The organism is Chryseobacterium viscerum (assembly GCF_025949665.1).
Taxonomy (GTDB): Bacteria; Bacteroidota; Bacteroidia; order Flavobacteriales; family Weeksellaceae; genus Chryseobacterium; species Chryseobacterium viscerum_A.
Map to the genome: position 1 here is coordinate 1 of NZ_JAPDFT010000002.1, position 57671 is coordinate 57671.

The 57671-nt window shown below is 36.0% G+C and carries 51 protein-coding genes, 1 rRNA gene and 1 riboswitch (1 of these 53 running past the window's edge); of the genes, 13 read left to right on the plus strand and 39 right to left on the minus strand.

The window, feature by feature from the left end; all coding sequences use genetic code 11:
• From OL225_RS14130 to folE, 4 genes are all read right to left on the minus strand, one after another.
• Nucleotides 1-212 (minus strand): 16S ribosomal RNA (locus OL225_RS14130); the annotation flags it as partial.
• Nucleotides 213-1479: 1267 nt separating this feature from the next.
• Nucleotides 1480-2946: a cysteine--tRNA ligase gene (gene cysS / locus OL225_RS14135; protein WP_264518705.1), complete on the minus strand. Its 1467-nt coding sequence runs from the start codon at nucleotides 2944-2946 to the stop codon at nucleotides 1480-1482.
• Nucleotides 2947-3071: 125 nt separating this feature from the next.
• Nucleotides 3072-3503 carry a DinB family protein gene (locus tag OL225_RS14140; RefSeq protein ID WP_264518706.1) on the minus strand — a complete coding sequence of 144 codons (432 nt, stop codon included), beginning with the start codon at nucleotides 3501-3503 and terminating at the stop codon, nucleotides 3072-3074.
• A gap of 3 nt (nucleotides 3504-3506) precedes the next feature.
• Nucleotides 3507-4175: a GTP cyclohydrolase I FolE gene (folE, locus tag OL225_RS14145; RefSeq protein WP_047376638.1), complete on the minus strand. Its 669-nt coding sequence runs from the start codon at nucleotides 4173-4175 to the stop codon at nucleotides 3507-3509.
• Nucleotides 4176-4277: 102 nt separating this feature from the next.
• Between folE and OL225_RS14150 the strand changes: the two genes are divergently transcribed.
• Nucleotides 4278-5429 carry a hypothetical protein gene (locus tag OL225_RS14150; RefSeq protein ID WP_264518707.1) on the plus strand — a complete coding sequence of 384 codons (1152 nt, stop codon included), beginning with the start codon at nucleotides 4278-4280 and terminating at the stop codon, nucleotides 5427-5429.
• A 257-nt stretch (nucleotides 5430-5686) separates the two neighbouring features.
• Here OL225_RS14150 and metF read toward each other — a convergent pair whose 3' ends face one another.
• From metF to OL225_RS14195, 9 genes are all read right to left on the minus strand, one after another.
• Nucleotides 5687-6646 carry a methylenetetrahydrofolate reductase [NAD(P)H] gene (metF, locus tag OL225_RS14155; protein ID WP_047376635.1) on the minus strand — a complete coding sequence of 320 codons (960 nt, stop codon included), beginning with the start codon at nucleotides 6644-6646 and terminating at the stop codon, nucleotides 5687-5689.
• A gap of 24 nt (nucleotides 6647-6670) precedes the next feature.
• Nucleotides 6671-7735 (minus strand): hypothetical protein, encoded by a 1065-nt coding sequence (locus tag OL225_RS14160; RefSeq protein ID WP_264518708.1) that lies wholly within the window; start codon nucleotides 7733-7735, stop codon nucleotides 6671-6673.
• A gap of 4 nt (nucleotides 7736-7739) precedes the next feature.
• Complete coding sequence (metH, locus tag OL225_RS14165; RefSeq protein WP_264518709.1) at nucleotides 7740-10400, minus strand: methionine synthase; 2661 nt, start codon at nucleotides 10398-10400, stop codon at nucleotides 7740-7742.
• 1 nt (nucleotide 10401) lies between these two features.
• Complete coding sequence (locus OL225_RS14170) at nucleotides 10402-11493, minus strand: fatty acid desaturase family protein (RefSeq protein WP_264518710.1); 1092 nt, start codon at nucleotides 11491-11493, stop codon at nucleotides 10402-10404.
• A gap of 82 nt (nucleotides 11494-11575) precedes the next feature.
• Nucleotides 11576-12586, minus strand: a complete 1011-nt coding sequence (locus tag OL225_RS14175) for a homocysteine S-methyltransferase family protein (RefSeq protein ID WP_047376633.1) — start codon at nucleotides 12584-12586, stop codon at nucleotides 11576-11578.
• Nucleotides 12561-12944 carry a four helix bundle protein gene (locus OL225_RS14180; RefSeq protein ID WP_264518711.1) on the minus strand — a complete coding sequence of 128 codons (384 nt, stop codon included), beginning with the start codon at nucleotides 12942-12944 and terminating at the stop codon, nucleotides 12561-12563. The genes OL225_RS14175 and OL225_RS14180 overlap by 26 nt, the downstream gene beginning before the upstream one ends.
• A gap of 29 nt (nucleotides 12945-12973) precedes the next feature.
• Nucleotides 12974-14134 carry an O-succinylhomoserine sulfhydrylase gene (locus tag OL225_RS14185; protein ID WP_047376631.1) on the minus strand — a complete coding sequence of 387 codons (1161 nt, stop codon included), beginning with the start codon at nucleotides 14132-14134 and terminating at the stop codon, nucleotides 12974-12976.
• 120 nt (nucleotides 14135-14254) lie between these two features.
• On the minus strand, nucleotides 14255-15793 hold the full coding sequence (locus OL225_RS14190; protein ID WP_047376630.1) for an ACT domain-containing protein: 1539 nt from the start codon (nucleotides 15791-15793) through the stop codon (nucleotides 14255-14257).
• Nucleotides 15793-16737 carry an alpha/beta fold hydrolase gene (locus OL225_RS14195; protein WP_264518712.1) on the minus strand — a complete coding sequence of 315 codons (945 nt, stop codon included), beginning with the start codon at nucleotides 16735-16737 and terminating at the stop codon, nucleotides 15793-15795. Before OL225_RS14195 ends, OL225_RS14190 begins: the two co-directional genes overlap by 1 nt.
• 67 nt (nucleotides 16738-16804) lie before the next feature.
• Nucleotides 16805-16911: riboswitch (SAM riboswitch) on the minus strand.
• Nucleotides 16912-17099: 188 nt separating this feature from the next.
• On the opposite strand from OL225_RS14195, the gene OL225_RS14200 reads away from it, so the two are divergent.
• Nucleotides 17100-19715 (plus strand): MGH1-like glycoside hydrolase domain-containing protein, encoded by a 2616-nt coding sequence (locus OL225_RS14200; RefSeq protein ID WP_264518713.1) that lies wholly within the window; start codon nucleotides 17100-17102, stop codon nucleotides 19713-19715.
• 70 nt (nucleotides 19716-19785) lie between these two features.
• Here the strand turns inward: OL225_RS14200 and OL225_RS14205 are convergent, their stop codons facing one another.
• From OL225_RS14205 to OL225_RS14235, 7 genes are all read right to left on the minus strand, one after another.
• Nucleotides 19786-20205 (minus strand): OsmC family protein, encoded by a 420-nt coding sequence (locus OL225_RS14205; RefSeq protein ID WP_264518714.1) that lies wholly within the window; start codon nucleotides 20203-20205, stop codon nucleotides 19786-19788.
• 27 nt (nucleotides 20206-20232) lie between these two features.
• Nucleotides 20233-21555: a DUF58 domain-containing protein gene (locus tag OL225_RS14210; RefSeq protein WP_264518715.1), complete on the minus strand. Its 1323-nt coding sequence runs from the start codon at nucleotides 21553-21555 to the stop codon at nucleotides 20233-20235.
• 76 nt (nucleotides 21556-21631) lie between these two features.
• The gene (locus OL225_RS14215; RefSeq protein WP_264518716.1) at nucleotides 21632-22663 is read right to left on the minus strand and encodes an AAA family ATPase; all 1032 of its coding nucleotides are present in this window, start codon (nucleotides 22661-22663) and stop codon (nucleotides 21632-21634) included.
• A gap of 111 nt (nucleotides 22664-22774) precedes the next feature.
• Nucleotides 22775-23932, minus strand: a complete 1158-nt coding sequence (locus tag OL225_RS14220) for a DUF4350 domain-containing protein (protein WP_264518717.1) — start codon at nucleotides 23930-23932, stop codon at nucleotides 22775-22777.
• Nucleotides 23933-23943: 11 nt separating this feature from the next.
• Nucleotides 23944-24735: a DUF4129 domain-containing protein gene (locus tag OL225_RS14225; RefSeq protein WP_264518718.1), complete on the minus strand. Its 792-nt coding sequence runs from the start codon at nucleotides 24733-24735 to the stop codon at nucleotides 23944-23946.
• Nucleotides 24728-25690, minus strand: coding sequence for a DUF4013 domain-containing protein (locus tag OL225_RS14230; protein WP_047376622.1), 963 nt, complete (start codon nucleotides 25688-25690; stop codon nucleotides 24728-24730). Before OL225_RS14230 ends, OL225_RS14225 begins: the two co-directional genes overlap by 8 nt.
• Nucleotides 25674-26657 carry a stage II sporulation protein M gene (locus tag OL225_RS14235; RefSeq protein ID WP_047376621.1) on the minus strand — a complete coding sequence of 328 codons (984 nt, stop codon included), beginning with the start codon at nucleotides 26655-26657 and terminating at the stop codon, nucleotides 25674-25676. Before OL225_RS14235 ends, OL225_RS14230 begins: the two co-directional genes overlap by 17 nt.
• Before the next feature lie 28 nt (nucleotides 26658-26685).
• Between OL225_RS14235 and OL225_RS14240 the strand changes: the two genes are divergently transcribed.
• The gene (locus OL225_RS14240) at nucleotides 26686-27435 is read left to right on the plus strand and encodes an RDD family protein (RefSeq protein ID WP_047376620.1); all 750 of its coding nucleotides are present in this window, start codon (nucleotides 26686-26688) and stop codon (nucleotides 27433-27435) included.
• Between the two features lie 137 nt (nucleotides 27436-27572).
• Entirely contained in the window at nucleotides 27573-27863 is a 291-nt protein-coding gene (locus OL225_RS14245; RefSeq protein WP_047376619.1) for a GNAT family N-acetyltransferase, read from the plus strand.
• Here the strand turns inward: OL225_RS14245 and OL225_RS14250 are convergent.
• From OL225_RS14250 to smpB, 5 genes are all read right to left on the minus strand, one after another.
• Entirely contained in the window at nucleotides 27852-28823 is a 972-nt protein-coding gene (locus tag OL225_RS14250) for a glycosyltransferase family protein (protein WP_047376618.1), read from the minus strand. The two genes, OL225_RS14245 and OL225_RS14250, sit on opposite strands and share 12 nt — an antisense overlap.
• A complete protein-coding gene (locus OL225_RS14255) occupies nucleotides 28824-29648 on the minus strand; it encodes a UDP-2,3-diacylglucosamine diphosphatase (protein WP_047376617.1) in 825 nt (274 codons plus the stop codon).
• A 57-nt stretch (nucleotides 29649-29705) separates the two neighbouring features.
• On the minus strand, nucleotides 29706-30446 hold the full coding sequence (locus OL225_RS14260; protein WP_047376616.1) for a YebC/PmpR family DNA-binding transcriptional regulator: 741 nt from the start codon (nucleotides 30444-30446) through the stop codon (nucleotides 29706-29708).
• Nucleotides 30447-30541: 95 nt separating this feature from the next.
• Nucleotides 30542-32056 carry an OmpA family protein gene (locus OL225_RS14265; protein ID WP_264518719.1) on the minus strand — a complete coding sequence of 505 codons (1515 nt, stop codon included), beginning with the start codon at nucleotides 32054-32056 and terminating at the stop codon, nucleotides 30542-30544.
• Nucleotides 32057-32133: 77 nt separating this feature from the next.
• The gene (smpB, locus tag OL225_RS14270) at nucleotides 32134-32592 is read right to left on the minus strand and encodes an SsrA-binding protein SmpB (protein ID WP_045501613.1); all 459 of its coding nucleotides are present in this window, start codon (nucleotides 32590-32592) and stop codon (nucleotides 32134-32136) included.
• Nucleotides 32593-32713: 121 nt separating this feature from the next.
• Here smpB and OL225_RS14275 point away from each other — a divergent pair, with 121 nt between their 5' ends.
• Nucleotides 32714-34336: an ABC-F family ATP-binding cassette domain-containing protein gene (locus tag OL225_RS14275; protein WP_264518720.1), complete on the plus strand. Its 1623-nt coding sequence runs from the start codon at nucleotides 32714-32716 to the stop codon at nucleotides 34334-34336.
• A 77-nt stretch (nucleotides 34337-34413) separates the two neighbouring features.
• Here OL225_RS14275 and OL225_RS14280 read toward each other — a convergent pair whose 3' ends face one another.
• Nucleotides 34414-35226: a M48 family metallopeptidase gene (locus tag OL225_RS14280; protein ID WP_264518721.1), complete on the minus strand. Its 813-nt coding sequence runs from the start codon at nucleotides 35224-35226 to the stop codon at nucleotides 34414-34416.
• A gap of 109 nt (nucleotides 35227-35335) precedes the next feature.
• Here OL225_RS14280 and recJ point away from each other — a divergent pair, with 109 nt between their 5' ends.
• From recJ to OL225_RS14305, 5 genes are read left to right on the plus strand one after another with little or no spacing between them, the layout of a single operon-like run.
• Nucleotides 35336-37048, plus strand: coding sequence for a single-stranded-DNA-specific exonuclease RecJ (gene recJ / locus OL225_RS14285; RefSeq protein WP_047376613.1), 1713 nt, complete (start codon nucleotides 35336-35338; stop codon nucleotides 37046-37048).
• Nucleotides 37049-37079: 31 nt separating this feature from the next.
• Nucleotides 37080-37436 (plus strand): four helix bundle protein, encoded by a 357-nt coding sequence (locus OL225_RS14290; RefSeq protein WP_264518722.1) that lies wholly within the window; start codon nucleotides 37080-37082, stop codon nucleotides 37434-37436.
• Nucleotides 37437-37469: 33 nt separating this feature from the next.
• Entirely contained in the window at nucleotides 37470-38054 is a 585-nt protein-coding gene (nadD, locus tag OL225_RS14295) for a nicotinate (nicotinamide) nucleotide adenylyltransferase (protein ID WP_264518723.1), read from the plus strand.
• A gap of 3 nt (nucleotides 38055-38057) precedes the next feature.
• Nucleotides 38058-38861 (plus strand): hypothetical protein, encoded by an 804-nt coding sequence (locus OL225_RS14300; RefSeq protein WP_264518724.1) that lies wholly within the window; start codon nucleotides 38058-38060, stop codon nucleotides 38859-38861.
• A 6-nt stretch (nucleotides 38862-38867) separates the two neighbouring features.
• A complete protein-coding gene (locus OL225_RS14305) occupies nucleotides 38868-39206 on the plus strand; it encodes a DUF3817 domain-containing protein (RefSeq protein WP_047376609.1) in 339 nt (112 codons plus the stop codon).
• A 50-nt stretch (nucleotides 39207-39256) separates the two neighbouring features.
• Here the strand turns inward: OL225_RS14305 and OL225_RS14310 are convergent, their stop codons facing one another.
• Nucleotides 39257-41038: a carboxypeptidase-like regulatory domain-containing protein gene (locus OL225_RS14310; protein ID WP_264518725.1), complete on the minus strand. Its 1782-nt coding sequence runs from the start codon at nucleotides 41036-41038 to the stop codon at nucleotides 39257-39259.
• Nucleotides 41039-41359: 321 nt separating this feature from the next.
• On the opposite strand from OL225_RS14310, the gene OL225_RS14315 reads away from it, so the two are divergent.
• Both OL225_RS14315 and OL225_RS14320 read left to right on the plus strand, forming a co-directional pair.
• A complete protein-coding gene (locus OL225_RS14315) occupies nucleotides 41360-43621 on the plus strand; it encodes an outer membrane beta-barrel family protein (RefSeq protein ID WP_047376607.1) in 2262 nt (753 codons plus the stop codon).
• A gap of 44 nt (nucleotides 43622-43665) precedes the next feature.
• Entirely contained in the window at nucleotides 43666-45924 is a 2259-nt protein-coding gene (locus OL225_RS14320) for a TonB-dependent receptor domain-containing protein (protein ID WP_264518726.1), read from the plus strand.
• A 146-nt stretch (nucleotides 45925-46070) separates the two neighbouring features.
• Here OL225_RS14320 and OL225_RS14325 read toward each other — a convergent pair whose 3' ends face one another.
• From OL225_RS14325 to OL225_RS14375, 11 genes are all read right to left on the minus strand, one after another.
• Nucleotides 46071-47825 (minus strand): discoidin domain-containing protein, encoded by a 1755-nt coding sequence (locus OL225_RS14325; protein WP_264518727.1) that lies wholly within the window; start codon nucleotides 47823-47825, stop codon nucleotides 46071-46073.
• Nucleotides 47826-47852: 27 nt separating this feature from the next.
• Nucleotides 47853-48878, minus strand: coding sequence for a hypothetical protein (locus OL225_RS14330; RefSeq protein WP_264518728.1), 1026 nt, complete (start codon nucleotides 48876-48878; stop codon nucleotides 47853-47855).
• 9 nt (nucleotides 48879-48887) lie between these two features.
• Nucleotides 48888-50414, minus strand: coding sequence for an NAD(P)-binding protein (locus OL225_RS14335; protein WP_264518729.1), 1527 nt, complete (start codon nucleotides 50412-50414; stop codon nucleotides 48888-48890).
• A 37-nt stretch (nucleotides 50415-50451) separates the two neighbouring features.
• Complete coding sequence (locus OL225_RS14340) at nucleotides 50452-51966, minus strand: polyamine aminopropyltransferase (RefSeq protein ID WP_264518730.1); 1515 nt, start codon at nucleotides 51964-51966, stop codon at nucleotides 50452-50454.
• Nucleotides 51959-52174, minus strand: a complete 216-nt coding sequence (locus OL225_RS14345) for a DUF350 domain-containing protein (protein WP_045491052.1) — start codon at nucleotides 52172-52174, stop codon at nucleotides 51959-51961. Before OL225_RS14345 ends, OL225_RS14340 begins: the two co-directional genes overlap by 8 nt.
• Before the next feature lie 13 nt (nucleotides 52175-52187).
• On the minus strand, nucleotides 52188-52382 hold the full coding sequence (locus tag OL225_RS14350; protein WP_047376601.1) for a hypothetical protein: 195 nt from the start codon (nucleotides 52380-52382) through the stop codon (nucleotides 52188-52190).
• Nucleotides 52379-53707 (minus strand): DUF4178 domain-containing protein, encoded by a 1329-nt coding sequence (locus tag OL225_RS14355; RefSeq protein WP_264518731.1) that lies wholly within the window; start codon nucleotides 53705-53707, stop codon nucleotides 52379-52381. The genes OL225_RS14350 and OL225_RS14355 overlap by 4 nt, the downstream gene beginning before the upstream one ends.
• A 134-nt stretch (nucleotides 53708-53841) precedes the next feature.
• Nucleotides 53842-54201, minus strand: a complete 360-nt coding sequence (locus OL225_RS14360) for an S-adenosylmethionine decarboxylase family protein (protein WP_223598563.1) — start codon at nucleotides 54199-54201, stop codon at nucleotides 53842-53844.
• Nucleotides 54202-54221: 20 nt separating this feature from the next.
• Nucleotides 54222-55145, minus strand: a complete 924-nt coding sequence (ctlX, locus tag OL225_RS14365) for a citrulline utilization hydrolase CtlX (RefSeq protein WP_264518732.1) — start codon at nucleotides 55143-55145, stop codon at nucleotides 54222-54224.
• A 56-nt stretch (nucleotides 55146-55201) separates the two neighbouring features.
• Nucleotides 55202-55609, minus strand: a complete 408-nt coding sequence (locus OL225_RS14370) for a four helix bundle protein (RefSeq protein ID WP_264518733.1) — start codon at nucleotides 55607-55609, stop codon at nucleotides 55202-55204.
• Between the two features lie 106 nt (nucleotides 55610-55715).
• Entirely contained in the window at nucleotides 55716-56630 is a 915-nt protein-coding gene (locus OL225_RS14375; protein WP_034694718.1) for a dimethylarginine dimethylaminohydrolase family protein, read from the minus strand.
• Nucleotides 56631-56920: 290 nt separating this feature from the next.
• Here OL225_RS14375 and OL225_RS14380 point away from each other — a divergent pair, with 290 nt between their 5' ends.
• Nucleotides 56921-57085, plus strand: coding sequence for a hypothetical protein (locus OL225_RS14380; RefSeq protein WP_156118387.1), 165 nt, complete (start codon nucleotides 56921-56923; stop codon nucleotides 57083-57085).
• A 36-nt stretch (nucleotides 57086-57121) separates the two neighbouring features.
• Here OL225_RS14380 and OL225_RS14385 read toward each other — a convergent pair whose 3' ends face one another.
• Nucleotides 57122-57671: the 3' end of a TonB-dependent receptor domain-containing protein gene (locus OL225_RS14385; protein ID WP_264518734.1), read on the minus strand. The gene runs 1625 nt beyond the window's last position; 550 of the gene's 2175 nt are visible here — the last part of the coding sequence; its start codon lies off the right edge, out of view; it ends in the stop codon at nucleotides 57122-57124.

The window sequence follows — 57671 nt, forward strand, 5'->3', positions numbered from 1 at the left end:
CCGGAGTTTTCAATATCAAGTGATGCCACTTAATATATTATGGGGTATTAATCTCCCTTTCGAAAGGCTATCCCCCAGATAAAGGCAGGTTGCACACGTGTTCCGCACCCGTACGCCGCTCTCTCATTTCCGAAGAAACAATACCGCTCGGCTTGCATGTGTTAGGCCTCCCGCTAGCGTTCATCCTGAGCCAGGATCAAACTCTCCATTGTATGTTTGTCTGACTCACTCAAAGTTTCTTAACGCTTTAGTTTTTCCTTACTTGGTTGTTATATTGTATGTCAATGATCTTTATATCTTCCGCTTTTTAACGAAGCAATCTTTCTGTCAGTGTTGCTCCGTATTTGCGAGTGCAAAAGTAAAACTTTATTTTTAATTGACCAAATGTTTCTGAAGAAAATTTTAAAGTTTTTTAAGTAACCTTAATCTCTTCATTAACCTCAATCCATCAACTCCTGCGCTCCCTTTATTTGGGACTGCAAAGATACAAACTCTTTTTAATCTCACAACTTTTTTTGTCAAAAGTTTTGAAGTTTTTTTTGCTTGTTTCTTTTTGAAGTTTCATAATGTTCCCGCCTATCTAAAGGCTCTTCTGCGCTACTGTTATACTCTCGTTTTTCAGTGGGGCAAAGATAACAACTTATTACTACGCAAAACAAACTTATTTAACTTAAATTTTACCGTTTCGTAATATTTAGTCCTAAACCACTGGAAGGCAGTGAGAAAAATTTTAAACATTTGTTTGGAGGGTTGGATGAGGGGGCTGGAGGGTTGGAGAGTTTGAGAGGGTTTTTAGGGTACGGATACGAGATGCTGGGTGTGGGGTTTAGAATGATCAAAATATACATAATTATTATATAGAATAGCTTTTAAAAGTTTTGGCTTCGGTATAGTCTTTATAATCATTATTATTCTATATCCCCAGATAGCATTGTCACTCCGTAGAAGTCAGAACAAAACTCTTGTGTAAAATTAAAATAGCAGAAATATAATTCACCTTAATTAAAATGCTTCGACTCAGCCCAGCATGACACTGCTAATACTAACTGCTAAAAAAAATCTTAAACATTATCCTGTCAGCTTACTTCCTTTAAAGGCCGTTTGGATTCCTGCGGAATGACACAATGGGAACAGAGGTTTATACTCACTAACCTCCTTACATAAAAATCAGGAAGATGAAAATTCAACACCAATGTTCCTTTTCTACATAGAAAACCGAAACCCGAAACTCAATAGCCCGAACAACTGTATCCTTCTACCCCGAAATTCATCATTTGTTTCTTCCTTAGCCCCGATAGAAATGGTTACCCCGCAGTAAAGGTTGGAGTGTGAGGGGTTTGAGGGTAAAAGTTTTGGGGAAGGGAGAATAAAAAGAAAAATATGAAGTCCTGATGTATTTTCCGGAGGGAATAAAAAAACATTCCGTAAGAATCCTATGTTTGGAACTCCTACGGAATGGGATAAAACGAAGTTATATTTTTAGTTCAGAACGTATGATGTTCCGTCTCTTCCGTCTTTTAATTCGATACCTTCTGCAAGCAGTTTGTCTCTGATCTGATCTGAAAGGTCAAAATTTTTGGATTTTCTTGCCTGATTTCTCAATTCGATCAAAACTTTTAAAGTCTGATCCAGTTTTTCATTGTTATTTTCTTCTACGGTCTGTAATCCCAGAACGTCAAAGATAAATGCATTGAGTGTAGATTTTAAATCTTCAAGATCTGCAGTTGAAATTGTTTCTTTACCATCATTTAAAGCAAAGATGTATTTCACTGCTTCAAACAGATGAGCAATCAGGATTGGAGAATTGAAATCATCTGTCAAAGCTTCATATGCTTTATCTTTCCATTCTTTCAGGCTGAAGCTGGATTGCTTTGTATCATCAGGAGTAATTGAATTCAGTACTTTCACTGCTTCCATCAGTCTGATAAATCCTTTTTCACTGGCTATCATGGCATCGTTTGAAATATCCAGCACACTTCTGTAATGTGCCTGCAGGAAGCAAAAACGTACAATTGATGGGTGAAAAGGTTTTTCAAAGAAATCATTGTCTCCGGTAACCAATTGCATAGGAAGGATATAGTTTCCTGTAGATTTACTCATACGCTGAGAATTCATTGTCAACATATTGGCATGCATCCAGTAATTTACCGGTGCAGCATCGTTGCAAGCTTTCCCCTGCGCAATTTCACATTCATGGTGTGGGAATTTAAGGTCCATTCCTCCTCCATGGATATCGAAGGTTTCACCTAAATACTTCGTACTCATTGCAGTACATTCAAGGTGCCATCCAGGGAATCCTTCTCCCCAAGGAGAATTCCATCTCATGATGTGAGCCGGCGAGGCTTTTTTCCACAATGCAAAATCCTGTGGGTTTTTCTTTTCTCCCTGCCCGTCAAGGTCTCTTGTGTTGGCAAAAAGTTCTTCTATATTACGTTTTGAAAGTTCACCATAGTTCAATCCTCTTTTGTTGTATTCTAATACATCAAAATACACTGAACCGTTGCTTTCGTAAGCAAAGCCTCTTTCAATGAGCTTTTGAGTCAACTCGATCTGTTCTACAATATGCCCTGTAGCTGTAGGCTCAATATTAGGTGGCAAAAGATTGAACATATCCAATACTTTGTGGAAATCTACTGTATATTTCTGTACAATTTCCATAGGCTCCAGTTTTTCAAGCCTGGTTTGCTTTACGAATCTGTCATTATCTACGTTTCCATCATCGGTAAGGTGGCCTGCATCAGTAATATTTCTTACATATCTTACTTTGTATCCCAAATGGATTAAGGTGCGATAGATAAAATCGAAGGAAAGGAAGGTTCTTACATTCCCTAAATGCACATTGCTGTACACTGTAGGTCCGCAGACATACATCCCGACATTTCCATCTAAAATAGGTTTGAATATTTCTTTTTCCGCTGTAAGGGAGTTATATATTTTTAATTGCATTTATTTTTAAGTTAAAAGATTCAATGATTTTAAAGATTCAAAAATTAGTTAAAAAATAATTCTGTCACAACAAATAATTGTTGTGATAAAAATTTTATCTGAAACTTTTTTAAATTTTATCATAATTAAATCGCTTTTAAATGATGCTGTAAATGGTCTACATAATCATTAATAATAAACTCCAATGTAAAAACCTGAGGTTCTGTTTTGGTTGTATCACAAGTTCTCTGTAATGCTTCATCGGGAATATTTTCTACTACATGAACAATCTGATAGTTCAAAGACTTCCACAGATCAATAAGATCCGAAGTAGGAACATTCTGATAGTTCTGAGCTTTTACCCAGATATTCTGATCATATACGATATTTTCGTTCTCTTTATATTGAGTGACAACAAATCTACGAATATTTGTAAAAGCACTGTCACAAAGATGTCCTATAATTTCTTTTTTGGACCATTTTTCAGGAGCGCTTCTATATGTCCATTCTTCTTCAGGGATGTTTTGAAATCTCTGAAGTTCGGCATCAATAATATTTTTAAGGATTTGGTAGTTCATTGTTTAATAGTCCAGTTTTGCATGGCTTCCTACATAATGCAAGAATTCCTGTCTTGTAATAGGATTCGTTCTGAAAATACCGCTTAGTTCTGCAGTTATGGTTGAACTTGCTGTATCTTTTATTCCTCTGCAGTTGACACAAAGGTGTTTTGCATCAATGATACAAGCAACGTCTTTTGTTCCTAAAGCTTCTTTCAAAGCATCTACAATCTGCATCGTAAGTCTTTCCTGAACCTGCGGTCTTTTCGCGTAGTAATCAACAATTCTATTAATTTTTGAAAGACCTATTACTTCTCCATTGGAAATATAAGCTACATGGGCTCTTCCTATGATGGGTAAGAAGTGGTGTTCACAGAAAGAATATACCGTGATATCCTTCTCCACAAGCATCTGACGGTATTTGTATTTATTGGAGAAAGTGGAAATCCCTGGTTTATTTTCAGGAAGGAGCCCCCCGAAAATCTCGTTCACATACATTTTAGCAACACGTCTTGGAGAGTCTTTCAGAGAATCATCTGTCATGTCCATTCCTAACGTTTCCATGATTTCGCCAAAAAGCTCAGTAATTTTTTCTATTTTTTCCTGTGGCGATTTATCAAAAGCATCTTTCCTTATAGGCGTATGTTCTTTTCCAGTGAAAATATCATCGTCGTTATCAGTAAAATCAACCATTTTTATTTAATTTGCAGCAAAAATACGGATAATATCTATTTCTCTATTTCAAATAAGGTGAAAAACATTATCTTTTATAGCCATTTCTGATTAAAAACGCCTATGATAATTGTCGAAGAAGTACAAAACCGACTCCATAAAAGGGAATTTCTTGAATTCCCGGCACAACTTTACCAACATGACAAAAATTACATCCGCCCTTTAGATAAGCATATTGAGGAAATTTTTGAGCCTGAAAAGAATAAATTCTTTAAAAACGGCGAGTGTAAAAGATTTCTGTTTAAAAAGAATGACAGGACGGTTGGTAAAGTAGCTGTTTTTATTAACCATTGTTATGAGCAAAAGCAACCTACGGGAGGAATTGGTTTTTTCGACTGTATCAATGATCAGGAAACTGCTAATTTTATTTTTGATCATTGTAAAAACTGGCTTCAGGAAAAAGGTATGGAAGCTATGGATGGTCCTATCAATTTTGGGGAAAGGGACAAATTCTGGGGACTTTTAATTGAAGGATTTATTGAGCCCTTGTTTGGAATGAATTACAACTTCCCTTACTACAAAGAACTTTTTGAAAATTATGGGTTTCAGATTTATTTTGAGCAGCTTTGTTTTACCAGACCTGTTTTTGCTGAAGTTTCACGGATCTTCACGATTGCCCATGAAAAAAACAGAAGAAATCCTGCAATTTCAGCCCAGCCTATGAAAAAGAATAATCTGGCCAAATTTGCAAAAGATTTCACTGAAGTTTATAATAAAGCATGGGCTTGCCACGGGGAAGGGAAATATCTGGAAGAGGCAAAGGTTTTGAAAATGTTCAATACGATGAAACCTATTATCAATGAGCATATCTCCTGGTTTGTATATGAAAATGAAAAACCTATTGCCATGTGGCTCAACATTCCGGACCTCAACCAGTGGTTTAAATATTTGAATGGAAAGTTCGGACTTTTTGAAAAGCTCAAGTTCTTGTTTTTAAAACGATTTAAGAAGAATGAGAAAATGGTGGGACTTGTTTTCGGTGTAGTTCCTGAGTGGCAGAAGAAAGGTATTGACGGATATATGATCTGGGAAGGGACTCAACATTTGAGAAAGCATACAGATTTTAAGATTACAGAACTACAATGGATTGGTGATTTTAATCCTAAAATGGTCAAGATTGCAGAAACTCTGGATACCACAGTAACGCGAAAGCTGGCTACGTACCGGTATCTGTTTGACAGAAATAAAGAGTTTGAAAGACACCCAATTCTTTAGGGTAAAGAAGATGGCAACTGGAAGATGGAAGTTTATCTTTTCTTGGATGCTTTGGGTTATTTGATGCAAAGTTTTTATTTACTGACTTTATATTTTTGAGGAAGCAAAGATTGAATCAACTTTATTGATTCTTTCTAAGCGGATGTATAGCCTGTGGCTTATTTAATCCATTTTATTTTTAAAAGAAATTCTTTATCAGATTAAAAAATAAAAACCCTGCTTTTTACAGCAGGGTTCCTTCATTTTTGGTACTTTTATTAGAATAGCTCACCAGCTACTTTTTTGATATTATCACTTTTCCCCATAGAGTAAAAGTGCAGAACAGGAACTCCGAAATCCAGAAGCTCTTTGCATTGTGCAATGGCCCATTCTACTCCGATCTGCTTTACAGCTTCATTATTTTTTGCATTTTCTACTTCATTGATCAGCTCTTCGGGAAGATCTATTTTGAATACCTGCGGCAGGATTTTCAAGTGTTTCTTTGTGGCAATAGGTTTAATTCCGGGAATAATCGGAACTGTAATTCCCATTTCTCTTGCTTTCTGAACGAATTCTATGTACTTTTTATTGTCAAAGAACATTTGGGTAACAATATAATCTGCTCCGGCATCTACTTTTTGTTTCAACCACTTGAGATCATAATTCATGGAAGGGGCTTCCATGTGTTTTTCAGGATACCCGGCAACGCCAATGCAGAATTTATTCAATTCATCACATGCCTGTTCTTCGTTATGAAGATACCTCCCTCTTCCAAGGTTATTGATCTGATCCACAAGATCCATAGCACTAGCATGTCCTCCCTGAGTAGGCTCAAAATACTGATGCCCTTTCATGGCATCTCCTCTTAAAGCCATTACATTATCTATTCCAAGGTACATACAGTCTACCAGCAGATATTCTGTTTCTTCTTTCGTGAATCCTCCGCAAAGAAGATGGGGAACGGTATCCACGTTATATTTATGTTGAATAGCAGCACAAATTCCTAAGGTTCCCGGGCGCATTCTTGTAATACGGCGTTCCATAAGACCATTTCCTTTATCCAGATAGATATATTCTTCTCTGGATGTGGTAACATCAATGAAAGGTGGCTTGAATTCCATCAACGGATCTATATTGGTATAGAGATCTTCAATCCCGATTCCCTTCTGTGGCGGAACAACTTCTAAGGAGAATAAAGTCTTCCCATTTGCGTTTTTAATGTGTTCTGTTATCTTCATTCTGTAATTCTTACTTTCTTTGATTTAGTAATATTCAATTATGAATTGTGTTTTATTCCTTAATTCTCCGTTTATAATATTACTCATTTCTATCATATTCCCTTTTTCATCATATTTAAAACTATAAACATTTTTCATTTTACCCGGATAAAAGTTTATCGGGAAATAGGTAGAATAACATGAGCTACAATTGATAGTAACAGATATTACTTTACTGTTTTCCCCATAAAGAATATCGGATGTACTTTCTTTCTGTTTATTTTTCTCAGAAATTTTATTGATTCTGTTTTTATCATCGTAGGTATATTCTATTTCGCCTTCCTTCGTTTGAGAACCTGCCCCTTCATCTAAAACATAGTTTTCTTTAACCAATTTATGCTGATTGTTGTAAGTGAAAGAATGCTTATTCTTTAAAACACCAAAATAATGAGCCCTTTCTATTGAAATACAATTTTCATTTCCATCATATGAATACACAACATTTTCTGATTCACGGGTTTGCCCTGGTTGAATCTGCGTCACATAATCAGTATTAATCATACTTGTCAATACATTTTTACCATATTTAAACTCACTTTTTCTTTGAATTTTATTATTGAAATATTGTTCTTTTTTTATAATCCTATTATTTTCATAATAAAATTTGGTGACCGTAGAATCGTTTTTACTTCTAACATATTGATTTTTGATTCTTATCAATTTTCCATCAGGAGTTATTTTTTTTGATATAATAAAATTCTCTATATTATTATTATATTCTGTTGTAATTATTTCATTCTTATTTTTAGAGGTTATATATTTTGAACCGCTTTTATAGTTACTTTCTACAACATTTCCGTCTTCTGAATATTGAACAGATTGGGAGAGCTGCCCATCTAACAAATAAGTAATTTTTTTAATTTTATTTTTTGAATACCATTCCGGTTCTCTATCCAAAACATAATTAAACAATAATGGATTAAAACTTACATCCACCATAGGAATCTGATTATAATTTACATATCCTATAAAATCTTTATCGTTGTATTTTTGGGTATAACTTCGAGTAAAAAAAAGTAAACAAACCCATATAAGAATATTCTTCTTCATAATTTTAATCTGCTAAATTGGGTGATAACCATTTTCTTGCTTCCTGGATGCTACAACTTCTTCTTGCTGCATAATCTTCAAGCTGGTCTTCTGTAATTTTTCCTAATCCGAAATATTTGGCATGCGGGCTTCCGAAATAATATCCGGAAACAGATGCTGTTGGGAACATGGCTAAGCTTTCTGTAAGGAAAACACCTGTATTTTCTTCTACTTTCAAAAGATCCCAGATGGTTTTCTTTTCCAAATGGTCTGGGCAAGCCGGATATCCCGGGGCCGGACGGATTCCTTTGTATTTTTCGGCAATAAGTTCTTCGTTGCTTAAACTTTCCTGATTGGCATATCCCCAGTATTCAGTTCTTACTTTTTTATGTAAAAATTCGGCATAGGCTTCTGCAAAACGGTCTGCCAGTGCTTTCACCATGATGGAATTGTAATCATCATTGGCTTTTTCGTATTCATTAGACAATTCATCGGTTCCAAATCCTGTTGTTACACAGAATGCTCCCACGTAATCAGTTTTTCCAGAACTTTGAGGGGCGATGAAATCACTTAGAGCCAGATAATCTTTTCCTTTTGATCTCTGAGCCTGCTGTCTAAGGGTTAAAAACTTTGCCTGCTCATTATTATTTTCATCAAAAATTAAGATATCATCAGATTCATTGGAATTCGCTTTAAAAATTCCAAAGATTGCTTTTGCTGTCAATAGCTTTTCATCTAAAATCCTTTTTAGAATAACCTGTGCATCTTTAAATAGTTCTTTTGCCTGAGCACCCACTACCTCATCTTCTAAGATATTTGGATACTTCCCATGGAGATCCCAGCTTCTGAAAAACGGAGACCAGTCTATGAAAGGAAGAAGTTCTCTCAGATCCTGATTTTCGATAACTTTTATTCCTATCGTATTTGGGGTAAAGATTTCTTCATTTTCCCAGTCAATTTTAAAATGATTTTCTCTTGCTTCTTTGATGGAAACATAATCTTTGTCTACCTGTCTGTTCAGGAACTTTTCTCTGAAATCGGAGTAGTCATTCTTTAAATCCGAAACATATTCTTTATTTCTGTCTCCCAATAATGAGCTAACTACGTTTACGGCTCTTGATGCATCATTCACGTGAACGACTGCATTTTTATATTTTAAATCAATTTTCACAGCGGTATGTGCCTTTGAAGTTGTAGCACCACCGATTAATAAAGGAAAATCTAAATTTTGTCTCTCTAATTCTGAAGCGATATACACCATTTCATCCAGGCTTGGTGTAATCAGTCCGCTTAATCCTATAACGTCTACTTTTTCTGCAATAGCTGTCTGGATAATCTTTTCGGCAGGAACCATTACTCCAAGGTCAACAATTTCGTAGTTGTTACAACCCAGAACAACACTCACAATATTTTTACCAATATCATGAACGTCTCCTTTTACAGTGGCCATTAAGATCTTTCCATTGGCAGGTTTTGCTCCGTCTTTTTCAGCTTCAATGAAAGGTTGTAGATAAGCCACAGCTTTTTTCATTACCCTTGCAGACTTAACTACCTGAGGCAGGAACATTTTTCCACTTCCAAATAAATCTCCCACTACACCCATTCCGGTCATCAGGTTAATTTCGATAACATGAAGTGGACGTGCGGCTGATTGTCTTGCTTCTTCTACATCTTCTTCAATAAAACGATCAATACCTTTTACCAGTGCATAGGTAATTCTTTCCTGCAATGGATTATTTCTCCATTCTAAGTCTTCGGCCTTTTCTTTTTTGACCGATTTGTGTTTTTCTGAATAGTCAAGAAGTCTTTCTGTAGCATCTTCTCTTTTATCCAGAATTACATCTTCTACAAGCTCCAGTAATTCCTTATTGATTTCATCATACACTTCCAGCATCGCCGGGTTTACAATACCAATGTTCATTCCTGCCTGAATGGCATGGTAAAGAAAAACAGAGTGCATAGCTTCTCTCACAGTATCATTTCCACGGAAAGAGAAGGAAACATTGCTTACTCCCCCACTTACAGAGGCATAAGGAAGATTTTGTCTTACCCAGCGTGTAGCTTCAATAAAGTCGATAGCATTTCTTCTGTGCTCATCCATTCCCGTTGCCACCGGAAAGATATTCAAATCGAAAATGATATCTTCTGCCGGAAAGCCAAGCTGGTTGACTAATATATCATAAGACCGTTTTGAAATTTCAATTCTTCGGTCAAAACTGTCAGCCTGCCCTACCTCATCAAATGCCATTACAATGACTGCCGCTCCATATCTTTTAATGGCTTTGGCATGTTTGATAAATTCTTCCTCACCTTCTTTTAAACTGATAGAATTGACTACACATTTTCCCTGAGCTACCTGAAGACCTGCTTCAAGAATTTCCCATTTGGAAGAGTCTACCATGATCGGGATTCTTGCGATATCCGGCTCAGAGGCAATTAAATTCAGAAATTTGATCATTGATGCTTTTCCATCAATCAATCCATCATCAAAATTGACATCCAGAATCTGGGCACCTCCTTCTACCTGATGGCGGGCAATATCTAGTGCTTCAGAGAATTTCTCCTCTTTGATCAATCTTAAAAATTTTTTGGAACCGGCAACGTTAGTCCTTTCACCAACATTGATGAAATTACTCTCCGGTGTTATGATAAGAGGCTCGAGGCCTGATAATCTTAAATATTTCATTTTATTCTTCTAAAATATAGTAGGCATTATTGGCATTCTGTCTCAATAAATCCCTATGCTTACTTAAAGCTGTAATCAGGGGAAATCTTTTATATGCTAAATTGTGTTCTTTAGCAAATTCTTCAATCTCCTCTGTGATCTCGTTGTAATACATATAACTGTAATTGGGAAACAGATGGTGGGCAACATGAAAATTAAAATTTCCCAACACATTTCTTACTAACCAGTTATTTTCTTTTAAATCATTGGTCACTTCAAACTGATGACGAAGCCAGCTGAATGGAAGACCTTTTTCTTTATTTAATTTTGGAAAGGCATTATCAGGAAGGGGATGCAAAGGCAGTAAAACAAACAATGCAAAAATACTTGCTGATATCACCTGTAAAAACCATGCTCCTAAGGCTAATCCTATTGATACTTTAAAGAACATCACAGGAATCACAATCTGATAGAAGAAATAGAACAGCTTATAACTTATCATTTTCACTTTTTCAATAACAGGTATTTTTCCCTGGGTTTTCAAAATCACTCTTTCCTTATCAAAGAAGTCTCTAAAGTCTCTTATAAACATCCAGTTGAACAAATACAACGGATATACTAAAAAGAAAAACTTATCCTGATACTTCTGTACTCCTTTCGCTTTGATCCACGGTACAATTAAAAGCAAACCGCTCTGTTCAATATCCGTATCCCATCCATCCACATTCGGGTAAGCATGATGGCTTGCGATATGTCTTTTTTTCCAGATGTAGGAATTGGCTCCTATAAAATCAAAAATGTGAAGAACCAGCCCGTTCAGTCTTTTACTTTTACAGATATTGTTATGGGCAGCTTCGTGGATTAAGTTTAAATAAATTAAAACCAAAGAAATTCCCATTAAAACAAAACTCAGAATATAAATCCAATGTTTTCCGGCATTCAAAACAGCCAGAAAATATAAACCAATATAGACCAGCGGCAGAATAACCGCTTTAATCTGAATGTAGATATCTCTATTCTCAGAAATGTTTTCTACTCTTTGGTTCACTTTCTTTCTTAGCTCATTAAATAGTCTGACATCCTCCGAATCTTTTAAGTAAATTGGCTTTTCCATATGTTTAACTTTATGGTTTACTTAAAGTTAACATTTATAATTCAGCCTTCATTCTTGATTTTAATTAAAAAAATCTATCAAATCACACTAATTTCTTCAATTTCCTTGGCTCATATTGCTCTACCAGATCAGCAATCGCTTTAATGTGTTCAGGAGTTGTACCACAGCATCCTCCGATAATATTGATCAGTCCTTTTTCCACATATTCTTTGATCTGTCTTGCCATATCTTCAGGAGTTTCGTCATATTTCCCGAAAGCATTCGGTAAACCGGCATTCGGGTATGCTGAAACATAGAATTCTGAATTATGAGCCAATGTTTCAAGATAAGGAGTCAGCTGATCTGCACCTAATGCACAGTTGAAACCTACACTTAATAAATTCAGATGGGAAACCGAGATCAGAAAAGCTTCTGCAGTCTGTCCGCTCAATGTTCTTCCTGAGGCGTCGGTAATGGTTCCTGAAACCATGATTGGAATTTTTATTCCTCTTTCGTCCTGTAATTCATCAATCGCAAATAAGGCTGCTTTCGCATTCAAAGTATCGAAAATGGTTTCTACCAGAAGGATATCTGAACCTCCGTCCAGCAAAGCTTCACACTGCTGTTTGTAAGCTACTCTCAATTCTTCAAAAGTGATGGCTCTGTATCCTGGATCATTCACATCAGGGCTTAAACTTGCTGTTCTGTTCGTTGGTCCGATAGATCCGGCTACGAATCTCGGTTTATCCGGATTTTTCGCAGTGTATTCATCACAGGCTTTTCTTGCAATTTTTGCTGATTCATAGTTCAGCTCGTATACAAGGTCTTCCATATGATAATCTGCCATCGCAATAGTGGTTCCTGAAAACGTATTGGTTTCTATAATATCAGCTCCTGCTTCCAGATATTTCTTGTGAACCTCTTCAATTGCCTGAGGCTGTGTCAGAGAAAGCAGGTCATTATTTCCTTTTACCGGATGTTCCCATTCTTTGAAACGCTCTCCTCGGTAATCCTCTTCTTCAAATTTGTATCTCTGAAGCATTGTTCCCATCGCACCGTCAAGAATTAAAATTCTTTTGGATAGAGCTTTATATAATTGTTCTGAATTTTTCATTTTCTATCAATTTATAGTTTATAAATCCGCTGACCAGTTTTTTACATAAGAGGATTTTTTTATTGATGATTTCAAAATCTCCTTTAGAAATATAGTGTTGATCTTCAGCAAAATGGAATTGAGTTTCCAGTTTATAAAGAGATTTCCCGGCAATATGTAGAAACTGTAAAGTATCTTCCGGAGCCTGTCTTCTACTTCCTTTCGTTATATTAAACGAAACTGAAGTTGCCATTCTTCTTATTTGACTCGTTAAAGCCAATAATTCTTCTTTAGGAAAATTTGTAGTCAGGATATAAGTTAGATTAACCAACTTTCTTCCTTCCCTCCAAATTTCTAATTCTGTGTAGTTTCTATCCATTGGGCTCTTTATAAACTGTAAACGATTAATTAGTCTAAAGCCTGTTTCAGATCTGCGATGATATCATCTACATTTTCCAATCCTACTGAACAACGAACCAATCCTGCTGTAATCCCAACTTCATTTCTTTCTTCGTCTGACAGTTTAGAATGGGTAGTGGATGCCGGGTGAGTAACGATCGTTCTTGTATCACCTAAGTTAGCGGATAGTGAACACATTTGTATCTTATCTAAGAAGTTTCTTCCTCCTTCTATTCCTCCTTTTATTTCAAACGCTACGATATTTCCTCCAAGCTTCATCTGCTTTTTGGCTACTTCATAACTTGGATGGGATTTCAGGAAAGGATATTTTACTAGTTCAACATTAGGATGGTTTTCTAAGAACTCAGCTACCTTCAATGCATTTTCACAGTGCTTTTCTACACGGATAGCCAACGTTTCAAGGCTTTTTGATAACACCCAGGCATTAAAAGGAGACAATGCAGGTCCTGTATTTCTTGCAAAAAGATAAATTTCTCTGATCAGATCTTCTTTTCCTACTGCTATTCCTCCTAAAACTCTTCCCTGTCCGTCAATCAGTTTCGTTGCTGAATGTACAACAATATCTGCACCGTATTTGATAGGTTGCTGAAGATAAGGCGTTGCAAAACAGTTATCTACAATGAAAATAAGATTATGTTTTTTGGCGATCTGCCCGAAGAACTCAAGATCCAGAATTTCAATAGCCGGATTGGTAGGCGTTTCAAGATATAAGATCTTTGTATTGGGCTTAATATATTGTTCAATATTCTCTGCGTCTCCTGCTTTGAAGTAAGAGGTTTCAATATTCCATTTCGGGAAATACTTAGTAAATAAAGTATGCGTAGATCCGAATACAGACTGACAGCTTACAATATGATCTCCGGCATTTAACAATGCTGCAAATGTAGAATAGATAGCAGCCATTCCCGTTGCAAAGGCATATCCTGCTTCTGCACCTTCCATTTTAGCGATCTTATCTGTAAATTCTGTTACATTTGGATTAGAGAAACGGCTGTATAAATTTTTAGGTTTTTCTTCTGCAAAGCTTGCTCTCATATCTTCCGCATCCTGAAATATAAAACTGGAGGTAAGATATAATGGTGTAGAATGCTCGTCAAACTGAGTTCTTTCAGTCTGGGTTCTTATTGCTGATGTTTCAAAATTTTCCATATAGTTTTAATTTTAATAATGTACAATGTATCTGTGGCTATTATTTTAAACTTGATTAAATAAGCCTTTCGGCATTGTTTTCATCGTCATTAATACATTGTACACTTTACTCTGTACAAATTATTTGGTTTCACTTACTCTTAAAATATCTCCGAATACTCCTCTGGCTGTTACCTGTGCTCCGGCTCCGGCTCCCATAATCACGATTGGATTTTCACCATAACTTTCTGTGTAAATCTCAAAGATTGAATCGGAACCTTTTAATTGTCCTAAAGCTGAAGTTGCCGGAACAGAAATCAGTTTTACATCTAACTCACCTTTATCTTTCTGCAAGTCACCGTGTAGATCACCTACATATCTCAATACATGTCCGGGTTCCTGATTTTCTTTTATTTTCTGGTATTCTTCATCCAGTTCTTCAAGTCTTGAAAGGAATTCTGATTTTGACACCTCAAGTAAGCTTTCCGGAACCAGATTTTGAATATTGATATCTCCGAATTCATTGATTAAGTCTAATTCTCTTGCCAGAATCAATAATTTTCTTGCTACGTCATTTCCTGATAAATCTTCTCTCGGATCCGGTTCTGTATATCCTTTTTCCAAAGCTTCGTTGATGATGGTTGAAAATTTATCATCCCTTAAAGAAAAATTGTTGAAGACATAGCTTAATGTTCCGGAGAACACTCCTTTGATTCTTGTGATATTTTCTCCTGAAAGGTGTAATAATTTGATCGTATCAATTAATGGTAAACCTGCTCCTACATTGGTTTCATACAGATAGCGTCTGTTGTTTTTACTCAACGTATATCTTAGTTTTCTGTATTCTTCAATCGGAAGGGTATTAAAAATCTTGTTTGAAGAAACCAGATCGAATCCGTTTTCTGCCAAAGCATGATAGTTTTTCACAAAATCCTTACTTGCCGTGTTATCTACAACGATAAGGTTCTCAAGCTGGTTTTCGTTAGAGAAATTAATCAGCTCCTGAACACTCGAAGGATGTTCCGCTGTCAAAACCTCATCACCCCAATTCGCATCAAATCCTTTCTTATTGAAGGCTATTTTCTTTGAATTGGCTACTGCCACTACTTTAAGGTCTATTTTCTTACGTCTTTTAATCTCTTCAGAAGATTCCAGCACCTGCTCTATTAAGGTTTTCCCTACATTTCCGTGTCCTATGATCGCCAGATGAACGGTCTTTGGTTTTTTGAAAATTTCAGATTCTATAATGTTTTTTGTTTTTTCGTCCTGTGAAGAAGTTACTACGATGTTGACTCTGTTTTCTCCTGCTACCTGATTCAAAAGCAATGGGAAAACATTGTTTCTTGCCAGCTCAGCAAAGACTTTATTGAAATCTTCTGCTACAAAACCGATAACAGAGACATTATTGATACTGTAAATCTGGGAAACTTTTCCTGATTTTCTTTCTGCTTCAAATTCATCGATAAGACAAGCTACTGCTTTTTCTGCATCATTTTCCTGAACCAGAATAGAAATTCCGTTTTCTACGGCTTGCTGAGAAATTACTCCTACACTGATACGCGCTAAAGTAAGCGCTTTAAAAATTCGTCCGTCAATCCCGATTTCTCCCAGGAAATCTTCTCCTTCAAATTTGACGATTGATCTGTTCTTCAAAAATTTTATTTCGTTAGCATTTTTCATTACTTCTGTAAAATGTTTTTAATGATATTATTTAATTGTTGATATTCCATTAGGAAGGCGTCATGCCCGTGTATAGATTGGATCTCGTAATAAGAAACATCCTTATTTTTCTCTTTTAAGTTTTCAAAACACATTCGGATTTCAGAAGCCGGGAAGAATAAGTCTGTATCTACGGAGATCATGTGCATTCGTGCCTGTATGTTCTCCATAGATGATTCATCAGCATTGATATTCATCAAAAGATGATTCATCAGCTTGTAAGCTTTTAAACTAAATCTTTCGTTTAGTGCATTACCATGATAAATCAACCAGTCTTCTGATTCCAGGCGTTGTTTTTCCTGGTTATATTGGTTTTGAAATCTGTCATTGAGCGACTGTGGTGTTCTGTAACAAAGCATAGCATGAATTCTTGCTTTCTGTAATGGTTCCTCTTTATCATTCAATAAAAATTTCTGAACCAGACATTGTGCATGAAGCCAATCGTGTGTTCTGTAATCACAGGCTATAGGAATAAATATTTCTGCGAGGTCCGGCTGCTTGGCAAGCATTTCCCATGCTATTCCTCCTCCCAGAGAGCCTCCGATAATGGCGTATAGATTTTTGATATGTAACACTTCAAGCCCTTTCAGAAATATCGCAGCGATATCTGAAGGCGTGAAATCTTCATAATCTTCAATTAAAAAATCGTCATATCCGTTTCCGGGTATATTGAAGCACAGAACAGTATATTGATCAGTATCAACAATTTGATTTTTTCCTACCAATTGTTTCCACCAGCCTTTTTCTCCGGATACATCTGAGTTTCCGGTAAGAGCATGATTGATTAAAATGATAGGTGCTGTAAACAGATCTTTCCCAAAAAGCTGATAGCTTAACGGGATATGATATTCCTTTTGGGAATTGGTTTGATACGAAAGATTAATATAGTTTAGTTCTGTTTTCAATTCTATTATATTTTATATACAAATACAATTGAAAATGCCACAGGAAATGGCTGAAAAGAACTTCAGTAAGTTATCTGTCCAAAATACTTTGGTAGAACGTAGCACCTTCTTTGCTTGCGCAAAGGGTTGCTAAGGTTTCATAGGGTCTAATCCCTCAACCTTTCTTGATAACATTTTCAATATTTGAATGAACGAATAGTGCAAAGGTAGTTCTTTTCTTTTAATTTTTAAAAAAAATTATTTTAATATTTAAAAAAGCCCTTAAATACAAGTATTTCAAGACCATATTAATAATTGTTCAGATGAAAAAAATTGGAATTATTTTTCAAAAAAACTAACTTCGTATGGAAAAATGATGAGATATGACCGCCGAAAAAGAAAGATTACAAGATACCAAATGGAAAAACTGGGGACCTTATGTAAGCAACCGACAATGGGGAAATGTACGTGAAGATTACAGCTCAAACGGGAATGCCTGGGATTTTACCAATCATAATAACGCCGAAAGCTATGCTTACCGTTGGGGAGAGGAAGGCATCGCTGGAATTTCTGATGTAAAACAGTTGTTCTGTTTTGCTTTTTCATTCTGGAACAGGAAAGATAAAATGATAAAAGAACGGTTCTTCGGATTGAGCAACCCACAGGGAAATCATGGGGAAGACATCAAAGAAATCTTTTATTACCTGGACAATACACCTACTCACAGCTATATGAAAATGGTGTATAAATATCCTATCAATGAGTTTCCATATGATGAACTTCTTGCTGAAAACGGAAGACGCAGTAAAAAGGAACCGGAATATGAGATTTTCGATACCGGAATTTTTGATAACGATGAATATTTTGATATTTTCATTGAATATTGTAAAGCTGATCACAATGATATTCTGGCCAGAGTAACTGTCTGTAACCGAAGCCAGCATGGGGCTCCCATTGTAGTGGCCCCTACTGCCTGGTTCAGAAACAACTGGAAATGGGGATACAATACCTATAAAGGAGAACTGAATGCTTCTCATGACGGAAGTATTAACATTGGGCATGACAGTATTTCTATCAAAAAAATCTATACCCGGAATTCAAATGCACAAAGTATATTTTGTGACAATGAAACCAATACGTCCAGGCTTTACGGAACTCCTAAAACGGAGAATATGTATTTCAAAGATGGCATCAATAACTTCATTATTCATCAGGGAAACACTGTAAACCCTGAAAAAAAGGGTACAAAAGCTTCTTTTCTGATTGATGAAATTGTAGGAGCAGGCGAATCTAAAATTTTTGAATTCAGATTATGTCCTGATAAAACGGATGAACCTTTTGAAAATTTTGATACTATTTTCGATACCCGACAAGCAGAAGCTGAGGAGTTTTATAACGATATTCAGAATGATACTGTCAATGAAGATGAAAGAAATGTTCAGAGACAGGCTTTTGCCGGACTTCTCTGGAATAAGCAATTCTATCATTACAACATCGGAAAATGGCTGAAAGGTGATCCTAACTTTGAAGCTCCGAGAAATTTCAATGAATATGTAAGAAATACGGAATGGAATCACCTTCACAATAAGGATATTATTTCCATGCCTGACAAATGGGAATATCCATGGTATGCTACCTGGGATCTGGCATTTCACTGTGTACCTTTTTCCATCATTGATGCAGAATTTGCCAAGGGACAACTTTTGTTGCTTACCAAAGAATGGTACATGCATCCCAACGGACAGCTTCCAGCTTATGAATGGAATATGAGTGATGTGAATCCTCCTGTACATGCATGGTCCTGCTTCCGTGTTTTTAAAATTGATGAAAAAAACAATGGAAAGCCGGATTTATTATTCTTAGAAAAAGTATTCCAGAAGCTGCTGCTGAATTTTACGTGGTGGGTGAACCGAAAAGATAAAAACGGTAAAAATATTTTCGGGGGCGGTTTCCTTGGGCTCGATAATATCGGAGCTTTTGACCGGAATATGGTTTTAAAAGACGGCCAGCATCTTGAACAGGCAGACGGAACAAGCTGGATGGCCATGTATGCATTGAATATGATGCGTATTGCTATGGAACTTGCCCAGTATTATCAGGTGTATGAAGATATGGCGATCAAATTTTTTGAACATTATCTTTATATCGCTGAAGCTATGGAAAACCTGGGCGAAGGAACGAAAGGACTGTGGAATGAAGAGGATGGATTCTTTTATGATGTACTGCAGCTTGGAAACGGAGACAGTGTATCTTTGAGATTAAGAAGTATTGTAGGCCTGATCCCATTATTTGCTGTTGAGATCGTAGACCACCGTCTACTGGAAAAGATGCCGAATTTCAGAAGCAGAATGGAATGGATCTTAAAAAATAAACCGGAACTTACTAAACTTGTTTCTCACTGGGACGAGGAAGGTCATGGAAGAAAACACCTGATGAGCATCCTCCGCAAAAACAGACTGACAAAAGTTCTGACAAGAATGCTTGATGAAAATGAGTTTCTAAGTTCTTACGGAATCCGCGCCATGTCTAAAGTATACGAAGAAAATCCTTTTGTATTCTCTGTGCATGGTAATGAGAATATGGTCTATTATACTCCTGCAGAAAGTGACAGCCGAATGTTTGGAGGAAACAGCAACTGGCGCGGACCGATTTGGTTTCCTATCAATTTCCTGATTGTGGAAAGCCTGCAGCGCTTTCATTATTATTATGGAAACAGCCTGAAAGTAGAACTTCCAACAGGAAGCGGCGATAAAAGAAATCTTGATGAAGTAGCCCAGAATATCAGCAAAAGACTTTGTTCGATATTTTTAAAGGATGAGCATGGGCAACGGGCTTTCAATGGAGGCAATCCAAAATTCAATTATGATGAACATTTCAGAGATTATATCACCTTCTTTGAATATTTCCATGGAGATAACGGCCGTGGTGTAGGAGCTTCTCACCAAACAGGATGGACAGCCACTGTAGCAAAACTGATAAAACCAAGACTTACCTTTTAATAAGCAATGAGTAATTGGTAATAAAAAAGCCGGATGAGTCATCCGGCTTTTTCTATTTTTAAATAAGAGATTAAATTTTTTCTCCGTTTACATAGACTTCGTATCCGATTTCTACATTCGGTTCTAAGGTTTTTGATACGGAACAGTATTTTTCAAAAGAAAGTTCTGCAGCCTTCAGTGCTTTTTTAGGATCAATTTCTCCTTCTAAAAGAAATTTCACATTGATGGATTTGAAAGGTTTCGCATCATCTACCTGTACTCTTTCTCCTTCTACCTCTGCCTGAAATCCTGTAATATTCTGGCGCTGTTTCTTTAAAATCGAAACCACATCAATTCCGCTGCATCCAGCGACTGCCATCAGCACACTTTCCATTGGGGAAACTCCTTTGGCTCCCGGCTGGGAAGTATTATCCAAAAGAATAGAATTTCCCTGTGCATTGGTACATTCAAATAAAAAATCGTCGTTTATTCTGTTAAGTGTAATTTTCATTGCTTATTGCTTATTGCTTCTGCAAAGTTATAAAATTCCTCTCGCTTTTATCTCCAGATATTTATTGATAACATCGATATTCAAATTTTCCGGAAGTGTATATACGGTATAAATTCCATATTTGCGGAGTTCCTGAATGATCAGTTTCTTTTCAAATTCAAATTTTTCGGCAATGATCTCATCGTATATTTCCTGCATATTTTCAGGATTTTTGTTAATCAGCGTCTGCAGTTCAGAGTTTTTGAAGAATACAACTACCAGCAAATGGTTTTTAGCGATTCCACGTAAATATTTCAGCTGCCGGTTCAATCCGTCCAGTGTCTCAAAATTGGTGAAAAGCAAAATTAAACTTCTTTGATTGATGGAGTATTTTACATCCTGATACAAACGGTTGAAATCACTTTCAAAGAAATCTGTTTTGATATTATAAAGCGCTTCAGAGATTTTTTTCAGCTGTCCGGATTTGTTATCGGCAGCAATTTTATTTTCAGCTTTTTTGGAAAAAGTCATCATTCCGGCTCTGTCCCCTTTTCTCAAAATGATATGAGACAGCGCCATGGTTGCATTGATAGAATAATCCAATAAACTTAATCCGTTGAAAGGCATTTTCATCGTTCTCCCTTTATCAATCAACATAAAGATACGCTGTGATTTTTCATCCTGAAACTGGTTTACCATCAGACGATTGGTCTTGGATGTTGCTTTCCAGTTGATCGTTCTGATATCATCTCCTGGAACATATTCTTTAATCTGCTCAAATTCCATAGTGTGTCCCAGCTTTCTGACTCTTTTGATTCCGCCTAATAAAAATTCACTCTGAATGGCCATAAGCTCATATTTTCTGAGATGAATAAAGGATGGATAAGAAGGAAGCATAGCATCTTTCTGGAAAATAAATCTTTTTGAGATGAATCCCAATGGTGATGATGCATAAACATTCAAACCTCCAAAATGATATTCTCCTCTTTCTTTGGGCTCTAGTGAATATTGAAAGAATGTATTCGCACCTGAAGCAATCTGCTTTTCAATCAAAAAATCTCTTTTCTGAAACTGGAACGGAATTTCATCAATAATCTTAGTCGCTATAGTAAAGCTGTAATTATTTTTAATATCAATTTTCACAAAATTCTCATCTCCGTTGGACAATTTTTCCGGCAGAATCCTTTGAGCCTGTAATGCATTTTTTTGATTAAAAAGCAATAGAAAATCTACTATTGCCGCAAGAAAGCAAATCAGGAGTACAATATGGGCTACCCACATCATCACAGGAAAGAAGAATGCAAGGACATACAGAATCCCCACTCCGATGAGTGTAAAAAAGAGACGTGTATTGATGTATAAGTTTTTCATTGGTTGGGGGCAGGTTATAGGGATTAGGATTTAGGATAAAGGGATTAGGGGTTATGCCCTGCCAGCTATCCACTACCTATCTCGGAATCTCTATTCCTTCTAAAATCTGACGGATAATTTCATCTGCAGTAAGACCCTCCATTTCTCTTTCCGGAGAAACGATTACTCTGTGTCTTAAAACAGCGTAGCTTGCTTCTTTAATATCTTCAGGAGTTACAAAATCTCTTCCTCTTAACGCTGCAAACGCTTTTGATGCTGTAAGAAGTGCCAGTGATGCTCTTGGAGATGCTCCCAGATATAAGAACTGGTTTTCTCTGGTATTGATGATAATTTTAGCAATATATTCCATCAGCTGAGCTTCCACAATGATTTCTTTTACCAGATGCTGGTAATTTTTCAATTGCTGAGATGTGATAACACGGTTTACCCCTTCTGTTTTATCTTCTTTTTTACTTTCGTGCTGATTTTTAATGATTGCTATTTCCTGCTCAAGATTAGGATATCCTACATTAATTTTGAATAAGAAACGATCCAGCTGAGCTTCCGGAAGTCTGTACGTCCCCTCATGTTCTATAGGGTTTTGTGTAGCAATAACAAGGAAAGGTTCTTCCAAAATATAACGGGTACCGTCCATGGTGATCTGCCTTTCTTCCATTACTTCAAATAATGCGGATTGCGTTTTTGCCGGCGATCTGTTGATCTCATCAATCAGGATGAAATTGGAGAAGATAGGTCCTTTTTTAAATTCAAATTCTGAATTTTTCACATTGAATACAGATGTTCCCAAAATATCGGAAGGCATCAGATCCGGAGTAAACTGAATTCTGCTGAAACCTACATCAATGGTTCTGGCTAATAATTTTGCTGTGATTGTTTTCGCAACTCCCGGAACCCCTTCAATAAGCACATGGCCGTTTGAAAGTAATGCTGCCAAAAGATGTTCAATCATCTTCTCCTGTCCTACAATTACTTTTCCGATCTCAGATTTTACTTTCTCCAGGCTTGTACGAAGTTCAATCATATCTATTCTCGACTGAAACTGCTCTTCCTGTTTATTAAGGTCTATAGAGCTTTGGTTTTCTATATTAGGGTTATCAAAGTTTTCCATAATAAATTTTAATTGGCCGATCTAACAATGGGTGTCAATGTAATAATTAAATATTTTCCCTGGAAAGATAATTATTAGTACTGGTCATTGTTACATCATTATATTGTTGTATTATTTAAATATTTCATCAAGGAGCTTATTGATCCTTGTAAGGTCTTCCTTCATTACGCTGGCGTAAGGATCCTGAGCTTTTTTTACAAGCGTTATCGCTTCATTAATCATCTCCACGGTTTTCCCGGTTTTCAGCTGTAGTTTTTTTGCAAATTCTTCATCCAAATTCTGGGTATCTATCAACAGATCCATTCTTACTTTGTTCAGAAAATACTGAGCTTTCTTTGCCATCATATCATGAAAATCACCTTCCTGAAGATACAGATTTCCAATACTTTTTACAAAATCCAGAGAAGTATTCCTTAGTGGCTCTGTTACCGGTACTATTCTCTGTTTTCTTTTTGCATTAAAGAAAATAAAAAGGATAAATCCACCCAAAAACACCCACCACGCATACTTTAAAGCCGGATTTGACAATACAAATCTCATGAAGAAACGTGATGTTGAACTTTTCTTGGATACAAACCAAAGGGTTTCTCTATCCGGAAGATATGAAAACACATCCTGAGCATATTTTGTGTTCCCAGGTTTCAGAAGATAATAATTGGTCAGAAAAAGAGGTTCTGTATGAGCGTAAATATATCCTTTCCCAAACTTCACTTTGATAAAGTTGGCTTGATCAGTATTCTTTTTTTCCACAGTTTTTCCAAGGACTTCAACGTTAGGTTTAATGAATGAAAATCCTCTTCCTGACGGAAATTTATCTAATTTAATAAAATCATTCTGATATTTTTTGTCTGTAAGTTTCAGTACATTTTCCTCTTCAAAAGAGATTTCGGAATCATAATATCCGATACTGTCTGAAATTTCTTTTGGCATACGAGCTACCATTAAAAATGCATCCGAGCCTTCAGATACCTGGGTCAGGATTTTATTCCAGGACTCTTTATCAAGATTATTTTCAATTACAACAATATTGTGAGGATCCTTTTTATGCTGACTGTAGTATTCGTAAGGTGCCTGCTCAATTTTCTTCAGGTTATTTTTAAAAAGATTTTTAGCTTCATTATTAAAAACAAATAGTCCGAACGGAGACTTTTCATTGATATCAAAATTCTTGCGCCAGTCTGTCGTTTCTTTTTTGTTAACTTCAAGCAATGCCAGAATAATCATCACGATGATGAAAATTGCAGCATATGTTTTGAAAGTTTTATTCATGGTTACTATTGTTAGGGTTTAAATGCCTGATACTGATTTTTAAATTTCTGATAGCTCTGTTCTTCAATACTGAATTCTCCATACCAGACATAATCAAAGATATAAGAAAGATTAGAAAATTCATTTTTCAGATGGAGAGCTTTCAATTCTGAGGCATAATCTTTATTGGTTTTTTCCGGATTCCAGTTGATCAGCTTTTTGTCACTCAGTTTTTTAAGAATAAACAGGAATTGGTAACGAACTGCTGAACGATAATCTCCCGCCATCTCAAATTTTGCAATACTTTCAGGGAAATTGATTTCGTGGATGTTCTCATGGAGTTCCTGCACATTGATATCCAGTTTTTTATTCTTTTTGCCAAAAAGAAAGTTCCCGTCTTTTCCCATGACATATCTAATGATAAAATAAAGCAGAAATCCTACAAGAATAATAGCAAACAGACGGATGAGGACTGTTGTAAACTCTGCTGACTTAGTCAGTGCAGTTTCCCCGAAAATTCCCTGTATAATCTGATTGAGCTTCCGCATCAACTTTTGAAAGAAAGATTCTCTTGGCTTTGATACGGAATAGTCAAATTCGTTTCCTTTATATCTTGAGGGAATATTTTCTTTGAATGTTTTCGGATACACTGCATTCTCTGACACCGGGTTTTTCATCAGTACAGAATCTGCACGCAGCATATTTCTGTAATGCCCGGTTGTATACAGAGAGTCTCCCAGATATTCATCAGCAGAATTATCGTCCTGAGCCTGAACCAGCCCAAGAGAGAAAAAAAGCAGTAAGAAAAAGAAAATTCTATTCATTGATTCCTATAGTGTCTATTTCTGCAAGTTCTACTTTCTGGTGAAGATCTGTTCTGCTGTCATAATACATCAGTCCTGCATTCACATACATCAGGTTTGAAAGAAAAAATGAAAGCAGCATCGAAATTCCGTACAATACAAAAAACAGGATTCCCGCAGTTCCGGTAAAAGGATTTTGCTCAAAATTTCCGTCTGGTGTAGAAGTAAGAAGTGATCCGTAAAAAAATATCATCGGAATAAATGTGAATACAGATGTTATCATATAGATAATAATAAACATCACAAATGCCGATCCCCAATATTTCCAGTACGGTGATTTCTCACTACCGTTCGGATAAGAAAACTGTGAACGTAAAGCATAGCTCAAACTTCCCCAGAAACCTCTGTCCGAATTAAAATAATCATACATCAGAAATGTAGTAAAATTAAATATCGTTGGGTAAAGAAGCAGTATCAGAAACAATCCGATAATAATAAAAATGAGAATATAGGAAAAACCTACGACAAATAAAATTGCTGGGGTAACAATAAAGATCATCCCAAGGCACAGTTTCGCTATTCTCCCTGCATTGCTTTTAAAGTCATTAAGGATTTCATCAGCTTTTATTTTTTCTGCCCCTTCTGCAATTCTTTTTAAATAAAAAACGGGATACAGGTAATTGACAATCATCAAAACCATGAAAAGCAGAAAAGTCAGCAATCCTACCGTAATCAACATGCCGGCATTATCCGAAAAATACTGTTCAAAATAATACGTTTCTCCACCAAGATTAGACCCGAATATCTGCGAAAAGAGTTCTTTATATCCGAAGATCACAACGGTTACCATTAAGATCAAAAGCAAGCCATTGATCAGAATATAGTTCTTAAAATAATTCTTCCCGTATAATTTGAAGAAATTAAAACTATCGCTGATAAAGTTTCCAAAATCTCTTTTTTTATAAAATTGTATCATTGATGTGTTTATTAGTTTTTTTGTTGACAATAGATGGATATACAAAATAGTAGAATCCTATAATTGCCAGTGATCCCAAAATAATGATCAGATTCAGAAACAAAGGCATCTTCAAAGCATGTCTTGTAACATAACCTTCTATAATTCCTGCACAAATGGTGAAAGGAATAGTACTTAAAAATATTTTAAATGAATCTTTAAATCCTTTTTTAAAAGAATTAAACCTTGAAAACGTTCTCGGAAATAAAATAGAAGCTCCCAGGATCAGTCCGCACATCGCTTCCACCACCATGGCAAAGATCTCAAAAACTCCGTGAAGCCATATTCCTCTGGCACTCTCTTTCAATGCTCCGTAATCATAGAAAAAGTATTGGAAAGCACCCAGCATCACACTGTTGGAAAGCAAAGCAAACAATGTCCCCACGCCTCCTGCAATTCCGTAAATATAGAGTTTTGCTCCTACCTGAATATTATTAAAAATAATTCCTATCGTACTTCCCCAGGTACTTCCACTCTGATAAACCCCTACAGCATTATTATTTTTAATATTTTCAACTGTTTCATTCACATATCCTTCACCCAGAATAATATTTACAAAACCTTTATCATAGATTGCAGAAAGTACTCCTATTGAGGTAAACAAAATGAAAAACAGAAAAGCATACATCAGATATCTCCTGTACTGATACATCAGCAACGGAACTTCAGTTTTGAAAAAGTAAACCAGCCTGTTTTCCTCCACCCTTTTGGTTTTATAAATCTTTTGAAAAATCTGGGCAGATAGATGATTAAGGTAAACTGTAGTATTACTTTTCGGATAATAGGTCTGGGCAAAAGAAAGATCATTGATCAGGTTAATATACAATGAAGACAGGTCATCAGGATTTTTTTTAATTTTCCCTTGAATAACCTGTTCTATTCCCAACCATTTTTCTTTATTTTGTTTAATGAAATAAACTTCTCTCATAATTGTTAAGGCTAAAATAATAAAAAATATGTCTCAAATTGCGATAAATACCTCACAAAATGTAAATATTAATTTTAATATTGCAGGCGTAGGAGAAAGGATGCTTGCCTTCATTATTGATCTTCTGATCAGGATAGCTTATGTGGTGATTACCCTGTATTTGTTCTTCAATATTTTTGACTTGGGATATTTATTAGACGGTCTTGATGAATGGTCTATAAGAGCTGTATATCTTATCCTTACTTTTCCTATTTACATTTATCCGCTTGTATTGGAAAGTTTAATGGAAGGCCAGACACCCGGCAAAAAGCTGATGAAAATCAAAGTGGTAAAGATTGACGGATATCAGGCCAGTTTTGCAGATTATATGATCCGCTGGATTTTCAGAATTGTTGATGTTTCATTCGCCGGAGTTATAGGGCTCATCTCTATGATTGTTTCTAAAAACAACCAGCGCTTAGGTGACATTGCTTCCGGAACTGCTGTCATTTCCCTCAAAAATAACATCAATATCTCGCATACAATCCTGGAGAATATCCACGAGGATTATATCCCTTCTTTTCCACAAGTCATTGCTTTGAGTGATAATGATATGAGAATCATCAAAGATAATTATACCAAAGCATTAAAAGTAGATGACCGACAGATCATCAATAAACTATCCAATAAAATTAAAAGCATTTTGAAACTGGAAATAGATGCTACTCAAATGACGGAAAGACAGTTTATCAATGTGATTATCAAAGATTACAACTATTATACGGGAAAAGACAATTAGGAGAGTCAATTGTCAATTTTGCTTCGCAAGTGAATGGCCAATTTAAAAATGTTGAAAAATTTACAACGGAGCTTATTGCTTATTGCTTATGCAAAGGTCGGTGCAGTTTTTGTATATTTAACCTAAAGTCTTGAATCATGAAATTTGAAAACAATAAATCCGGAAACGGCGGAGTTCTTATCCTAAACAACGAAATAAAAGAAGTAGGCAGACTTACCTATACTATTTTCCCTGAAGATAGCAAACTGATTATTTCTTTTGTCCTGGTACATCCTGAATTTGAAGGCAGAGGAATGGGAAAATTCTTAGTGGAAGAAGCCATAAAATTTGCCCGAGAAAACAACTGGAAAGTATACCCACACTGTTCTTACGCAAGATCTGTGATGATGAGAATGAGTGATGTGGATGATATTTTTTTAAAGAATTAAAACCTCATTCAATAGAATATCTTCAATATCATCCGGGTAATCTACTTTGAGATGATGATCAGAAGCCACCCATTCCATAATTTCCTGAAGATTTAAAACCTTAGAATTGGGTATTCCCATTTTGTCAAGAGCGCATGCATTACATTCCTGTTCATATTGATTATGGATAGGAATCACGAACAGTTTTTTATCCATAAATAATGCTTCTGCAGGAGATTCAAAACCTGCGTTGCATAAAATCCCTTCGCAGCCTTCAAAATATTTCAGATATTGGCTTTCATCAATAGGAAATACTTCCACGTTTTTTACTTTGACCTGAACCTTACTGTATTTTGAAAACACTTTCCATTCAACAGGAATTTTTCTTAGCACCTTGATGATATTTTCATCAGCAAAACTCGGAAGATATACAAGATAATATCCCTGTTTATAAGGATTAAGGTTTCTGATCTTTCTTCTGATCACAGGTTTTTTGATCTGAGGATGGTAGTTTTCAAAATGAAATCCTATTTTCCTTTCGCTGGGAACATAGTATTTTAAAATCATTTCTCCCAGAAAGTCCTTTTTCTTGGGTTTTGGTGTTTCCGGAAAACTCATGGAAGCCTGGTGGCTGAGTTCTATCATCGGAAGCTTTTTCAGTTTGGAGGCCCAGCCCGTCAAAGGCTCATAATCGTTAATGATTAAATCATATTGTGAGAGCTCCAATTCTCTTATTGTTTTGGCTGCTTCAAAGAATTTATTTTCGGTAAACGTTTTTCGATAGGATAGACCGCCTGTTTTGTTGTAAAGAAGAGAAATACCCCTATATTGAAAATTGATGTCAAAATCAGCCTTTAATTGTGATTGATGTCCACTGATCAGCGTATCAACGGATGCATGTTTTTTGAGAAGAGGAATAATTTCCTGTGCTCTAGCAATGTGACCGTTTCCAGTACCCTGAAATGCATATAAAATCTTCATCTAGGAAAAGTTGGTTACAATTTTTAAAAGAGCAGAATTATCCATTTCCTGAATTTCTTCCATTTCATCATCTTTCAGCAAATGTTTATGCTCGTCATAATAAAAAATTGTCCATTCTTTATTATTGTATTCTAAAGCAGAGAGATTCTCAATCCAATCCCCGGAATTCAAATAAGTACAGGATCCTTTTTTATTAACAACCTCACGGATCTGCGGCTGGTGGATATGTCCGCAAACTACATAATCATAATTATTGTCAATAGCCAGTTCAGAAGCTGTAAGTTCAAAATCTCCGATATATTTTACCGCTTTTTTCACATTGTTTTTGATCTTTTTGGAAAACGAGTATTTCTCTTTACCCATTTTTTCTAAGAACCAATTTACAACATTATTGATTATAATCAGGAGGTCATACCCTTTTCCGCCAAGTTTAGCGATCCATTTTGAGTGCTGGACGGATGCATCGAAAACATCCCCGTGAAATATCCAGGTTTTTTTCTCGTCAATATTCAGGCAGATTTTATTACAGACTTTAAGTTTCCCAAGTTCAAAATCTGTGAACTTCCGAAACATTTCATCATGATTGCCCGTGATGTAATAGACGTCTGTGTTCTTTGTTGCCAATGAAAGAATCTTTCTGATTACTTTCAAATGAGGTTTAGGGAAGTAAGACTTTTTAAACTGCCAGATATCAATAATATCACCGTTCAAAACTAAAGTTTTAGGCTGGATAGAATTGAGATATCTCAACAATTCTTTAGCCTTACATCCATAAGTTCCCAAATGAACATCCGATATAACAACTAATTCAACGTTTCTTTTCATAGTTTTGTACAAAGAAACTAATTGAAAGTTAACTGTATATGAATGCTATATTATTTTTTATAAAGAGTCCATCAGCTCTTCTGTGATTTCCATATTGTGGTAAACGTTCTGAACGTCATCATCATCCTCGAAACGCTCAAGCATTTTCATATTAGCTTTAAACTGTTCTGCATTTACTTCTTTTGTATTGTTTGGAATTCTTTGAAGTTCTGCACTCTTCGCTTCAATACCCAGTTCATCTAATTTGTGAGATAAAGAACCGAAATCTTCAAAAGCAGTTGTAATCATTACTTCTTCTTCATCTTTTTCTACATCTTCTGCTCCTCCATCAATCATTTCCATTTCAAAATCATCCCAATCCATTTTGATCTGAGCCAAATCAAGTGTGAAAATTCCTTTTCTATCAAAGATAAATGCCAATTCACCATTTTTACCAAGGTTACCATCAAACTTGTTAAAAATAGCTCTTACGTTCGCTACAGTTCTTGTTGTATTGTTTGTAGTACATTCTACAAAAAACGCAACACCACCTTGCCCGTATCCTTCATACGTGATTTCTTCATAGTTCTCTGCATCAGCACCGCTTGCCTTCTTAATCGCACGCTCTACGTTGTCCTTAGGCATGTTTGCCCCTTTCGCATTCTGGATACATCTTCTCAGCGCCGGATTGGCTTCAGGATCTGTTCCGCCTGCTTTTACAGCTAATGCAATGTCTTTACCTATTTTGGAGAATGTTTTGGCCATTTTATCCCATCTGGCCATTTTAGAAGCTTTTCTATATTCAAATGCTCTTCCCATTTTAATTTTTAAATTTCCAACAAAATTACTCAAAAGTCAACAAAAAAAAAATACCTCCAAAAAAATTGGAGGTATTCATTATTTAGAAAAATTAATTATTTTTTCTTTTTAGCAACAGCTTTTTTCTTAGCTGGAGCTTTTTTAGTAGCTTTCTTAGTAGCTTTTTTTACTGGAGCATCTTCGTAATCTTTTTTCTTGATTGCGTTCCACTCGTTAGCATCTTCGATAGCAGTTACGATAACTTTTCTATCAGCTTGTCTTTCAGCATCAGAAGCTTTTTCAGAAACTGTAGCTTTAGTTTCACCAACACCGATTGACTTAAGAGCGTTAACATCAACACCTCTAGCTTCTAAAGCAGCAACTACTGAAGCAGCTCTTTGTCTAGAAAGTTTCAAGTTGTACTCAGCAGCACCTTTAGCATCAGTTTGACCTTCAACTAGGTAGTTACCACCGTCAGTTTTGATGATCTTAGCAGCGTTATCTAACTTAGCGCTAGATTCTGGTCTGATAGTCGCTTTGTTGAAATCAAAGAAGATACCTTTAAGAGCTTCTGTAGTTTCAATAGCAGTTTGTTTCTTAGGCTTAGGACATCCGTTGTATTCAGGAAGACCTGGAACAGTAGGACAAGCATCATCTTTATCTAAGATACCGTCACCGTCTGTATCTGGCCAAGGACAACCGTTGTTTTCAGCAGGACCTGCTACTGTAGGACAAGCGTCATCTTTGTCGATTACACCATCACCGTCAGTATCTGGCCAAGGGCATCCGTTGTTTTCAACTGGACCAGCCACTTCTGGACATTGATCGTCTTTATCTGGAACTCCGTCACCGTCAGTATCAGGACATCCTTGGAATTCTGGTAAACCTGGAGTATCTGGACAAAGGTCATCTTTATCTAGGATACCATCCTTATCTCTATCTCTGTTTCCGAATCTGAATAAGATAGAAGCAGAAGCTTGCCAGAAGTTAGCCACTGTAGAGTGGTCACCTGGAGTTGATACATAATCTCCCTGAACACCAAGACCGAAGTTCTTAGTTACCCAGAAGTTAGCACCAGCACCTGTAGCTACAGTAAAGTGGTTAGCTTTACCATTCTCATTACCGTCTTTTCCGTTAACAATGTTTTCGATTGGATTACCGTTAGCGTCAACAGCCGTTCTTGGGAAAGTAAGAGCAGTATAGTCATGTCTTAAGTAGTTAGCACCAACTCTTAAATATGGATCAAACCAAGATTCTTCGTTCCATAAAAGACCTGCAGCGTGAGCCTGGAAACCAAGACCTGTCATTAGGAAAAATTCTTTCCCCATGTTGAATCTTTTGTTTTCAACATTTCCAACAGTAGTCTGCCAGTCAATTACTAAACCTTTACCAACATTTCTAGCAACTGTTAGCTTAGATAATGGAGGTGTAATAGAGAAGTTGTTCACATTGAACATGTTCTTTGTCAAATTGTTAGCAGAGAACGTATTACTGAAAGTACCTCTCGCTGCTACGTGGTTTTCTGCATGAGCACCAACTCCGATTAACCACGGATTGTTGGTAGTCTGTGCGAAAACAGTAGAGGCAACAGTAAGCGCCAATGCTGAAATTCCTAATTTTAGATTTTTCATAGAATTAAATGATTAAATAATTGATAATGCAAAATAAATATAATTTTTCTTTATATACAAAGTTTTTCAAATGATTTTTAACTTTTCTTTAATATTCTGTCCAGGTTCCGTTTGTTTTCTCTATCTTTTATCGCCTCTCTTTTATCGAAAAGTTTTTTCCCTCTACCAAGCGCTATCAGCACCTTTGCTTTACCTCGGTCAGTGATATATAATTTTAAAGGTATTATGGTGTTCCCAGCATCCTTTAACTTTTTTTCAAGTTTTTGTAATTCTTTTTTGTGCAAGAGCAATTTCCGTTCCCTTTTTGTTTTATGATTGTAAAAAGTTCCTAATTTGTACTCATCAATCATCATGTTAATGATGTACAATTCCCCATCAATAAACTGACAGAACGATTCTGTGATAGATGCTTTGGATGAACGTAAAGATTTTATTTCGGTACCCGTCAAAACCATTCCTGCTTCGTATTCTTCAAGAATTTCGTATTCAAAACGGGCTCTTCTGTTTAATATACTAACTGTTTTCTCAATCTTCATCATTTTAAAATTTCGTTATTGAAATATATAAAAAATACCATACAATTAAAAACTTGACTATTATATTATTACAAAATACCCAAATTCTTTTCGTATTTTTGCGCCAAATTTACAAAACTATATGTTAACAGTATCTAACTTATCTTTACAATTCGGGAAAAGAGTTCTTTTTGACGAGGTAAATATTATGTTTACCAAAGGAAACTGCTACGGAATCATCGGAGCAAACGGTGCGGGAAAGTCTACATTCCTTAAAATATTAACAGGAAAGCAAGATCCTACAACAGGACATGTATCTCTGGAACCAGGGAAGAGAATGTCAGTTTTGGAACAGGATCACTTTGCATATGATCAGTATACTGTTCTTGAAGCTGTTTTGAGAGGTAACAAGAAATTATTTGAGATAAAAGAGGAAATGGATGCGTTATACGCAAAAGAAGATTTCTCTGATGAAGACGGAATAAAAGCAGGTGAATTAGGTGTAATCTATGATGAAATGGGAGGTTGGACTGCAGAATCTGATGCACAGACAATGCTTTCAAACGTTGGAGTCAAAGATGATATGCACTGGCAGATGATGAGCGAACTTGAGAATAAAGACAAAGTAAAGGTTCTTTTGGCTCAGGCTCTTTTCGGAAATCCGGATGTGTTGATTCTGGATGAACCTACCAACGACCTTGACATTGATACCATCTCATGGCTGGAAGATTTCCTTGCAGATTATGAAAATACAGTAATCGTTGTATCTCACGACCGTCACTTCTTGGATACGGTTTGTACGCACATCGGTGACTTGGATTATGCTAAACTTAACCTTTATACAGGTAACTACTCTTTCTGGTACCAGGCTTCTCAATTGGCAACAAGACAAAGAGCTCAGGCCAATAAGAAAGCTGAAGAGAAGAAAAAAGAACTTCAGGACTTCATTGCAAGATTCAGCTCGAACGTTGCTAAAGCAAAACAGGCTACTGCAAGAAAGAAAATGATCGACAAATTAAACATTGACGATATTAAGCCATCTTCAAGAAGATATCCAGCTATTATTTTCGAAATGGAAAGAGAGGCTGGTGATCAGATTTTAGATGTAAAAGGTCTTGAGAAAACAAAAGATGGAGAGTTGCTATTCTCTAATATTGATTTGAATCTTAAGAAAGGTGATAAAGTTGCTGTACTTTCCAAAAACTCTTTAGCGATTACAGAATTCTTCGAAATTTTAGCAGGAAACGTAGAAGCTGATAAAGGGACTGTTGCATGGGGAGTTACAACGAATCAGTCTCACATGCCATTGGACAACACCAACTTCTTCCAGGAAGATCTAAGCCTGGTTGACTGGTTGAGACAATTTACAAAAAATGACGAAGAGCGTCACGAAGAGTTTGTAAGAGGATTCCTTGGAAGAATGCTTTTCTCAGGTGATGAAGCTTTAAAGTCCTGTAAAGTACTTTCAGGAGGTGAAAAGATGAGATGTATGTTCAGCAGAATGATGCTTCAGAAAGCAAATGTTCTTTTATTAGATGAACCTACCAACCACTTAGACCTTGAAAGTATCACCACTTTGAACAACTCTTTATCTAACTTCAAAGGAAATCTTTTATTGGCATCTCATGACCACGAAATGCTTTCAACGGTTTGTAACAGAATCATTGAACTGACTCCTAACGGAATTATCGATAGAGAAATGACTTATGACGAATATCTTGCTGATAAAAAAGTAAAAGAATTAAGAGAAAAAATGTACTCTTAATCTATTCAGCATTATAATACACAAAAAACCTCAAAGCGCTGCTTTGAGGTTTTTTTATTGAAAAATAAATTAAATAATTATTTTGTCAGTTTTGCAGTAGGCAAAGATACTGTTCCCGGATCTTTCCACATCCCGTCTTTTTCTGCTCTCTTTTTAATAGACTCTGCTCTTTTATTACTATCTGGGTGAGAATTGAACATTTTCTCAAAATTAGTCTGTGTACTTCCCTCTGAAAGTAAGGCTAACTTTTTGAAAGCCGTATAAGCCCCTACAACATCGTATTTGTTAGCTTTCATAAAGTCATATGAGTAAGTATCGGCTTCTGATTCCTGTTTTTTGCTGTGCGAAGCATCCAAAAATGCATTTGCCATTTTTCCTACCTGGCTCTCATTAAGAGTAGCTACTGCAGAAGAAGCTGATGACGCTGCATCCAATGCAGCTGCTTTCAGATAAGCAGATTTCATGGCATCTTTTGTATCCTGATTTTTCACGTGCCCTATTTCATGTCCGATAACGGCAAGCAATTCATTGTCTGTCATGATATCCATCAGTGAAGAGAACACACGTACACTTCCGTCTGCACAGGCAAACGCATTGATATCTTTTACTTTGTAAACTTTATAATTCAAATTAAGACCGTCCTGAGACTTGTGTTTTCCAAACAGCTTGTTCAGTCTCACGGTATACGGATCTTTAGGTCCTGCTACGGTATTATTTTTATCCATCCAGTCTACTGATTCTTTGGATAACTTAACCGCATCTTCGTTGGTAAATGTTAAGGCTTTCGCACCATTTGAAACCATTCCGGCAGCTTTCCCGAGGTTGATTTTTTGTGCATTGATCGAATACATAGCCCCAAGTAGCATAAGGCATAGAGTAATTTTTTTCATAGTCATTTAAAATTTGGAGCACGAAGATAGCCTTTTTTTAACAATTATTAAGTCGAAACTTCGTTCCAGTTCTTTCCGGAATGCTATTTTTTTTCCTTATTTTTGTGAAATGAGTCAAAAATGGATTTATAAGCCTGAACCCGATGAGGAAGTTGTGGACAGACTAAGTTCGTCACTTGGTTTTGGTACTTTTGAATCTAAAATCCTCGTTTTAAGAGGGATTGACAACTATCAAAAGGCCAGAGAATTCTTCAAACCGAACCTTAACGATATACATAATCCGTTTTTAATGGCCGATATGCAAAAGGCTGTAGAGCGTATTGCAACAGCAATTGAAAATGGTGAAAAAATATTGGTATATGGTGACTATGATGTGGACGGAACCACGGCGGTTGCATTGATGTACCTTTATCTCAGCAAGATTGTTGAGAAAAAATATCTGGACTATTATATTCCGGACAGAAATTCTGAAGGATATGGAATTTCTACTGAAGGAATTGATTTTGCCAAAGAAAATGGGTTCTCACTAATCATCGCTCTGGATTGTGGAATAAAGGCCCTTGACATGATCAACTATGCCAGTAATCTGGGTATAGATTTTATTATCTGCGACCATCACCTTCCGGGTGAAGAAATTCCTGATGCTGCGGCTGTACTTGATCCTAAAAGAAATGACTGCCGATATCCTTTCAAAGAACTTTCGGGATGTGGTGTTGGCTTTAAGCTTTGCCAGGGATTAAATACAATTTATAAATTACCGGAAGCAGAATTATTTGAACTGACTGATCTTCTAGCCATTTCTATTGCAGCCGATATTGTTTCCATGACAGGTGAAAACAGAGTGCTGGCTAAAATGGGATTAAAAACCCTTAGAAAGACCAGAAATCTTGGATTAAGATTATTGATTCCTGAGGATAAACTTTCTCATTTTGAAATTTCCAATATTGTTTTTGAAATAGCCCCTAAAATTAATGCAGCCGGAAGAATATCTCATGGTAAAGCAGCCGTAGAGCTTATGGTTTCCGACAATCTGAAACATGCCAATCAGATTGTGAGCGATATCATGAATCTTAACGATGAAAGAAGAGAACTGGATATGAATTCCACTCTTTCTGCATTGAACCAAATTATAGAGTCTCAGCAAGAAACCAAGCATACAACAATCGTTTATCATCCTGAATGGAATAAAGGAGTGATTGGTATTGTAGCTTCCCGGCTTATTGAAACTTATTATAAACCCACATTGGTATTTACTGATGGTAATAATGGGGAAATGGTAGCTTCTGCGAGATCTGTTTCTGATTTCGATGTGCATGAAGCTCTTGATATGTGTTCTGAATACTTCCTTAAGTTTGGAGGCCATCACGCGGCGGCAGGACTTTCTATGGAGAAAGATAAGTTTGATGCTTTCAAAGAAAGGTTTGAAAAAATTGTTTCTGAAAAAATTAAAGACCATCAAAAAGAGCCTTCCATTGCTATTGATACTGAAATTACCGTTGATGAAATCAACAGAGAGTTTATCAATTTTCACAGAAAACTGGCTCCATTTGGACCTCACAATATGAAACCTATTTTTACATTGACTGATCAGAAACTGTCAGGTTATGTGAAAACAATGGGGAAAGATAATAACCATCTGAAATTTTATATCAAGCAGGAATCTACAGGACGAAATATTGAGTGCGTAGGATTCAAGCTAGGACCATTTGTTGAAGATTTTAAAAATAAAAATTTTGACCTTGCTTTTACCCTTGAAGAAAATCACTGGAAAGGCAACGTCACTCATTATTTAAATATTAAGGATGTGAAATTCAGGGATTAGGATTTAGCAATAAGGGAATAGGGAAACGGATATGGGAAACTATAAAGAATTAATTGTCTGGCAAAAATCTGTAGATCTCGTTACAGAAATCTATAAGGCATCTGCCGTTTTTCCAAAAGAAGAACTGTATGGACTTACAAGTCAGATCCGCAGATCCGCAATTTCAATTCCATCTAATATCGCAGAAGGTCATTCCAGAAGATCTACTAATGACTATCTTCAGTTTTTGAAAATTGCAAGAGGCAGCAGTGTCGAATTGGAAACCCAATTGATTATTTCAAAAAATTTAAATTATTTGAATCCTGAAAATTTTCAAATTTTAATCGAAAAAACATCCGAAATATCAAAAATGCTGAATGCAGTAATTACAAAACTTCTAACTCCCTAAGTCCTAATTCCTGCAATATAACTCCTTATAACAATGAAAAAAATCGGTTTATTTTTCGGTTCATTCAATCCTATTCATATTGGACACCTTATTCTGGCGAATTATATTCTGGAAAATTCTGATATGGATGAGCTTTGGTTTGTAGTGAGCCCACAAAATCCGTTTAAAGACAAAAAATCTTTACTGAATGACCATAACAGATTAGATATGGTACAGCTGGCAGTAAAGAATTACCCGAATATGAGAGCTTCCAATGTGGAATTCTCTCTTCCAAAACCAAGTTACACAATTGATACTCTTACCTATCTTCATGAAAAATACCCGGATTATTCTTTCAGTCTGATTATGGGGGAAGATAATCTGAAGAGCCTTCACAAGTGGAAAAATTTTGATGTTTTGATCAAAAATCATCATATCATTGTTTACCCAAGAGTATTTGAAGGAGAAAAGGCTGATTCTGACTATTTACAGCATGAAAATATTTCTCTGATCAAGGCACCGGTTATAGAACTTTCTGCCACTGAAATCCGTACTATGATCAAAAACGGTAAAAATGTAAGACCTATGTTACCTCCTGAGGTTTTTGAATATTTGGATGGTAGTAATTTTTATCAATAAGCAATGAAATTATATTTATTCTTATTCTCTATTTTTTTGCAAGGCTTTCTATATGCTCAGGAATTAACAACTTTAAAAAGTGACTCTCTTAAAGAATTACAGAAAATTGCTTTGGCCGAAAGGATAATCTATAATAAAAAGCGCTGCAGCGAAGATTCAATCAGAGCTGTAAAAGCTTCGGAAATTCAAAATAAATATTTTATCAATATTGCTGCTCCCGCTGGTGATAAGTTTTTGCCAGGAGAAGAACTCAGAATGATTTTAAAAAAGCATAATATCATTTGGGGCGGAGAATGGATAGGCAGTGATATGGGCGGTTATTCAGGTGAGTGTTATTATTCTGTAATGACTGAATTGACTGAAAAAAAGTTTGGTAAAGATTTTATTGACGGTCTCGTTAAAGAATCTGTAGCTATGTATGTAAAAAAACACCCTGATAAAATCTTTGATAACGATGAGCATTGTGAATGGACTTATAAAGGTAAATATCTCAGTTATACAGATGATAATGATCAGTTAAATAAAGATTTCTTCCATAATTTTATTTATCCGGAAGGTTATGAAAATTACAATCCTTCTTTTCAAAAATACCGTTCAAGTACCTTGGTTACGCTCATATTAGATCAAAAAGGAAAGGTTTTGAAACACCAATTCAGTCATCGTATTTATAATGATCACAATTTGAAATATATTCCTTATTTTGAAAAAGAAATCAAAAAGTTTATAAAATACACTAAATTTGAGCCTGTAAAATACAGTGGATATCCCGTAAAAAGTGAAACATCCTTTCTTATCTACTATAAATAACTATTCATGGACTTCATCGAAAAATTTTTCTCAAAATATTCTCAGGAAAAAATCATCAAATGGTTTAAACAGATTTGTGTTGCAGAAGCTATTTCATGTCTTTTACTGTACTGTGTTGCGATGATCTGGATCCGATATGATGAAAATTTATATTCCATTATCTTCATCAGCGTTATTGGCAGTTTACATGGATTATTTTTTACGCTTTACCTTATACTCTGCCTTCCTGCAAGAAAAATTTATCATTGGGATGATGAAGATTTTGTTTTTGCCTTATTATCTGCATTCTTCCCTTTTGCAACGGTTTGGGTAGATAAAAAGCTAGCCAGATTTGACAGAGAATAAATCATACAATAAAAAAAGGACCTTTTCGGTCCTTTTTATTTTTACGGTTGTTATAAATCCCGTTTTACATGTCCTGTTGCAGTGAAATTATGATTTCCTGAATTATCGGTATAAGTCCCATTAACTGTGAAATCAATATAGTCCCCTACAGCTCCAAAAGAAGTTATATTTACAACGAGGTTTCCATTATTTGATGTAATAGCACCTCCTGAAAATTCAAACCCATAATTTGAAGTAAAACTTGCAGCAACTCCCTGCATATTATTCTGGATCATAGAAAAAAATGGTCCTGCGGCACTTATTGAATTTATTCTCAATTGTTTAGGTGGCATATTCGGTGATGTAGACGTAAGCCCTGTCCATTGTGCATTGATCAGTCCTAACACATACACCATAGGCTGATTATCAATCTTATAATTTATAAATTCAGTCAAAGAATTACAAGCCATGATATTCCCCAGATTTACATTATTAGAGGTTGCTGTAAAAGTAATTTCATTGGTTGTCTGAAAATTAACGGTATCAAATCCTTCATACTTAAACTGTGGATTTGGTGTACATGAATAGGTGTTGAAGACAAAACTTCCGTTACTGTCTACCGGAACTGACAAATACTGGAAATAGTTTGTACCTGCTGTTGGTTTCAGTATTACATAACCATCACTCACATTGGCATTAGCACATGTCTTCAGAATCCCCTGAATGGTATAACTAGTAGTTGTAGAAGGATTTATTGTAATATCAGGAATTGTTGTAATAGCTCCGGCCGGGAATGGCCCAACGTTCGAGGTATACAATATATCATTACAAACACCATACACTTTTAAACTAAGAACTTCACCTGCCGGAACAATTCCTGAAACCATTCCTGTATTATCTGTTATTCCGTAAGTTTCATATGCTTGAGAGCTTCTCTTTAAAGTTACTTTAATATTAGGCAAAACCTGCCCTGCTGAATTTTTTACGGTTACTTTCATAGTTGCCTGTTCAAACTGTGCATCACAATTCCACCAAGAAAAATGACTTACTGTTCCTACATAGGTATTTCCAATCTTTGTTGCAGAGCCTTCTTCTTTCCACATTCCGGTGTCTTCATTATAAGACCATAATGGTATTGTGGCTGGTGAGCTGGAAGTTTGTGAGGCATCCACCGGAACGGTGATTTCTGCAGTATGGTTGTTTGCAATCTGAAGATTTTGTCCGGAACTACCTGTTAATTGTACATGCAGCATCCCAAAAGTTTCCATCACTCTGGAATTACCTCCTGAATTGGTTGCCAATAAAGATCCCGGCATTAATTCATTTAGGTATTGATTGGATGGTGCTAAATGAAAGACAGCAACACTCACATTTCCTGAATAAGCATTTCCGTTTGCATCTTTGAAACTTCCGTCAAATTTTACTTTTGTTCCGTTGGGTAATGAAACGGTAGATGTAGAACCAGTGGTAATTGTAGATGTTATTGTTACAGGAATCATCATGATATTCACCCTATTGATTCCGTTGGTAGGTACCAAAACCCGCGATGCATTTACATAACCGGATTTTGTAACTTTTATATGGGCAAAATTTTCTTTTACCGAAGCGTTTTTAAATGTGAAGAAACCTTTAAGATTGGTTGTAACGGTACTTGTTCCTATTGTAACCGTTGCTCCTGATACCGGAAGCCCGTTTGTATCAAGGACTACACCCTGAAAGTTCTTTTGCGCAGTATTCCCAAAATTATAATTGGATGGTGGATTTGTTGTGTTGTCAGATATTTCTGATAAATCTTCATTTTTACATGAAAACATCAATACAAACATCAATAATAAGAGGTAAGATTTTCTCATATGGTATTAATTTTTAGTTTTCACTAAAATAATAATAAAACACAATCATTATTATTTTTTCTGATTTTCCGTCAATTTTTTTTCAATTTTCCATCAATTTCATTTTGTCATGTAACAAAAGTGAGCTTTAAATTGTCTAATTAAGTAACAAAGTCGTTGAAACTTAAAAATTAACATGAAATTTTAATAACTGATAATCAGTTATTTAAATGACAATTAAAAACATTTTAAGTACTTTGCATTGCATGATACTAAATTTATTATATATCTTTGTAATGTAAAATAACAAACCATACAAGCTATTAATTAAAAAATAATATCATGAAAACTCAAATTCTTATTGCAGCACTATTTTTCGGTGGACTTGTAACTGCCCAGCAGAAAAAAGACAGTTTGAAAGTAAATGCTATTGATGCAGTGAATATCAAGAAGCAGGTTTTCAAAAAACAAGGGGACCGCTTAGTTTACGATGTAGCTTCTTCATCTATTGCTAAAGGGACCAACACCTTTAATCTTCTAAAACAAACTCCAATGATTTCCAGCATTGATGGAAAGACGCTGAAGATTTTGGGAAAAAATGATGCGGTGATCTACATCAACAATAAGAAAACAAATATGGATTCTGAGGCATTGATTGAAATGCTGAAGTCTACACCATCAGAGGATATCCAGAAAATTGAAGTGATTACCGTTCCGGGAAGTGAATTCCAGGTTGAATCCAAAGAAGGGGTGATTAATATTGTCATGAAAAAAAGCAAGAACAACGGTTACAACGGAACGTTGAAAATGCAGAATGAGCAGGCTTATTACAATAATCCTAATGCAGGAGCTTCTTTTAACTTCAGACAAGGAAAGTGGTCTGGTAATTCAAACTTCAGAACAGGAAGCTGGACAGACAGACAAAGATATACGCTCTCAAACGGAGATCCTACTTTCAAAAATGAATCATTTGGGTTTAATGATGATCCTAATAAAAATTTCGGCGGAGGTTTTAACGTAGATTATGAGATCAATAAAAAACACAGTCTGGGATTCTCTTACAATATGAGATACAATAAAAGTTTCAATTCTGTACTGGATATTACCAACTGGCAAAATGGGGTTTTAAATAACAGAACGGTCAATAATGAAGATGCGCAGACCAGAAATCATTCATTCAATTTAAACTATGAAATGAAAACCGATTCTTTGGGAAGCAGGCTTACCTCAAACGTTTCTTACCTATGGTTCAACAGAGATAAAGTAAGTTTTAATGAGAGTTTTCCTTTAACTAATGATACGATCAACAAGTATTCAGCGCTTCATCAATCAGTACCTCAGATTATTAACAATTATGCCGCAAACATTGACTATCTGAAAAAAACGGCTAAAGGCGCAACATGGTTAATGGGAATCAGCTACAACCATACGAATACAGACAATGATACCCAGCAGGATAAACTGAAAAACGGAGAGTTTATCATAGATCCCAACCAAACCAATCACTTCATCTATAAAGAAAATATACTGGGGATTTATCTGAACTATGAACGTAAACTGACTGAAAAAATCTCAGGAAAAATAGGAGCCCGATATGAAATGACCAGAAGTACCGGAGATATTGTAGACAAAACAGGATTTGAAAGAAATTACAACAACCTTCTGCCTTATCTGAATTTAAATTATGCCATCAATTCTGATCATAATTTGAGCTATACATTTTCCAGCAGAATCAGAAGACCGAGATTCTGGGAGCTGAATCCTTCGAGAACGTATTTTACCCCAACCAATTATACACAGAACAATCCATTTATACTGGCCTCCAAATATTATAATCAGGAGCTTAATTATATGTACAAAAATGCATTCTATGCCAATCTTAGTTTCAATATGGTAGAAGATGCTGCAGCATCAGACCTGCTTCCATTACAGGGAACGGTAACGGCTCCTAAAAAAGATTCTCAGGGGAAAATCATAAAGGATATCAAAGGAAATCCAATTATGGAAACCACCAGATTCTTAAGATACATCAGAACCAATTACGGAAAGAACAGAGAAATTGCTTTAACTCTCGGGATGAACAAATCATGGTTTAAAGACATATGGACTACCAACTATTCTGTGAACTTAGGGTATGTTACTTATACAGGCGGAGTATGGGAAGATCCTACTTCTATGCCGGCTCCTGGAGAAACGGAAGTTGTAGATCCTTATATCATTGACGTTAAAAACTATAATATGTCTGTAACGATCAATAATATCATCAGACTTTCATCCAAAAAAGACTGGTTCTTAGGAGTGAATTACTTCTTTGCAAGCCAGACTGCAATGGAAGGAGGAATGATAGGAGCAAGACAAAGCTTCGATTTTAGTCTGAAAAAAATTGTAGGAGACTGGACTATCGTAGCAGAAGTAAGCGACCTATTTAACCAAAGCTTTTACAGGGTGAGAGGAGTACAGCCAAATGGAAAATATAATAATATAACCAACTTCAACTATCCAAGGCTAATGAGCATCGGAGTTACATACAATTTTGGAAATCAGAAACTGAAAAAAGCAAGGGAAATGAAATCGGCTAATGATGCTGTAAAATCAAGAACCTAATCTATAAAACTTATATCACTAAACCACTCTTAAATAAAACAAACATGAAACGTATAATTTTGTCAATGGCCATCGTATTCGGTACTTGTGCATTTGCCCAGGAAAAGAAATCTGATACGGCAAAAACAAAAAATATAGAAGGTATTACCATTACAAAACAGGTCTTCAAAAAACAAAGCGACCGTTTTGTATATGATGTAGCAGCATCACCTGTGGCTAAAGGAAATACCACTTTTGACCTTCTGAAGCAGACTCCTCTGTTATCTTCAACAGATGATAAAACATTGAAAATTGCGGGAAAAAATAATGCCCTGATCTATATCAACGGAAGAAAAAGCAATATGGATTCTGAGTCTCTGGCTCAGTTTCTGAAAAATACTCCGGCAGAAAACATCCAGAAAATTGAAGTAATTACCGTTCCGGGAAGTGAATTCCAGGTGGAATCTTCGGATGGAATCATCAACATTGTTTTAAAGAAAAAAATGAGTGATGGTCTTAGCGGAAACATGAGAATGTCTAATACCACCAATAAATACAACGGAAGCCAGGCCAGCTTCTCAGCCAATTACCGAAAAGGTAAACTGGGTGTGAGCGCTAACCTTAGCGGTGGTGAAAATATAGAGGCACAAACCTACACTTTAAGAAACGGAACTGCCAAGACATCTAACGAATCTACGGGAGATATTGATGATCCGAACAAAAATATTGGAGGTTATCTGAATATTGATTATCAGCTCAATGATAAAAGTAACTTAGCTTTATCATGGAATACCTGGGCCAATAAAAGCTATAATTCAACGGTAGGTTTATTTAATACCATAAAAAAAGAAAATGCTGAAAAACCAGAATACACCTGGTCCAAAAACAGAGAGGATGCAAGATCTTATAACAATTCGGTGAATCTAAATTATGAATTAAAAACAGATTCATTAGGCAGCAAACTGAATGTAAATGCGGCTTACCTTAACTATAGAAGATTTCAGTTCACGGATAACCAAACCTTCGCTTCGGATATCAACAGAGGTGTAGGTGAAAGAACAAGACAAGTTCTTCAGGACCTTCCACAGATCATTAATAATTTCTCCGGAATGGTAGATTATATTCAAAAGTTTAAAAATGATCTGACCATTTCTGTAGGAGGAAATTATAACAAAACCAAAACAGACAACGATTCTAAAAACATAACGTATTCTTTTGATCCCGTAGAAGCTCCGGATTCAAGACCCAATCATTTTATCTATGATGAAAACATCTACGGTATGTATGTAACCGTGGAGAAAAAGATCTCAGATAAAATTTCCGGAAAAGTAGGAGCAAGATATGAGATCACCAACAGTCTTGGAACGTCTGATAATGCTCCTACAGACGAACTTAAAAGGATTGAAAGAAATTACAACAATATCCTTCCTTATCTGAGTTTCAACTACGCCATTAATGATAAAAACAATATTTCTTACTCCTTTTCAAGCAGGATGAGAAGGCCGAGCTTCTGGGAAATCAATCCGGTAAGAAACATTCTTACAGATGATAATTATACTCAAAACAACCCATTTGTAAAGGCTTCATCTACCTATAATCAGGAGCTTACATACATGTACAAAAATTCATACTTCCTGATTTTAAACCATTCTTACATTCAGGATGCTATTACACAGGTTCCGCTGCAGGGTTATCCGGTATCACCTGATGGTAAAGTAGGAGAAAATCCTGTTCTTAGATATATAAGAACCAATTTCGGAAATAAACAGGAAATGTCTGCTATGGTGGGAATTCAGAAATCATTCTTTAAACAATACTGGACCACCAACTTTAATATTGGAGTACAGCATAACATCAATAACGGAAGCCTTGATACAGATCCTACAACAGGAGACCGATTCAGAAATGAGGATGGTAAAGATATAGTATACACAAATAAAACAAATTCTACCAGTCTTTTGATTCAGACCAACAACACGATCCGTCTTGATAAAAAGAAAACATGGTTCTTTGGTGTTAATTATTTCTTCGTTGACAAACAGCAAATCGAACTTGGACTACTGAAAGGTTTAATGAGCTTAGACCTCAGCCTTAAGAAAATGTGGAACGACTGGACTTTTGCTGTGAATGTGAATGATGTCCTGAATACCAACATCGTTAAAATTGAAGACTTCCAGGAGAACGGAAATTACAATTACATCCACCAAAACCGTTACAACAGAAGCTTTACGGTAAGTCTTACCTACAATTTTGGAAACCAGAAAGTGAAAAAGGTACGAGACATCGAAGGCGCATCAGATGCTATCAAAAGCAGAACAAGATAAAAATTATCTTTCTTCATATTCAATTATTCTTACAGTATCCGCTGATTTTTTTCAGCGGATTTTTTTATATTTAATAGATAATTCTGACAAAAAATAACACGTTCTGATGATTCAAAACGTGTTATTCATTTATAATTTAATTGTATTTATTCAGATTTTGCAACAGCTGTTCTTTCTGAAACCCCATTGGCATTGAAAGCTTCAATCTGGAAATAGTATGCATCTGTTCTGTCTGCTCCTGTAAAGAAATATTCATTTTTTCCGTATACCATAATGCTTCCGTACAGTTTATCAGGAGACTTTCCAAAATAGATTACATAGCCGTCTGCATCGGGATTCTGCTGCCATTTCATCCAGATACTTCTTCTTTCACCATATTTCTTAGGATCAGCTCTTAAAGGAACAAAACCTTCCACTTTAGCAGGTTGCTTCCCTGCTCCTTTTCCAAACACTCTGAAACCGCTCAATGCAAATTTTCCTGTAGGCATTTTAAGATTTTCCATTTTAAGAAAACGGGCTTTTGCAGGCTGCTCTAATTCTACGTAATCGTGAGGAACATCTTTCGTGTTTTTGCTTTTATCCACAATCACATTCCATTTCTTCCCATCATTGGAACCGTAGATTTTATATTGGTGCATTTTCCCTAAGGTTTTCCCCATAAACTCTGCATCCTGATCTGCATAATTGATCTGAATGGCATTGATGCTAGAAACTTCTCCAAGATCCGTCTGGAACCACTCTCCGGAATTTCCGGTTTTAGCACTCCAGTAAGTTTTGATATCCTCATCTACGGCATAGTTGGGCTGATAACCTCCCAAAGTAGATGAAACCTGAACTGGTTTATTATAATTCAACAGCATCCATCCTGCAAAAAGGCCTTTTGTAAAATCTTTTCCTTGCGCATACTGCGGAAGGTATGTTGGATAATCACCATATGCCGTATTACAATACATTACATCGTCCTTATCAAAACCTGCCGGCCAGATTCCCAGTCTTCTTTCAAAATTATTTTTAGTGGAAATAAATATGGTGGAAATGTGCCACCAGTTTTTATAATTATCTTCAAAGGTAGCTCCGTGGCCTGCTCCTCTGGCAAAACCTCCCGGTTTATAAGAAAATGGATTATGTTGTTGATATTCAAAACCTTCCAAAGGACTTTTGCTTACATATACTCCATCCGAATATCCGCTGAATTCTGTTGCCGGAGCACCATACTGCATATAATATTTTCCGTTATGTTTTGTCATCCAGGCCCCTTCTACAAAAGGCTGAAGAAAAACATTATCATTGTATTCCCCGAAACGTTCCCATCCATGGTCTTCAGGTTTTAATTTAATAATCGGTTTCACAAAACCTTCGGACTGAAGATTTTTCACTTTCACTTCTGTTCCCAGCAATGGCCATTCGTTACTTGAGCCCCAATACAGGTACAATTTATTTTTGTCTTCATCATAATGGAATGCCGGATCCCACGCTCCTACTTTTAAAGTATCCACTGCAATTTTCCAGTCATCTTTGGTGGGGTTTGTACTTTTCCAGATCGGGAAATCCTGTTCCCAGGTAGATCCATAAACGTACAGGGTATCTTTCATAGCCCAGACCGCCGGAGCATTAAGATCATGGGTATATTTATTATCTCTTAAAAATTTCCTTTTCACAAACTTCCAATCCAGCATGTCATCACTGTACCAGTACCCTTCCTGATTGGTCGAAAAAAGAAACAGTTTATTTTTAAAATTAACAATCACGGGATCTGCCGTAGCACGGTGTTTCCCTTGTTTTGAAAAAACTTCAAAAGGCGTATAACCATAATCGATATTGATGGGATTGCAGAACGTTTTCTGCTGAGCACCCACAATCATTCCGAGAAAGATTGCTAATGACAGAAAATATTGTCTCATTTTTAGATTTTAAAGATTGAAACAAAGTTAGGTAACTTTTTTGGGTTTTCTCCAAATAAAGCCATCCAGCAGATAGTGAGTGAGCTGTGGTACGACTAATAACGGAACCAGAAACTGAAACCATTTTTCTGAGATCATCACATTCAAGGAAAAATGCTCATTCCAAACCAGCGTTTCCCACAAAAATTCTTCCAGAAAGGCGAACAATAAAATGACACCGATAAATAGAAATATTCCCGAAAAAGATTTAAAAATCTGCATTCCATTCAACTTACTATTTTCCTTTTGCTGTATTTCCCGGATATAAATCAAAGCGATATAAGGAATTCCGTGAGAAACTACATTCAGAAAAGTAAAAAGAAGATCATTGTTGAAGTACACTATACCAAAATACCAGGAAAGAAAAGTTCCGGTGATCAGAGCCGTTTTAGGAATATTAATTCTTTTTGTTTTAAAAGTTTCAAAAACAGTTTTAATAATCCAAATGATCAGAATTGTAAAATAGATTATGGTAATTAAAGGAACGTAATCCGGAAGATTTTGAAGCCAGTCAAATTCATTGTTAACGAACCAGGTAAAGGCGCGAGGTGTCCTAAACCAATATAACATAGGATAAATTGTTGCAGAATAAACGGCAATCTCATCTATTTTCTTGCTCCAGTTATTCGGTTCAAAGCGCGCATAAATCCTCATAAAACCGTATTGCTGGCGTATAAAATGGAAAACGGCAACCAAAGCCAGTACCGACCAGAATGTCAGATTTCCGAATTGAAACAGAATGATTCCCAAAATCCAACTTACAGCAGGAATTCCGAGATAAAGCAGTTTATTTTTTTGGATCTCTCCTTTTACAAAATAGGTTTTGAACAATGTAGAATAAACATGGGCCACATCTACAAAAACTATAAGAAACAACCATGTGTAAAAAGAATAATGATTTTCCAGCCCCTGAATCTGTTTCTGAAAAAGAAAGATAATCAACAATACCACAAAAGGTGGTGATAAAATAAACCACCAGTCTGTTTTTGCGTTATGTATCCAGGGTTGTTTCATATAACAATTTTATATCATTTTTTCAGCGGTCCGGATTCCCTGATAGAATGCTTCTTCAAAAATAGATATTCCTGAAAGATCAGAATGGGCAAAGAAAATTTTCCCCTCTACAGGTTCTTTTGCTATCCTGGTTTCTTCTCCAAAAATCTGGTTGGGAACAGGAGCAATCATGGCATGTCCTATTTTGTGAAACTGCATTTCCAGAATAAAATCTTCTATCAAAGGGTGGGCTTTCTTAAGATCATTTAAAACTAAATCTTTCAGTTCAGCATCCTTCATGGCGTAGAGCTTTTTTCTTGCTTTTTTACAGTCTCCGGTTGAAAAGCTCTTATAATGGGTAATTACTTTTTCACCCATAATCTGGTTCAAATTCTGATGCTGATCAAAGATATAGCCCAATCCCGAAGATCCATAAATCACATTATCCCAGGCCAGCTCTTCATCTCCACCAAATTCATTCTTTAACGTAATCGTTGTTAAAAGCCACGGCACATAGTGAAATGATGATGCTCTTTTTTGATTAAAAATTCTTTCATTCACAAACTGTGGTGATGCAAACAGTACTTTATCTGCAATAATCTTTTTGGTTTTCTTTTGGGTATTATCAAAACTCAGTACCTCAACTTTATCATTGATTTTCACATCAAAAACCAGATTTTCAGACATATGTTTTCCCTCTGTGTATTTTGAAAAGTGTTTGGCAAGTCTTGCATTTCCTTCCGGCCATGTGAAGACCTGATCTTTATATTTCGTGCTCCAGTTGTTCTTTCTACCTGCGAAATAATGAATTCCTGCCCATGCCGAAACGTAGTCTATACCCAATCCGAAATCGTCTCTGCAGGAATAATCCAGCAGCCAGAGAAGTTCTTCAGAGTGATAGTTATTTTCTTTGAGCCAATCTTTAAAAATGATTTTTTCAAGCTTTAAAACCTCATCTTCTCTGCTGGAATCATGTACAGGAATAGCGAACCAATATTTTCCCTGTGGATCTTTCTTCAGACGAAATTCATCCATCAACTTAAAAAAGCGGTTAAGCTCTTGCTGAGTTTCTCTTGAAATACCTTTTTGAGGAACAATATCGTTCTGCCAGGAGTTTTTATAAAACAGTCTTTCCTGTTGTGGAAAAGTCATTTGGTATTCATCAAGAATAGGTTCTCCATTCTCTTCAGTTCCCAGGCAGATTTCACATTCTTTCAGAAATTCTATGATTTCAAGGTTTTCCTTATTGGGTAAAGGTAAATAATGTGCCCCCAAAGGAAATTTTGAAAATGAATTTTGTCCGTTGGAAGAATTTCCTCCCAGATGATTTTCCATTTCAAGGAGAAGATAATCCTGTTCATTATTCTGGCTGAAGAATCTGCATGCCGAAAGTCCGGAAATCCCACCACCTACGATAAGATATTGGGTGTGGATAACTTCTGAAAACTGTGGAAAATCTTTTGCCCACAACTTATGCCCGAGAACATGGTTGGTCCCGGTGATCTTCAGCAGCAATGATTTTACTTTCTTTCTGCAATACTGCAAAAAAGGAAGCATAAGGCTACCTAAAAATATAGTTTTAAGAAAATCCTTTCTACTGTACTTTCCCCCACTCTTCATCGAAATAACGGACTAGTATCTGGTTATCCAGACGGTTAACTTCTACGTCTTTCACTTTCATATCTTTACTGAAATAAGACATCTGTGAAAAGTTATAATCATAATATTTTAACCCAGGCAGCTTTCTGTAAATCCTGTTGTTGATGGGTTCAAATGAAGCCATAGAAAACCCCCATTCTCCAAAAGACGGAACATAGGTATGATATGCTGCTGTGAAAGGAAAAATCTGATTGATTGTTTTTTCAATGCACCAGAAAGATTTCGGGGCAAAATACGGAGAGGTGGTCTGAACCACAATTTTGGTATCAAGGGTAGTCAGCTTCTCCAGTTCTTTATAAAATTGCAGCGAATATAGCTTTCCTAAGCTGTAGTTGGACGGATCCGGAAAGTCTATGATAATGACATCAAACTTCTTTTTGCTGTCTTTTACCCAAATGTAAGCGTCTTTATTGATGACTTCCACTTTAGGATTAGAAAAAGAGCTTTGATTCAGCCTGCGCATGGTTTCGTTGGTCTTGAAAAACTGAGTCATTTCTCCATCAAGATCCACAAGTGTTACTTTTTTAACGTCTTTGTATTTTAATACTTCTCTTGCAGCAAAACCATCACCACCTCCGAGAATCAGAATGTTATCAATATTTTTTGCCATAGACATCGCCGGATGTACTAAAGCTTCGTGATAGCGGTATTCATCGGTGGAAGAAAACTGCAGGTTGTTATTTAAATACAGACGGAATTCGTGAGTATTTCTCGTTAAAACAATTCTTTGATAGGGTGAACTTTTAGTATAGACTACATTTTCACCGTATAGTTTTTCTTCAGAATAAGATAAAATCGTATCTGAGAAAAAGAAAAGTCCTAGCAGAAACGCAAATGCGGTAATAGATTTTACTTTCAGTGATAAAGGTTTTGATAATTCCTTTGTAAGGTAATAACAAAGAAATATCGCAATAGAGATATTAATTAACCCAAAAAACAAAGGTGTTTTTACAATTCCCAGTTTTGGAATTAAAACCAACGGAAAGAGAATCGAAGCCAATAAAGCCCCGATATAATCGAATGCAAAGACGTTTGAAACTAAATCTTTAAACTGCACTCTGTCTTTCAGAATGTTCATCAGGAGCGGTATTTCCACTCCAACGAGACATCCGGTGAAGAAGACAAAAAGGTAGAGAACGCTTTCAAAGTGTGCGAGTGTATTAAACAAAATAAACAGCACCACAGAGCTGATTCCACCTACAATTCCCACCAGGATCTCGATCTCAATGAATTTATCAATAAGATTTCCTTTGATGAATTTCGCAAGATAGGAACCTACTCCCATTGAAAAGAGATATACCCCGATAATGAAAGAAAACTGCTTTACAGAGTCTCCTAAAAGATAGCTCGCCAGGGCTCCGGCCACCAGCTCATAAATCAATCCACATGTAGCAATGACGAATACTGAAAACAATAAAAGCAGCTCAAGAGGAATCCTCTTCTTATCCATGAATTGCCGCGCTTATAATCATTGAAATTCCGATGATAAATGCTCCAAAGACAATAGCCAGGGCTATATTTTTATTCTGAGCGATCTCATGCCATGTTTTCTCCGGTGTAAGTTTTTCGATGATGAAATAACATACAAGAAGGATTGCGATTCCTAAGAATGAGTAAAGAACCGAGTTTAATATGGGTAAGAAATTGATGTTGTCCATAGTTTTTATATTTTTATTTGTGATAGTATCTGTAAAATCCTACTCTGGAATGGCTTCTGGTAGTTCCGTCACGGTATGTTTCCGTTTTGGCACAGTCACATACCTGATTTCCCTGGTAAGTAAGGTACACAAACCAGGTCATGAAAAGTCCTCCGATCAGACAGAGAATCCAGTTTTGTCTTATGTAATTTAATATTTTGCTCATCATGATGTAGCATAAGGGGTATTTGAACTGTTTTTCCATTTATTGACATTAAAGAAATGTCTTCCTATCCACATAGCCACAAAGAGCGCAACCATTATGAATAAAATAAATCCGAAGTTCCAGAATGAAACGGGAAGCCAGGTTGCCTTGATTTTAACATCGTTATTGGATGCAATAACATCTGTTGTAAGTCTTAGCCCTTCAGCATTGATCAGAGAGTCTATTTTTGAAGTTCCAAAAGATGCTTTCACCAGTTTACCCAATTCTGTTGTATCTTTTTCTAAAGTCTTTCCATCTATGAAAGTGGTAGATTGTGCTTTATAGATATCTGTAACATCTAGAATTCCTGACTTATCTCTGGAGATCAATACTTTTGAATCTGGTGACTGAAGACCTGAAAATGCAGGTAATAAAGACCCTTCTTTTTCGGCTGAAATAAGAAAATGATATTTCCCTGAGCTTACCCCGCAAAGATTAAAGTTTTCAGACTGGCTTCCTTCCGACCAGCTTTCACCATCTTCGTAACCGTGGTATTGTTCGATATCTTTTGAAGTATATACAACTTCATTGGTATTCTCATTCACAAGGCTTAGCTGAACATTGGCCCACGAATTATCCACTGCTGAAAAAGCATTGACTCTTAATGGTGCTGAGCCTCCTGATAGGGTAAAACTTTTACTGACAAGTTCTTTATCTTTTATGTCGGCAAAATTTATTGACTGTTCAAAAACAGTCTCATTCGTTCTTGAGGTATATACATATAGCTGAAACAGACATATCATTAATGCTGCTATACAAAAAATGTTTACAGCCTGTTTAATATCAAAATAATATGGCTGTACGATTCCTACTCCTGTATAATAGGGCATATGAGCTATTTTAAAAGCCCTTTTGATATCATATTTTGAAATGTGGACTCCATAGAAGTATTGATTTTTTTTACCTACCGTCTCTTGTGAGATCATACGGGTTCCATTGACGTATTCTTTGTAAGTAGCAATACTGAAATCCAGATGTTCATCAAAAAATCCAGCTGCCGCATCGATACTGCATGGGGTATTTTCATACCAGCGATAAGTTCTTCCCGCATAACTTGCCAATTTAGAACTTTTACTTTTAAAATCAGCGGGGTGCATTGAAAGCAGGAAAACCCAATGCCCATCACTTTCACTCAGGAAAGCATCATTTCCTTTACTATCTTTTAAAGAATATTCCCGCCAGAAAATACTGTTTCCGTATTTTCTGACAGTAATTGCAACGACCGTATATTCTACACCTTCAATTTTTCCTTTTTGCCCAACGTCTAACACAACGTTTTCGGTTGGCACTTTCAAATGTTTAATTTGTTTGTTTCCGGCTGCATCAATGAGATGGGAACAGGTTTTACAAACATATTCTTCAACAGAAAAGGTGAGATCTAATTTATTTTCTGATTCGCATGCTGGGCAGACATAGTGCATTTTTATCTGTAAATTTTGTGTTTCTGAATGGTATTAGCTTTAAAATACTGAACCACTTCATCTGCAATCTGCTCTACTTTTGTGGTATTGTCCTGTGTATAATTACAAAGAAAGACATCAAAAGTAAGCTGTTTAAATTCCGGCCACGTATGGATACAAAGGTGAGACTCTTTCAGTATTACTGCGGAAGTAAAACTATCGTTTTCAAAAATATGATTGGTAACTCCTACAATTTCTACATCTTTTGTTTTCAGAATTTCTTCTGTAAACGCCAGAAAACCTTTGCTGTCTAATAACAAATCTTCTGACTCTGTTTCCAAAGTCAGAAGAATATGTAAACCTTTACTTGATAATGGGTTCAATTAATTTTTTCGTAAATATATTATTTTTTTGGAAGAAAAACCTCAGCAAGCATACATCTTGCGCTTCCTCCACCATTTACTTCAATGGTATTCAGGTCTGAATAGATAATTTCGCAGTATTTTTCAATCGCAGCTACCTGTTCAGAAGATAAAGACTGATAAGCTGTCTGGCTCATCACCAGGAATTTCTCACCTTCTTTGTTCTGAACCTGAAGCATATTTCCTGCAAACTGCTGCATCTGGTCTTCTGAAATTTCGATGATTTCTTTACCGGAACCTTTAATGGTTTCTATTACTTTTTCTCTTTCCAGTTCATCATCAATACAGTCCAGACAGATTACTACAAACTGATCTGCTACACACATCATTACATTGGTGTGATAGATAGGAAGTCTTTCTGTTCCAACTGTCTGGAAAGAATGGAAAACAACGGGGGTGAATCCGTATTTTGAACAGAATTCTCTGAACAGTTTTTCATCCAGTCTCAAAGAAACAGAACCGTAAGCAATTTTGTTATCGTGATCGAAAATCATGCTTCCTGTTCCTTCCAGAAAATGTCCCTGAGTTTCAGGAAAAGACCAGTCATCAATTTCAGCAACTTCAAAGCCCTGATCTTTGATACTTTCAATAATATCTTCCCTTCTTTCTACTCTTCTGTTGGAAGCGAACATCGGATATAAAACCACCTTCCCGTCTTTATGGAAACTCACCCAGTTATTCGGGAAAATAGAATCCGGAGTATGAGGATCCAGTGTGTCCTTTATGGTGATCACATTGATTCCTTTTCCTCTCAGCTTTCCGACAAAGGTATTGAACTCTGCCAAGGCTTTTGACTGGATATCCAATCCTGTCTGTTCTACCTGAAAGTAATTATTTTTTGCTGTTTCAGCGTTGTAACCGAATGCAATCGGCTCTATCATTAATACTGTATCTGTTGTTTGCATTTTTTTATAAGTTTGAGGGTGTTAGTGTATGAGAGTTGGAGAGGCTGAACAGCATTTTACAAATTATTCTCTTCTTTATTCACTGAAGAAAATGAACACCACTTTTCTGACTGGCTCATCATATTAACTAACATCCCTATTATTTGGTTATACTTGTTGTGCAAATTATTGTATTGCTCGTCATTCCTATAATGGCAGGCAAAAGCAAATTGAAGCCATGTTTGGGTTTCTCTTGCTTCTCCCTCCGAATCTGTAAGCTTAGCAATAAAGGATTTTTCATATTTTCTTTTTCCCCAAGCCTCACTAATATTTGCCGTTACAGATCTTGATGATCTTCTTATCTGATCTGTAAGTGAATAAAGTTCTTCCTTTGGAAAAGATTTTGAGAGTTCATAAATCAGCTGTGCAGCTTCAAATGATTTTTGAAAAACTTTTAAGTCCTGATGAAATTTAATCGTTGACATACACTACTATTTATTTAAAATTAAAAAAATATTCAAATACACCAACACTCTAACTCTCAGACCCTAAAACGCCTTCACTCTCAAACCCTAAAACTCTCCCACCCAATTATTCTCTCACAAGCGGCATTGTAGAGCATCTCAACAAACCACCCATTTTGGATATTTCTCTGTAAGGAATTTCTTCAACGGTCATTCCCCACTCGTTTCTCAAATGGTCATTCATTCTGGTGAATGCTTTATCTGAAACTACTACATCAGGAGAAATAGAGAAGATATTAGGGAACATTTCAAACATTTCTTCATCATTGATATGAAAACAGTTTTCTTCTCCGAAAATATCGATGATTAAGCGGTAGTCGCTTTCATCTACGAATCCGTTTTTATAAATGATACATTTGTCTTCTCCTACCGGATTAAATGTACAGTCCAAATGCAAAATGCCTTCAAACGGAACTTTATCGTTTTTCTTCAGTTCCAGGTCAATGATTCTTTTCTTTGGAAAATATTCTTTTAAGATTTCAATGGCATACTCATTTGTTCTTGCCGTCTTATAGTTTCTGTAATCTTCGCTGAAGCAGGTTCCGATAAAAATAAAATCATTCCATACGATAACATCTCCTCCTTCAATATGTGCTGTTTCCGGAAGGTTGATAATCTTTCTCCATGCTACTTTCTCAAAAACGCTTTTGTATGCTTCCTGTTCGTCTGCTCTGTCTGCAATCACATTAGATATAATCATCTTGTCATCAATCACAAAGGCTACATCTCTGGAAAAAACCTGGTTGTAATCTTTGATGATACTTGGGCGCAGTACTTCAACGTCATACTTTTTCAGAACTGCTTCAAAAGCATTCATTTCATTGATAATATCCTCTTCTTTAGGATAAATGTTGTGTTCGATTGAGTAATATGACTTTGCGTCATAACTTTCCTCTAGTGTAGGAACTGCTCCCAGTGAATTAGGCTGGCCTAAAACTACTGACTTCAGCCTCCCCGTTTCGTTTTTAATATTTAGTCTCATAAAGATTTATGCAATACTACAAATATAAGTAAAGGTCTCTACCTATAAAACTTTTGGATTATTTTATGTAGTAAATTTGATTTCTAAAATCAACACTCTTCAACAAAATTTCCTTGTCTGTTCAGCCAATTGCAGTGAATAGCTCCAAAAACATCTACAACTTACTATTTTCCATCTACATAAGAACAAAAAAACAGATAATTATATTATTTAATTTCCTATATTAGTGATATAATTTTCGCGAAATTATAAACCATAAAACTTAACTATTAACACCAAAAATCAAAGTTATGAACAAGAACAATCCGGTGCTGAAAAACGCACAAAAATTAGGAAGAGAGCAACAAAAATCCGTAATGGGAGGTGCACCAATTTCAACAGGCAGAAGATGCTGCGAATGGGATGACACAGGAAAATGCTATATCTGGACATGCGACAGATGCCAATGTCCATAATAAAAAATGAAAACCTGCTTTTTCAAGCAGGTTTTCTTATCTCGTTCTGTTCTCTTCTTCTGTTTTCTGGGTTTCCTTTACCTGATATTTTGAACTTCCTAGATTATAACTGAGCGAAAATACAAGTCTGCTGCTATCCCACCAATGGGTCAAGCGATTATCCATAATCTGTTTGTGCCGGAATTCCAATTGTTGTTCGTAGGAATCCAGCAGATTATTAAAGCCTATTTTAGTGTTCAGTTTATTATCAAACCATGACTTTTGAACTGATACATCTATGGTATACCTTGGCTTGATAATGTAAAGACTGTTTCCCATTTTTGATTCATAACCGGCAAATATATTCGCGGTAAATCCTTTTGGAAGTGAAAATACCTGATTCAATCTCACTTCATAATTATAGATATTCAATGCAAAAACCTCATCCAGATAGGGTCTGAATTCATAATTATAATATCCTGTGATCTGACTGGTGAGATTCCACCATTTTGTAATTCTGATTGGAAAACTGGTTTCCAAAACAGCAAAGTTCCGGTAAGGAAGATTCGTTCCCAGATATTCTAATACATTCGTTTCAGGATTGTAT

Excerpts from the sequence above, each read along its gene's own strand:
- cysS (WP_264518705.1), bottom strand. The coding sequence starts at position 2,946 with ATGCAATTAAAAATATATAACTCCCTTACAGCGGAAAAAGAAATATTC.
- OL225_RS14140 (WP_264518706.1), bottom strand. The coding sequence starts at position 3,503 with ATGAACTACCAAATCCTTAAAAATATTATTGATGCCGAACTTCAGAGA.
- folE (WP_047376638.1), bottom strand. The coding sequence starts at position 4,175 with ATGGTTGATTTTACTGATAACGACGATGATATTTTCACTGGAAAAGAA.
- OL225_RS14150 (WP_264518707.1), top strand. The coding sequence starts at position 4,278 with ATGATAATTGTCGAAGAAGTACAAAACCGACTCCATAAAAGGGAATTT.
- metF (WP_047376635.1), bottom strand. The coding sequence starts at position 6,646 with ATGAAGATAACAGAACACATTAAAAACGCAAATGGGAAGACTTTATTC.
- OL225_RS14160 (WP_264518708.1), bottom strand. The coding sequence starts at position 7,735 with ATGAAGAAGAATATTCTTATATGGGTTTGTTTACTTTTTTTTACTCGA.
- metH (WP_264518709.1), bottom strand. The coding sequence starts at position 10,400 with ATGAAATATTTAAGATTATCAGGCCTCGAGCCTCTTATCATAACACCG.
- OL225_RS14170 (WP_264518710.1), bottom strand. The coding sequence starts at position 11,493 with ATGGAAAAGCCAATTTACTTAAAAGATTCGGAGGATGTCAGACTATTT.
- OL225_RS14175 (WP_047376633.1), bottom strand. The coding sequence starts at position 12,586 with ATGAAAAATTCAGAACAATTATATAAAGCTCTATCCAAAAGAATTTTA.
- OL225_RS14180 (WP_264518711.1), bottom strand. The coding sequence starts at position 12,944 with ATGGATAGAAACTACACAGAATTAGAAATTTGGAGGGAAGGAAGAAAG.
- OL225_RS14185 (WP_047376631.1), bottom strand. The coding sequence starts at position 14,134 with ATGGAAAATTTTGAAACATCAGCAATAAGAACCCAGACTGAAAGAACT.
- OL225_RS14190 (WP_047376630.1), bottom strand. The coding sequence starts at position 15,793 with ATGAAAAATGCTAACGAAATAAAATTTTTGAAGAACAGATCAATCGTC.
- OL225_RS14200 (WP_264518713.1), top strand. The coding sequence starts at position 17,100 with ATGACCGCCGAAAAAGAAAGATTACAAGATACCAAATGGAAAAACTGG.
- OL225_RS14205 (WP_264518714.1), bottom strand. The coding sequence starts at position 20,205 with ATGAAAATTACACTTAACAGAATAAACGACGATTTTTTATTTGAATGT.
- OL225_RS14210 (WP_264518715.1), bottom strand. The coding sequence starts at position 21,555 with ATGAAAAACTTATACATCAATACACGTCTCTTTTTTACACTCATCGGA.
- OL225_RS14215 (WP_264518716.1), bottom strand. The coding sequence starts at position 22,663 with ATGGAAAACTTTGATAACCCTAATATAGAAAACCAAAGCTCTATAGAC.
- OL225_RS14220 (WP_264518717.1), bottom strand. The coding sequence starts at position 23,932 with ATGAATAAAACTTTCAAAACATATGCTGCAATTTTCATCATCGTGATG.
- OL225_RS14225 (WP_264518718.1), bottom strand. The coding sequence starts at position 24,735 with ATGAATAGAATTTTCTTTTTCTTACTGCTTTTTTTCTCTCTTGGGCTG.
- OL225_RS14230 (WP_047376622.1), bottom strand. The coding sequence starts at position 25,690 with ATGATACAATTTTATAAAAAAAGAGATTTTGGAAACTTTATCAGCGAT.
- OL225_RS14235 (WP_047376621.1), bottom strand. The coding sequence starts at position 26,657 with ATGAGAGAAGTTTATTTCATTAAACAAAATAAAGAAAAATGGTTGGGA.
- OL225_RS14240 (WP_047376620.1), top strand. The coding sequence starts at position 26,686 with ATGTCTCAAATTGCGATAAATACCTCACAAAATGTAAATATTAATTTT.
- OL225_RS14245 (WP_047376619.1), top strand. The coding sequence starts at position 27,573 with ATGAAATTTGAAAACAATAAATCCGGAAACGGCGGAGTTCTTATCCTA.
- OL225_RS14250 (WP_047376618.1), bottom strand. The coding sequence starts at position 28,823 with ATGAAGATTTTATATGCATTTCAGGGTACTGGAAACGGTCACATTGCT.
- OL225_RS14255 (WP_047376617.1), bottom strand. The coding sequence starts at position 29,648 with ATGAAAAGAAACGTTGAATTAGTTGTTATATCGGATGTTCATTTGGGA.
- OL225_RS14260 (WP_047376616.1), bottom strand. The coding sequence starts at position 30,446 with ATGGGAAGAGCATTTGAATATAGAAAAGCTTCTAAAATGGCCAGATGG.
- OL225_RS14265 (WP_264518719.1), bottom strand. The coding sequence starts at position 32,056 with ATGAAAAATCTAAAATTAGGAATTTCAGCATTGGCGCTTACTGTTGCC.
- smpB (WP_045501613.1), bottom strand. The coding sequence starts at position 32,592 with ATGAAGATTGAGAAAACAGTTAGTATATTAAACAGAAGAGCCCGTTTT.
- OL225_RS14275 (WP_264518720.1), top strand. The coding sequence starts at position 32,714 with ATGTTAACAGTATCTAACTTATCTTTACAATTCGGGAAAAGAGTTCTT.
- OL225_RS14280 (WP_264518721.1), bottom strand. The coding sequence starts at position 35,226 with ATGAAAAAAATTACTCTATGCCTTATGCTACTTGGGGCTATGTATTCG.
- recJ (WP_047376613.1), top strand. The coding sequence starts at position 35,336 with ATGAGTCAAAAATGGATTTATAAGCCTGAACCCGATGAGGAAGTTGTG.
- OL225_RS14290 (WP_264518722.1), top strand. The coding sequence starts at position 37,080 with ATGGGAAACTATAAAGAATTAATTGTCTGGCAAAAATCTGTAGATCTC.
- nadD (WP_264518723.1), top strand. The coding sequence starts at position 37,470 with ATGAAAAAAATCGGTTTATTTTTCGGTTCATTCAATCCTATTCATATT.
- OL225_RS14300 (WP_264518724.1), top strand. The coding sequence starts at position 38,058 with ATGAAATTATATTTATTCTTATTCTCTATTTTTTTGCAAGGCTTTCTA.
- OL225_RS14305 (WP_047376609.1), top strand. The coding sequence starts at position 38,868 with ATGGACTTCATCGAAAAATTTTTCTCAAAATATTCTCAGGAAAAAATC.
- OL225_RS14310 (WP_264518725.1), bottom strand. The coding sequence starts at position 41,038 with ATGAGAAAATCTTACCTCTTATTATTGATGTTTGTATTGATGTTTTCA.
- OL225_RS14315 (WP_047376607.1), top strand. The coding sequence starts at position 41,360 with ATGAAAACTCAAATTCTTATTGCAGCACTATTTTTCGGTGGACTTGTA.
- OL225_RS14320 (WP_264518726.1), top strand. The coding sequence starts at position 43,666 with ATGAAACGTATAATTTTGTCAATGGCCATCGTATTCGGTACTTGTGCA.
- OL225_RS14325 (WP_264518727.1), bottom strand. The coding sequence starts at position 47,825 with ATGAGACAATATTTTCTGTCATTAGCAATCTTTCTCGGAATGATTGTG.
- OL225_RS14330 (WP_264518728.1), bottom strand. The coding sequence starts at position 48,878 with ATGAAACAACCCTGGATACATAACGCAAAAACAGACTGGTGGTTTATT.
- OL225_RS14335 (WP_264518729.1), bottom strand. The coding sequence starts at position 50,414 with ATGCTTCCTTTTTTGCAGTATTGCAGAAAGAAAGTAAAATCATTGCTG.
- OL225_RS14340 (WP_264518730.1), bottom strand. The coding sequence starts at position 51,966 with ATGGATAAGAAGAGGATTCCTCTTGAGCTGCTTTTATTGTTTTCAGTA.
- OL225_RS14345 (WP_045491052.1), bottom strand. The coding sequence starts at position 52,174 with ATGGACAACATCAATTTCTTACCCATATTAAACTCGGTTCTTTACTCA.
- OL225_RS14350 (WP_047376601.1), bottom strand. The coding sequence starts at position 52,382 with ATGATGAGCAAAATATTAAATTACATAAGACAAAACTGGATTCTCTGT.
- ctlX (WP_264518732.1), bottom strand. The coding sequence starts at position 55,145 with ATGCAAACAACAGATACAGTATTAATGATAGAGCCGATTGCATTCGGT.
- OL225_RS14370 (WP_264518733.1), bottom strand. The coding sequence starts at position 55,609 with ATGTCAACGATTAAATTTCATCAGGACTTAAAAGTTTTTCAAAAATCA.
- OL225_RS14375 (WP_034694718.1), bottom strand. The coding sequence starts at position 56,630 with ATGAGACTAAATATTAAAAACGAAACGGGGAGGCTGAAGTCAGTAGTT.
- OL225_RS14380 (WP_156118387.1), top strand. The coding sequence starts at position 56,921 with ATGAACAAGAACAATCCGGTGCTGAAAAACGCACAAAAATTAGGAAGA.